This window comes from Pseudoalteromonas haloplanktis ATCC 14393, from assembly GCF_000238355.1.
Taxonomy (GTDB): Bacteria; Pseudomonadota; Gammaproteobacteria; order Enterobacterales; family Alteromonadaceae; genus Pseudoalteromonas; species Pseudoalteromonas haloplanktis.
In genome coordinates, this window is the sequence record NZ_AHCA01000016.1 from 1 (window position 1) to 57671 (window position 57671).

The 57671-nt window shown below is 40.8% G+C and carries 55 protein-coding genes, 1 pseudogene and 1 riboswitch (1 of these 57 running past the window's edge); of the genes and pseudogenes, 30 read left to right on the forward strand and 26 right to left on the reverse strand.

Going from position 1 to position 57671, the window contains the following annotated elements; translation table 11 throughout:
* Positions 1-36 precede the first annotated feature (36 nt).
* The 7 genes from PHAL_RS24285 to PHAL_RS0120355 all read left to right on the forward strand — a co-directional run bounded on the left by PHAL_RS24285 (position 37) and on the right by PHAL_RS0120355 (position 5317).
* The gene (locus PHAL_RS24285; RefSeq protein WP_016710273.1) at positions 37-177 is read left to right on the forward strand and encodes a hypothetical protein; all 141 of its coding nucleotides are present in this window, start codon (positions 37-39) and stop codon (positions 175-177) included.
* Positions 174-602: a MerC domain-containing protein gene (locus PHAL_RS0120330; protein WP_016710274.1), complete on the forward strand. Its 429-nt coding sequence runs from the start codon at positions 174-176 to the stop codon at positions 600-602. The genes PHAL_RS24285 and PHAL_RS0120330 overlap by 4 nt, the downstream gene beginning before the upstream one ends.
* Positions 599-1513, forward strand: coding sequence for a GTP cyclohydrolase FolE2 (gene folE2, locus PHAL_RS0120335; RefSeq protein WP_016710275.1), 915 nt, complete (start codon positions 599-601; stop codon positions 1511-1513). The genes PHAL_RS0120330 and folE2 overlap by 4 nt, the downstream gene beginning before the upstream one ends.
* A 159-nt stretch (positions 1514-1672) precedes the next feature.
* Complete coding sequence (locus PHAL_RS0120340; protein ID WP_138555076.1) at positions 1673-2449, forward strand: hypothetical protein; 777 nt, start codon at positions 1673-1675, stop codon at positions 2447-2449.
* A complete protein-coding gene (locus PHAL_RS23665; protein ID WP_016710277.1) occupies positions 2446-3543 on the forward strand; it encodes a hypothetical protein in 1098 nt (365 codons plus the stop codon). Before PHAL_RS0120340 ends, PHAL_RS23665 begins: the two co-directional genes overlap by 4 nt.
* 118 nt (positions 3544-3661) lie before the next feature.
* Positions 3662-4663: a 5'/3'-nucleotidase SurE gene (locus PHAL_RS0120350; RefSeq protein WP_016710278.1), complete on the forward strand. Its 1002-nt coding sequence runs from the start codon at positions 3662-3664 to the stop codon at positions 4661-4663.
* Positions 4664-4672: 9 nt separating this feature from the next.
* Positions 4673-5317 carry a hypothetical protein gene (locus PHAL_RS0120355; protein WP_016710279.1) on the forward strand — a complete coding sequence of 215 codons (645 nt, stop codon included), beginning with the start codon at positions 4673-4675 and terminating at the stop codon, positions 5315-5317.
* A 48-nt stretch (positions 5318-5365) separates the two neighbouring features.
* Here the strand turns inward: PHAL_RS0120355 and PHAL_RS0120360 are convergent, their stop codons facing one another.
* Positions 5366-5611: a DUF3297 family protein gene (locus tag PHAL_RS0120360; protein WP_029216270.1), complete on the reverse strand. Its 246-nt coding sequence runs from the start codon at positions 5609-5611 to the stop codon at positions 5366-5368.
* A 79-nt stretch (positions 5612-5690) separates the two neighbouring features.
* Positions 5691-6137, reverse strand: coding sequence for an energy transducer TonB (locus tag PHAL_RS0120365; protein ID WP_016710281.1), 447 nt, complete (start codon positions 6135-6137; stop codon positions 5691-5693).
* A gap of 170 nt (positions 6138-6307) precedes the next feature.
* Between PHAL_RS0120365 and PHAL_RS0120370 the strand changes: the two genes are divergently transcribed.
* The 3 genes from PHAL_RS0120370 to PHAL_RS24445 all read left to right on the forward strand — a co-directional run bounded on the left by PHAL_RS0120370 (position 6308) and on the right by PHAL_RS24445 (position 9973).
* A complete protein-coding gene (locus PHAL_RS0120370) occupies positions 6308-8386 on the forward strand; it encodes a TonB-dependent siderophore receptor (RefSeq protein WP_016710282.1) in 2079 nt (692 codons plus the stop codon).
* Entirely contained in the window at positions 8376-9521 is a 1146-nt protein-coding gene (locus PHAL_RS0120375; RefSeq protein WP_016710283.1) for a DUF1624 domain-containing protein, read from the forward strand. The genes PHAL_RS0120370 and PHAL_RS0120375 overlap by 11 nt, the downstream gene beginning before the upstream one ends.
* Before the next feature lie 83 nt (positions 9522-9604).
* Positions 9605-9973, forward strand: a complete 369-nt coding sequence (locus PHAL_RS24445; protein WP_016710284.1) for a hypothetical protein — start codon at positions 9605-9607, stop codon at positions 9971-9973.
* Between the two features lie 21 nt (positions 9974-9994).
* Here the strand turns inward: PHAL_RS24445 and PHAL_RS0120385 are convergent, their stop codons facing one another.
* The 7 genes from PHAL_RS0120385 to PHAL_RS0120415 form a co-directional block, all read right to left on the reverse strand.
* The gene (locus tag PHAL_RS0120385) at positions 9995-11305 is read right to left on the reverse strand and encodes a mechanosensitive ion channel family protein (protein ID WP_016710285.1); all 1311 of its coding nucleotides are present in this window, start codon (positions 11303-11305) and stop codon (positions 9995-9997) included.
* Between the two features lie 142 nt (positions 11306-11447).
* On the reverse strand, positions 11448-11891 hold the full coding sequence (gene nudB / locus PHAL_RS0120390; RefSeq protein ID WP_016710286.1) for a dihydroneopterin triphosphate diphosphatase: 444 nt from the start codon (positions 11889-11891) through the stop codon (positions 11448-11450).
* Positions 11892-11956: 65 nt separating this feature from the next.
* A complete protein-coding gene (locus PHAL_RS0120395; protein ID WP_016710287.1) occupies positions 11957-12685 on the reverse strand; it encodes a sulfite exporter TauE/SafE family protein in 729 nt (242 codons plus the stop codon).
* A 12-nt stretch (positions 12686-12697) separates the two neighbouring features.
* Entirely contained in the window at positions 12698-13387 is a 690-nt protein-coding gene (locus PHAL_RS0120400) for a pirin family protein (protein ID WP_016710288.1), read from the reverse strand.
* Positions 13388-13507: 120 nt separating this feature from the next.
* A complete protein-coding gene (locus PHAL_RS0120405; protein ID WP_016710289.1) occupies positions 13508-14404 on the reverse strand; it encodes a LysR family transcriptional regulator in 897 nt (298 codons plus the stop codon).
* Positions 14397-16250, reverse strand: a complete 1854-nt coding sequence (locus tag PHAL_RS0120410; protein WP_016710290.1) for a monovalent cation:proton antiporter-2 (CPA2) family protein — start codon at positions 16248-16250, stop codon at positions 14397-14399. The genes PHAL_RS0120405 and PHAL_RS0120410 overlap by 8 nt, the downstream gene beginning before the upstream one ends.
* Before the next feature lie 107 nt (positions 16251-16357).
* Positions 16358-16780, reverse strand: coding sequence for a DoxX family protein (locus PHAL_RS0120415; protein ID WP_016710291.1), 423 nt, complete (start codon positions 16778-16780; stop codon positions 16358-16360).
* Between the two features lie 134 nt (positions 16781-16914).
* On the opposite strand from PHAL_RS0120415, the gene PHAL_RS0120420 reads away from it, so the two are divergent.
* Positions 16915-17460: a hypothetical protein gene (locus PHAL_RS0120420; protein ID WP_016710292.1), complete on the forward strand. Its 546-nt coding sequence runs from the start codon at positions 16915-16917 to the stop codon at positions 17458-17460.
* Between the two features lies 1 nt (position 17461).
* On the opposite strand, the gene PHAL_RS0120425 is transcribed toward PHAL_RS0120420, so the two are convergent.
* The 10 genes and pseudogenes from PHAL_RS0120425 to PHAL_RS0120470 form a co-directional block, all read right to left on the reverse strand.
* Positions 17462-18352 carry a DUF4097 family beta strand repeat-containing protein gene (locus PHAL_RS0120425; protein WP_016710293.1) on the reverse strand — a complete coding sequence of 297 codons (891 nt, stop codon included), beginning with the start codon at positions 18350-18352 and terminating at the stop codon, positions 17462-17464.
* A gap of 195 nt (positions 18353-18547) precedes the next feature.
* A complete protein-coding gene (locus PHAL_RS0120430; RefSeq protein ID WP_016710294.1) occupies positions 18548-19390 on the reverse strand; it encodes a DUF4198 domain-containing protein in 843 nt (280 codons plus the stop codon).
* Between the two features lie 60 nt (positions 19391-19450).
* Positions 19451-19954 (reverse strand): DUF2271 domain-containing protein, encoded by a 504-nt coding sequence (locus tag PHAL_RS0120435; protein WP_016710295.1) that lies wholly within the window; start codon positions 19952-19954, stop codon positions 19451-19453.
* A complete protein-coding gene (locus tag PHAL_RS0120440; RefSeq protein WP_016710296.1) occupies positions 19954-20586 on the reverse strand; it encodes a PepSY-associated TM helix domain-containing protein in 633 nt (210 codons plus the stop codon). Before PHAL_RS0120440 ends, PHAL_RS0120435 begins: the two co-directional genes overlap by 1 nt.
* 236 nt (positions 20587-20822) lie before the next feature.
* Positions 20823-21203, reverse strand: a pseudogene (locus PHAL_RS23260) (YbaN family protein); the annotation flags it as partial.
* A 239-nt stretch (positions 21204-21442) separates the two neighbouring features.
* Complete coding sequence (locus tag PHAL_RS0120450; protein WP_016710298.1) at positions 21443-24073, reverse strand: TonB-dependent receptor domain-containing protein; 2631 nt, start codon at positions 24071-24073, stop codon at positions 21443-21445.
* Between the two features lie 90 nt (positions 24074-24163).
* Positions 24164-25117: a FecR family protein gene (locus PHAL_RS0120455; RefSeq protein WP_016710299.1), complete on the reverse strand. Its 954-nt coding sequence runs from the start codon at positions 25115-25117 to the stop codon at positions 24164-24166.
* 17 nt (positions 25118-25134) lie between these two features.
* A complete protein-coding gene (locus tag PHAL_RS0120460; protein WP_016710300.1) occupies positions 25135-25602 on the reverse strand; it encodes an RNA polymerase sigma factor in 468 nt (155 codons plus the stop codon).
* Positions 25603-25778: 176 nt separating this feature from the next.
* Complete coding sequence (locus PHAL_RS0120465) at positions 25779-27080, reverse strand: porin (protein WP_016710301.1); 1302 nt, start codon at positions 27078-27080, stop codon at positions 25779-25781.
* Between the two features lie 104 nt (positions 27081-27184).
* Positions 27185-27679 (reverse strand): MarR family winged helix-turn-helix transcriptional regulator, encoded by a 495-nt coding sequence (locus PHAL_RS0120470; RefSeq protein WP_016710302.1) that lies wholly within the window; start codon positions 27677-27679, stop codon positions 27185-27187.
* A 335-nt stretch (positions 27680-28014) separates the two neighbouring features.
* Between PHAL_RS0120470 and PHAL_RS0120475 the strand changes: the two genes are divergently transcribed.
* From PHAL_RS0120475 to PHAL_RS0120490, 4 genes are all read left to right on the forward strand, one after another.
* Positions 28015-28866, forward strand: coding sequence for a D-hexose-6-phosphate mutarotase (locus PHAL_RS0120475; protein ID WP_016710303.1), 852 nt, complete (start codon positions 28015-28017; stop codon positions 28864-28866).
* A 67-nt stretch (positions 28867-28933) separates the two neighbouring features.
* Positions 28934-29491, forward strand: coding sequence for a PH domain-containing protein (locus PHAL_RS0120480; protein ID WP_016710304.1), 558 nt, complete (start codon positions 28934-28936; stop codon positions 29489-29491).
* Complete coding sequence (locus tag PHAL_RS0120485; protein ID WP_016710305.1) at positions 29488-31005, forward strand: PH domain-containing protein; 1518 nt, start codon at positions 29488-29490, stop codon at positions 31003-31005. The genes PHAL_RS0120480 and PHAL_RS0120485 overlap by 4 nt, the downstream gene beginning before the upstream one ends.
* A gap of 433 nt (positions 31006-31438) precedes the next feature.
* Positions 31439-34276 carry a TolB family protein gene (locus PHAL_RS0120490; RefSeq protein ID WP_016710306.1) on the forward strand — a complete coding sequence of 946 codons (2838 nt, stop codon included), beginning with the start codon at positions 31439-31441 and terminating at the stop codon, positions 34274-34276.
* Here the strand turns inward: PHAL_RS0120490 and PHAL_RS0120495 are convergent.
* Both PHAL_RS0120495 and PHAL_RS0120500 read right to left on the reverse strand, forming a co-directional pair.
* Entirely contained in the window at positions 34264-35412 is a 1149-nt protein-coding gene (locus tag PHAL_RS0120495; protein WP_016710307.1) for a tetratricopeptide repeat protein, read from the reverse strand. The two genes, PHAL_RS0120490 and PHAL_RS0120495, sit on opposite strands and share 13 nt — an antisense overlap.
* 46 nt (positions 35413-35458) lie before the next feature.
* A complete protein-coding gene (locus tag PHAL_RS0120500) occupies positions 35459-36598 on the reverse strand; it encodes a PepSY-associated TM helix domain-containing protein (RefSeq protein ID WP_016710308.1) in 1140 nt (379 codons plus the stop codon).
* Positions 36599-36902: 304 nt separating this feature from the next.
* Here PHAL_RS0120500 and PHAL_RS0120505 point away from each other — a divergent pair, with 304 nt between their 5' ends.
* The 9 genes from PHAL_RS0120505 (at position 36903) to PHAL_RS0120545 (ending at position 47748) form a co-directional block, all read left to right on the forward strand.
* Positions 36903-37517, forward strand: a complete 615-nt coding sequence (locus PHAL_RS0120505) for a SemiSWEET family transporter (RefSeq protein ID WP_016710309.1) — start codon at positions 36903-36905, stop codon at positions 37515-37517.
* An 80-nt stretch (positions 37518-37597) separates the two neighbouring features.
* Positions 37598-38425, forward strand: a complete 828-nt coding sequence (locus PHAL_RS0120510) for a hypothetical protein (protein ID WP_016710310.1) — start codon at positions 37598-37600, stop codon at positions 38423-38425.
* Positions 38422-38907: a pilin gene (locus tag PHAL_RS0120515; RefSeq protein ID WP_016710311.1), complete on the forward strand. Its 486-nt coding sequence runs from the start codon at positions 38422-38424 to the stop codon at positions 38905-38907. Before PHAL_RS0120510 ends, PHAL_RS0120515 begins: the two co-directional genes overlap by 4 nt.
* Positions 38908-38922: 15 nt before the next feature.
* Positions 38923-39711 carry a PhzF family phenazine biosynthesis protein gene (locus tag PHAL_RS0120520; protein WP_016710312.1) on the forward strand — a complete coding sequence of 263 codons (789 nt, stop codon included), beginning with the start codon at positions 38923-38925 and terminating at the stop codon, positions 39709-39711.
* A 180-nt stretch (positions 39712-39891) separates the two neighbouring features.
* Positions 39892-41070, forward strand: a complete 1179-nt coding sequence (locus PHAL_RS0120525; RefSeq protein WP_016710313.1) for an efflux RND transporter periplasmic adaptor subunit — start codon at positions 39892-39894, stop codon at positions 41068-41070.
* Positions 41071-41085: 15 nt separating this feature from the next.
* Positions 41086-44232: an efflux RND transporter permease subunit gene (locus PHAL_RS0120530; protein ID WP_016710314.1), complete on the forward strand. Its 3147-nt coding sequence runs from the start codon at positions 41086-41088 to the stop codon at positions 44230-44232.
* A gap of 123 nt (positions 44233-44355) precedes the next feature.
* A riboswitch (cyclic di-GMP riboswitch) is annotated at positions 44356-44448 on the forward strand.
* Positions 44449-44567: 119 nt separating this feature from the next.
* Positions 44568-45134 (forward strand): hypothetical protein, encoded by a 567-nt coding sequence (locus PHAL_RS0120535; RefSeq protein ID WP_016710315.1) that lies wholly within the window; start codon positions 44568-44570, stop codon positions 45132-45134.
* Entirely contained in the window at positions 45134-47311 is a 2178-nt protein-coding gene (locus tag PHAL_RS0120540; protein WP_016710316.1) for a S9 family peptidase, read from the forward strand. Before PHAL_RS0120535 ends, PHAL_RS0120540 begins: the two co-directional genes overlap by 1 nt.
* Before the next feature lie 38 nt (positions 47312-47349).
* Positions 47350-47748, forward strand: a complete 399-nt coding sequence (locus tag PHAL_RS0120545; protein ID WP_016710317.1) for a hypothetical protein — start codon at positions 47350-47352, stop codon at positions 47746-47748.
* Positions 47749-47787: 39 nt separating this feature from the next.
* Here PHAL_RS0120545 and PHAL_RS0120550 read toward each other — a convergent pair whose 3' ends face one another.
* Entirely contained in the window at positions 47788-48261 is a 474-nt protein-coding gene (locus PHAL_RS0120550) for a Dps family protein (RefSeq protein ID WP_016710318.1), read from the reverse strand.
* Positions 48262-48628: 367 nt separating this feature from the next.
* Between PHAL_RS0120550 and PHAL_RS0120555 the strand changes: the two genes are divergently transcribed.
* Positions 48629-48838 (forward strand): hypothetical protein, encoded by a 210-nt coding sequence (locus tag PHAL_RS0120555; RefSeq protein WP_016710319.1) that lies wholly within the window; start codon positions 48629-48631, stop codon positions 48836-48838.
* On the opposite strand, the gene PHAL_RS0120560 is transcribed toward PHAL_RS0120555, so the two are convergent.
* The 4 genes from PHAL_RS0120560 to hslR all read right to left on the reverse strand — a co-directional run bounded on the left by PHAL_RS0120560 (position 48835) and on the right by hslR (position 51455).
* Positions 48835-49431, reverse strand: coding sequence for a lipase family alpha/beta hydrolase (locus PHAL_RS0120560; RefSeq protein ID WP_016710320.1), 597 nt, complete (start codon positions 49429-49431; stop codon positions 48835-48837). The two genes, PHAL_RS0120555 and PHAL_RS0120560, sit on opposite strands and share 4 nt — an antisense overlap.
* Before the next feature lie 24 nt (positions 49432-49455).
* Positions 49456-49992 (reverse strand): YaeQ family protein, encoded by a 537-nt coding sequence (locus PHAL_RS0120565; protein ID WP_016710321.1) that lies wholly within the window; start codon positions 49990-49992, stop codon positions 49456-49458.
* 182 nt (positions 49993-50174) lie between these two features.
* Positions 50175-51020, reverse strand: coding sequence for an Hsp33 family molecular chaperone HslO (gene hslO, locus PHAL_RS0120570; protein WP_016710322.1), 846 nt, complete (start codon positions 51018-51020; stop codon positions 50175-50177).
* Positions 51021-51032: 12 nt separating this feature from the next.
* Positions 51033-51455, reverse strand: a complete 423-nt coding sequence (gene hslR / locus PHAL_RS0120575; RefSeq protein ID WP_374954840.1) for a ribosome-associated heat shock protein Hsp15 — start codon at positions 51453-51455, stop codon at positions 51033-51035.
* 203 nt (positions 51456-51658) lie between these two features.
* Between hslR and gspC the strand changes: the two genes are divergently transcribed.
* The 5 genes from gspC to gspG form a co-directional block, all read left to right on the forward strand.
* Positions 51659-52606 carry a type II secretion system protein GspC gene (gene gspC / locus PHAL_RS0120580; RefSeq protein ID WP_016710324.1) on the forward strand — a complete coding sequence of 316 codons (948 nt, stop codon included), beginning with the start codon at positions 51659-51661 and terminating at the stop codon, positions 52604-52606.
* 23 nt (positions 52607-52629) lie between these two features.
* Entirely contained in the window at positions 52630-54690 is a 2061-nt protein-coding gene (gene gspD / locus PHAL_RS0120585; protein WP_016710325.1) for a type II secretion system secretin GspD, read from the forward strand.
* A complete protein-coding gene (gspE, locus tag PHAL_RS0120590; protein WP_029216273.1) occupies positions 54683-56242 on the forward strand; it encodes a type II secretion system ATPase GspE in 1560 nt (519 codons plus the stop codon). The genes gspD and gspE overlap by 8 nt, the downstream gene beginning before the upstream one ends.
* A 2-nt stretch (positions 56243-56244) precedes the next feature.
* Positions 56245-57480 carry a type II secretion system inner membrane protein GspF gene (gene gspF, locus PHAL_RS0120595; RefSeq protein ID WP_016710327.1) on the forward strand — a complete coding sequence of 412 codons (1236 nt, stop codon included), beginning with the start codon at positions 56245-56247 and terminating at the stop codon, positions 57478-57480.
* Between the two features lie 74 nt (positions 57481-57554).
* Positions 57555-57671, forward strand: partial view of a type II secretion system major pseudopilin GspG gene (gene gspG / locus PHAL_RS0120600; RefSeq protein WP_016710328.1) — the 5' end (the start) only. It continues 303 nt past the right edge of the window; only the first 117 of its 420 coding nucleotides appear in the window; its start codon is at positions 57555-57557; the stop codon falls past the right edge of the window.

The following is a 57671-nucleotide window of genomic DNA, read 5'->3' on the forward strand; positions in this document are numbered from 1 at the left end:
GGCTCTACAAAATGATAAATCAGGTGATCAAAGCTGATGAGAATCGGTGATCAAAGTCATGAGAATACGCAACAAGTAGAGTTATCAGGCTTTTCGCCACGTGAAACACAATTAGAAATTTCAGGGCTGTGTCGCCAATGTAAGCCAACTATTGAACAATTAGAGGAAAAACAATGAAACCAACGCAAAGTGTGATGGATAAACTCGCCATAGGGCTGTCAATAATGTGCACAATCCACTGTTTTGCAACACCTATTTTACTCACACTGTTACCTAGCTTTGCAGCACTACAGCTAGATAACGAACAGTTTCATATATGGATATTAGCGGCCGTTATACCGACCAGTGTACTTGCATTGAGTTTAGGTTGTAAAAAGCATAAACGCTTTCGTTATATGGTGTCAGGGTTTGTTGGTGTGATTTTAATGGTACTCGCAGTGACTGCTGGTGAGGCGTTATTCGGTGAGTTGGGTGAAAAGTGGCTTACGCTTGTTGGTGCGGCTTTTATTGCTGTTGCGCATTGGTTTAATTATCGCCAATGTTTAGCTAAAGATGATGAAGAGTGCCCATGCACTGGTAGTGTATCGGAGCAAGCAAATTGAAAGTGACTTTACCTGATGTTACATCGAAACAACTGACAACAGCTTCGTTACCTTTAAAATGGGTGGGTATGGAAGGTATTGCGCTGCCTATCACACTCGTTGAGCAACCTAGTTCATCACTATCTGCTAAAGCCAATGTATTTGTGAGTTTAGATAAGGCGGATGCAAAAGGCATTCATATGTCGCGGCTGTATTTGCGGTTAAAAGAGTCATTAACCAATGAACCTCTCACGATGGATGCTCTAGCAACGTTATTACAGACCTTGGTGAGCTCACAAGAGGGATTAAGTTTAGCTGCAAGGCTACAATTAGACTTTGAATTAACTATACGTAAACCTGCGTTATTGAGCGGCCAGTTTGGTTATCAAACTTATCCGGTGAGTATTCGCTGTGAATATATTAATGAGCAGATAATTACTGAGTTATCGTTGAGTATTCCCTACTCAAGCACTTGCCCTTGTTCCGCTGCATTATCAAGACAAGCGATGAGTGATGCAATTGCCGCGCAATTTAGTGAAGAAGTCGTATCAAAAGAGGCACTGTTAGCGTGGATCACTTCGCAACAGGGTTCAGTTGCAACACCCCATAGTCAACGTTCATTTGCTTATTTAAAAATGCAATGGCAGCGTAATACTCTACCCAACTTTTTAGCGATGATTGAACACTTTGAAAGCGTTATTGGTACGCCAGTGCAAACGGCGGTAAAGCGCGAAGACGAGCAAGCATTTGCTAAATTAAACGCCGAAAACCTAATGTTTTGTGAAGATGCCGCAAGGCGGATAAAACAAGCGCTGGAGAATAACGAGCAAATCTCAGATTACTGGTTTAAAGTAGAGCATCAAGAGAGTTTACATGCTCACAATGCAGTGGTGGTTGATCATAAATTTCCACATGGCTACGCAAAGCTATAATGCTTTAAAACACGGCTAAGCAATACTATGTCATACAAATGACATGATCTTGCTATAAATTTATCATTCTTTACGTTGTGTTTAAGTGATATGCAAGGCCGAAATTCATTGCTTGTAAGTAAGTATTTGCTGACTTTTATTGTCTTTAGTATAGCTATTTTGGGGCTTTCAAAGCATCAAGTAAAAGATATTACTATTGGCCAATTATATGTTCAGCAATGCGATGTAGTTAATGCAAAAGGCGACCAGGATTTTAATGTTTATTTACCCGTTAATTTGCGGGTGTCTGAGCTTGCTAAACAATTATGTGAAGACACTTTAAAAGGGAGTATTTATAGTAGAGTCAGTATTTCTTGGCAGCCAAGAGAGTCCCTTACGAGTGATCTGATCATCTCTCAACAGTTTAACCTGATGATGCATAGAGCGCATGCGATCACTGGGTTACTGCCAAACTGGAAAGATTTTTATTTGCAGAGCATAAGCTTACCAAGCTATGAAACTTTTTGGTTTTCGCATAATAAAAACATTAGTGTAACTCCTGACTATTTTACCAATAAGCGTATAGGTTTATTAGCAGATAAAAAAAGTGCCTCCGGGTATTTAATGCCAATGAGTCAGATTACTCAAGCCGGAGTCACCCTTACCAAAGAACAATTACATTTATACCCGAACAGAGAGGTATTAATAGATGATTTTCTTAGAGAAAAAATAGATCTAATGCCTAGCACAATGCATATACAGCAGTTAATGGAATGGCCTGTAGAAAAAAGGCTCTTAATTACTGAACCAAACGCGCAGTTAAGTTGGTTCATTAGCAATAACACACCACAAAACCTATCAACTGCACTCACCGTTGCCGTTAAAGAGTATCAAACGAAGCTATTTAGCGGGTTACCCAGAACAACTTACGCAAAGCCTAAGGTCACTACGCTATGAAATTAAAAGCAGTAGCGATTTATTTAGTAGTTAGTCTTTGTTTGAGTTTGCATGCATGGCACAGTGCATCAAGTTCCTTAAAACAGCTCTTAATGACAGAACTACCTACCTTAACAGATGCATCTTTAAGAAATTCACTAGATGAACAGCAGGAATTAAATCGTATTAGTAAACAGCTAGTTACTACTTTACAGTTTGTAGCTGTAGACAACATATTACCGATTAAATTAATTGAAAGACTTCAAGTAACTCAACTTCAATTGTTAAAAGTCACTGAAAGAAATAGCTATGACTCTGCCTTAAAGTGGACATTCAATGGGCAGAAAATTGCAATGCAAATTAGTACTAAAGCAGACTTCAAGTTGGTAAATATAGCGTTGGTAAGCTTGCTACTAACTTTTGTATTTTGGAAGAGTCAGTTAGTACTCAATAGACTTTGCACACTAATTAGTAAAGATAGGGATATGACTAAGCACAGTAACAGCATAGATGCTAAAAATAATCTGCAACATGACTGTGCTGCATTTAAATTACTATCGAGTAAAACAAAGTTGCCTGCAGATGAACTAAAAGCAATATGTGAAAAAGGTGACGTCAAAATGCTTTCAACCAATCAATTACATTGGTTTATTATCGCTATAAATAATGATTTAAGTATTGAAAGTGCGTTAACGGTGGCTAAGCAACCTGACTCCTTAGTATTTGATCTTGAAAATCAATGCGTCATTATTCATGGCTTACATATTCGCTTAGCTAAAACACCTTTATTTTATTATTACTGGTATGCGCAACGCGAAGTAAATCACCTACCTCCTTATTTAAACCCACCATTAAATAAATCTGATATGGAAAGCGCCCAACAACTATCAAAATTAATGTCTAAATATAAAGGTCACCAAAAAGCGATTAGAGATTTACAAGAAGGAGGCTTAAAAGGAAAAACGCTAGATCAAAACCGTAATAAAATAAAAGCGGAATTACAAAAAGTATTGGGTGAATTAGCTGATGAATACCTTTTTATCAGTGAGCGCGATATTAAAACTGCACGTTATAAGTATCGATTAAATGCACAGGGAAAAAGCATAACAATATAATAAATATATGCTTTTAATTTTAAAGACATCTCTAAAAAGTCAGAGATATCTAATTCACTAAAATGTCATAAGTGCTTTCTATGGTATTGGCAACTAAACCAAACTCAATGGAAGTATCATGAAAACTTACTCTTTATTAGCCGCAGCAATCACAGCTGCAACATTATCAATGCCAGCCAGCGCACTTAATATCGTGCTAACAAATGACGATAGTTGGAGTACTGGGAATATCCAAACACTATTCACTAAACTGACCGAAGCGGGGCACAGTGTGGTGATGTCTGCACCATGTACAGGACAAAGTGGTAAAGGTGGTGCAATTCACTTTATGAAGCCTGTGAATGTTGACCGTTCTAAAGTTGAACAAAATCAGGTTTGTATTGGTGATACAGATGAAACAGTCGCTTTTTCAGACTTTGTTGAAGGCACGCCAGTCATGGCTGCACTTTATGGCGTTGATGTACTTGCACAGGAAAAGTGGGGGCAGTTACCCGATTTAGTTATTTCGGGGCCAAATGAAGGGAATAACTTAGGTTATATGACGAATAACTCAGGTACGTTAGGTGCAGCTAATGTAGTTATTGCACGTGGTATTCCTGCAATTGCAGTAAGTGCATATGATGCAGATGAAGCCAAAGCGCCACTTGTAGCAAACGTGGTTGTTGAGTTAGTGGATGAATTGGTTAAAAACCAACAGCCAAATCAACCCTTACTACCTAAGTTCACGGGCTTAAATGTTAATACTCCAGAAGATATGAGTAATCACCAAGGCTATAAGTTTAGTCAAGTTGGTTGGAATGCGGGTGGCCTTGAAGTGAAGTTTGCAGGTGATATGTCACAAGATCAGCTGGCTATGGGCTATGTAGCACAAGGTATCTTAGCGCAAGGCTACGCGGCAACATTCGAAGAAGCTTATGCCATAGCTCAAGCGCAATATATTGGTAAATCAGGGGTTTCAATCGCTCAAGACCAAGGTTTAGTGAATGATGAAAATGAGCTTAGTGAAGGTGTTTTAATTGAGCAGGGTTACATTACGATCAGTACAATTGAAGCGAATGTTCAAGCTAGCCGTGCAAAAACAGCGCTTAGCCAAATCAAACTTAATAACTTGATTAAGTAGGGCGCTGAAATGAAAAAATTATTATTTTTAAGTGCTATTGCATTGTCACTATCTGGATGTAACTTAGACAATGATCCGACAGAGGAGGAGCTTACACATGAATACCTCTCTGATCACGTAGGTCTATATGAAACAGCCTATGAGCTTGAAGGACACGCAATGTTAGCGCGCCTTGCGGTGAGTGATTTAGGTGCTACTTTGGTGTTAACAAATGATACGGAAGTTTCAATTAGCCTATCCGCAGAAGTTGTAGATCAAAATTTAGAGTTTGCTTCACAGCAAAGTTGTACTGATGTTGGTTCCGGCTTTAGCTGTACTCTTACTTCGCAAACAATTAATTTAGCACGTATTGATACTCGCCATTATACTGCGGTTAACCAATTAGCTGGAGATTACAGAGTTATTGCTGACGAACAAGTAGTCGATATAAACCTTGATAGCCAAGGTACTTTCGTAGCTCAGTTTCAAGGTTGTAATATAACGGGAACAATTAGCACTGAAAATACATTTTTTAGTGTTACCCCAGCTGCCAACTCTTGTGGATCGGAGCATGCTGTTGGCGTTGCTTTCAGTAACAATTATGAGTTTGATCCAACAAGCTTGGAAGTGTATTTACCGGGTAGTGTTTTGTCTGGTGAATGGGTGAAAATGTAATAGCGATAAAAAAGCCGACGCAAGTCGGCTTTTCTATCTAAGTAGCTATTACTTATAAAAAACGTCTACAGTGCCTTTTACTTTCATAAGTAAAGGCTGGCCGCGACGGTCAAGTGCTTTAGGTGCTGCGATTTTGATCCAACCTTCGCTGATACAGTACTCTTCCACGTCAAAACGCTCTTTGCCATTAAGAGTTACACCAATTTCATGTTCGAAAACTTCTTCTACATAAAACTTGCTGCGCGGGTTGATAGATAATTGGTCTGGTAACTCTGGTTTATTTGTATCAGTCATAATTGTGATCTGCATTGAATAGATTGTGCGCTATTGTAGGCAATACAAGCCTTAGGCTCAATATACTGATTAAAATAAATTAACTGCAGACTTGTTCCGATTGCTTGATGCAGTGGTTAATTATTTCATCACGAGTGAGGTCACTTTCAAAGCAGTAATCAAAGCGCATAGTGAGATTAGTTGCTTGTTCTTGCTCAGGCCAATGCCATTTACGCACGAGTTGTCGAGTGGCTGTTTGCAGTTGGCGACCATAACGTTTTGGATCAGTATTATTTATTTTAATATTTTTCACTGTGCCATTTTTTGAAATAACAAAGCTGGTTTCTGCACATCCTTTCCCCTGAATATTTAATAGTTCAAGTGGGTATTCATGATTGGGGATCTTCTGTAGCCGGTGCCACACACCTTGTTGATCTAGGAATTGAGCTTGGATGTCTGCAATGGGCCTTTTATCAGAAATATCATTGCTTTGTGAAGAAGCAGCAAATGAAAAAATTAAGCAGGTGGAGTACACGATAGTTTTCATAATCATCCTTAAATATTGCTCAGAAGTACAACTTTAGCGCATTCTATTTATGATTAATAGCTTGGGTTTTAGGCTGATTTATTTCTTTAAATTGAATGTTATAGTATATCATTAACGTTGCAGTATGTTATATTATATCCAAATTAACCGAGCAATTATAAAAGTGGATCATGAAGTACTCAGCATTAACTCTCGCATTTTTAGCAATTTCTTTCGGCTCCGCTGCTTCTGAGTCAGATATAGAAACCATCACCATTGCACATAAGCAAGCCTTTCGGGGTGATATTCCGCTTAAAGAGCTACCGCAGTCAATTACCACATTAAGTAAAGAAATGATGGTTGATAATGGCATTACCAAGTTTAGAGATGCACTGGATTTTTCAGCGAGTATTTCTCGTAAAAATAACGGCGGTGCACTGTGGGATAGCTATTCTATTCGCGGTTTGTCAGGTAATGAAAATATGCCGTCGGGTTACTTAATCAATGGCTTTAGTGGTGGTAGAGGGTTTGCGGGTCCACGTGACGTGTCAAATATTGATTATATTGAAGTACTAAAAGGGCCCGGTTCGGCTTTATATGGTCGCTCTGAGCCTGGCGGCACAATCAACATTATTACTAAAAAGCCGCAGTTTTATCAGCAAGGCCAATTAAAAGCAGAGCTTGGTAGTGATAATCATAAACGTGTGCAAGGTGATTACACTAACGGCCTTACAGATGATATCGCTTTTCGAGTTAACGGGGCATGGCAAGACAGCGACAGTTTTCGTGATTACGTACATCACGATAAGTTTGTGATCACGCCTTCGCTTTATTATCAACTTAACGACAAGTCATCATTAACATACGAATTTGAATATGTTGATCAGCAACAAATGTATGACCGTGGCATTGTCGTTCTTAACGATAATTTTGATACTGTGCCTGAAAACCGCTTCTTAGGTAATCCAAACGATGGCCCTACTAAGGTTCATTCACGTGGTCATCAGCTAAGTTATGACTATGATATTAGTAGTGATTGGACATTATTACTGGGTGCAAACTACCGTACAGCAACGTTAAATGGCTATTCTTCTGATGCGGAACTTTCGCCATCACGTCAATCATTGTTTGATGATGGCCACACCTTAACCCGCCAACATCGCTATCGAGATTATGAGTCTGAGGATTTAAGCTTGCGTTTTGAGCTCAGTGGTAACTTTGAGTTAGCGGGTATCACTAATCACGTTTTGCTTGGTGCTGATGCTTATGATTACGAACTTCGTACAGGGCTGTATCGTTATCGTGGTGGCAATGGCACGTATACCATTGATATTTATGAGCCAAATTACAGTACTGGCCCTGGTCCTGATGTTGAAATGCAGTATGAAAACAACGAACAGCAAAACGCATACGGTATCTACATGCAAGATCAGCTAGATATTACCGAGCGCTTTAAAGTGATGGTGGGTTTGCGTTTTGATGAGATTGAACAAGACATCTTCGAAACTAAGTCAGGTGTTGCCTCAAATAGTAAAGAAAACAGAGTCAGTCCTCGCTTTGGTATGGTGTATGAGCTAAACGATGCGATTAATCTTTATACCAGTTATTCAGAAGGTTTTTTGCCATTAAGTGGCACTGACGCACAAGGCGAACCGTTTGGTTTTGAAGAAAGTGACTCGTTTGAAGTGGGCATGAAGTTTAGCTTTGAAAAAATTAGCGGCACTATTGCATTATTCGATGCCAGTAAGAGCAATATGTTGGTTGCCGATCCGGTGAACGTTGGCTATTCCGCACCAGTAGGTAAAGCGACAAGTAAAGGTTTTGAAGTTGATGTAACAGGTAATTTAGGAGCTAATACTGAGTACACAGTGTCTTATGCCTATGTAAAAGCTGAAACAGCGAACGATGTAGTTAATGTTGATTGGTTAGTACCAATTCCCAAAGGCAGCCCTTTAGTTAATGTACCTGAAAATAACTTTTCGCTTTCACTAAATCATGATGCCCGTGTATTTGAACAAGACATCAAAATTGGTGGGCATTATCAATATATTTCAGACCGACTCGGCGACCCTGCTGATTTAACGTTCCGCTTACCGAGTTATCAGTTAGTGGGTTTATTTGCTAAATGGCAAGCAACCGATCGTACGGCAGTGTCACTGAATGCTGATAATGTATTCGATGAAAGTTATATCGCCAGTAGTTACAACGCTTTATGGGCTTATCCTGGTGCGCCAACCCAGTTTAAGCTAGGTTTATCTTATGACTTCTGAGCAAATTAAAAACCGTATTCATAGTATCGACATCATGCGTGGTGTGGTTATTTTACTAATGCTTGTTGACCACGTTCGTGAACGGTTCTTTTTGCATATGCAGGTGTCTGATCCTATGGATGTAGACACCACCAGCCCAGGGCTTTTCTGGAGTCGCTTTGCGGCGCACTTTTGTGCGCCCACCTTCATATTTTTAACCGGACTTTCGGCGTGGCTTTACAGCCACCCAGCGAATGGTGTTGCGCGCTCAGCCCGTAGCTTTTTGATTAAACGGGGGCTGTTTTTAATCGCACTTGAAATCACGGTTATTTGTTTTTCATGGATGGGCTACTTTCACACTATTTGGTTGCAAGTCATGTGGGCAATTGGGTTGTGTATGCTCACGCTCGCGCTGCTTATTAACTTGCCGCAACGGGTGTTATTGGTGTTAGGTTTACTCATTGTATTTGGTCACAACTTACTTACACCAATTAGTTTTAGCCCTGATGAATGGGGTTATACCCTGTGGACTATATTGCACGATCGCGGTTATATTTCTCAGGGTGGCTTAATTGATGTAAAAATTAGTTATCCCGTATTGCCTTGGATTGGGGTTATTTTATTAGGTTACTGTGCAGGCCCTATATATGCTCCTAGTCGCGATAGCGATGATAGAAAGCAGTGGCTAGTCGGTTTAGGCTTAGCTTGTGTGGCACTGTTTGCTATTTTACGTGGTTTTAATATTTATGGTGAAACTTTGCCTTGGCAACAGTTTGCAAGCAGTTCTGAGACCTTAATGTCGCTGTTTAATGTGACTAAATACCCGCCATCGTTAAGCTTTTTACTTATAACGCTCGCAATGATGTTTTTTGGTTTATGGCTATTTGAGCGACCGTTAAATCGCTTTTTAAATGCACTGCGTACCTTTGGCTCGGTGCCAATGTTCTTCTATATTGTGCACCTTTATGCGTTACTTGTACTTTATGCAATTGGTCATGCCATTTATGGTGCTAATCAAGGGCGTTATTTTGGGGTGGATCACATTGGCTGGATTTGGCTTATCGCCGCCTTATTAGCTCTAGCACTTTATTGGCCCACTCAATGGTTTAGTGCCTATAAACGCAAAAGTAAAAAGCCGTGGTTAAAGTATTTATAAATTACCCGCAATCGTTATAACGCAGCATGTTTATCCATGTGCTATACCTTAGCTTCGGATTAGCCATAACAAGGATAATTAACATGAAGAAATTAAGCCTAAGCTTCGCATTACTGCTACCGTTTGCTGTTAATGCGGGTATTACTGACCCTGATTGCACCGCTGAAAAAGCGGTAAAAAGTGCTGCGACTAAAGCCGCTATTGGGGTGGGTGGGCGTTGTAATCCTGCCGAGACTGCAAAAGATAGCGCCGGCAAAGTGATAGAAAATGCCCTACCAGATGACGGTGTTGCAGGAAAAGCAGTTGATAAAGCAACTGGCCGTAACGACACGCTTAAAGACAAAGCGGCAGATGCGGTTGATGAAAAAGTAGACGAAATTGTGCCAGACAAGCTGCAAAAAGACAACGATGGCAAAAACATCAAAAAGACAGTAAAAAAGAAAATAGAGTAAGCGGTGTTAACACCGCTTAATTTAAACCTTACTGACAAAGCCTTCGTTAAGCACTCTAACTTCGCGTTGTGGGAATGGAATTGCAATATCATGCGCTTTGAGAGTTTCTAATATGATTAGCAATAAGTCGCCACCAACGCGATTTTTACCATCATCTATGCCTTGCATCCAAAATTCCACAAACATATTAATCCCGTTATCACCAAAGCTATCTATTTCGCAATCAGGGCGTTCTTCAAATGGCACATCAGGGCCACTAATAACTTGAGGGTGCTCAGCAACCGCGTCTTTAATAATCTCGACCATGGCGCGAACATCAGTGGCGTATGCCACACTAAAATCGACACGATAACGTTGTTTAGGATCTTTGTGCGTCCAGTTTGTGAGTAAAGACGAAATGAATGTTTCGTTAGGGACTAGTATGTCTTTACCGTCATAGGTTTCAAGAATAGCATGGCGCATCTTGAACTCTCTTACAAAGCCACTTTTACCGTTTTCTAGCTCAACAAAATCACCAATGGTGAGAGATTTATCGAGCAAAATAATAATACCAGAAATAAAATTAGAGGCGATTGATTGCAGCCCTAAGCCAAGGCCGACACCTAGCGCGCCGCCAAACACTGCCAATGCAGTAAGATTTACTCCCATTATATTCAGTAGCAACAATGCGATAATGCAAAATAAGCCAACTTCAAAGAGTTTCGTAAATACTTCGCGGGTACTGATATCCAGTGTTTGCTGATTACGAATGATAACTTTACCAACATTACTAGATGCTCGGCCTAGCCAAAATAAAATAGCGCCAAAAAATAACACCCGAGTCAGCCCATATAAACTGACTTGAATATTACCTAGGTTTATAGAAACTCCTTCAAGAGCTTTAATAAATACCGGTAAAAAGCCAAGTAAGTGCAATAGTAATATAGGCAAACCAACCAGCTTAAATAGCGCTGACATAAAGGGGCTATTAACAAACTCTTTAATAATAGAGTAAGCAAACAATAATATGGCAATGCTGAGTGCAGTATTCATTAACCATACTTGCAGATCCGCAGTGAGACCTATAGAAGTAAATATTTTCAGTAAAATGATTGCTGCCAGCGGGTAGACGATATTACTGAGTCGAAACAGCATAATGTTGATCGGATGTTCTGACGCTACTTTAGTATGCTTATCGACTCGCTTCTTTACTGTTTTTGAATAAATCCAGTAGGCTACAGCATAGCTGGCGATGATCACCAGTATCTGTAGATAGGTTGCTGGTTGGCTAAGCATTGATTGGATCAATAACCAAACAGACTCAAATTGTTTGGAAAAAAACTCACTATCCATAAAAAAGACTTTTTTAGGTAAATTCAGATGCTTTACTATGGCTGATAAGTTTGAAAATTTACAGAATAATTAACGACACTTTTAAAGCTTATTATGTTAACTAGATGGCGTGTTTAACAAAACACTGATAAATGACTTAGGATTATAACGCCAGTATTTCATCGCGGTTACTCGGTGACCACGCTTTCTCTGCTGCTTGTTGTTGTGTTAGCCAAACAAAGTCAGTGTGCTCATTAGGATCTAACACAATAGTGATATCATCCGGCACGCAAATACTAAACACATGTTCAGTATTGACTAACGCGTTGGCTTGATAGCGATGTCGCCATGATTCCCTAATCGTATATTGATTTGTTTTTTTGTGATCTTGCATAGTCAGACCCAGCGCGCGGGCATCTATCCCTGTTTCTTCTAAAAGCTCTCGATACGCTGTTGTTATAGGCGTTTCGCCTTCATCAATCCCCCCTGTTACAGATTGCCAAAAGTTGGCATCATCAGTGCGTTGGATCAGTAAGCAATCTTTATTTTTTTTATAAATAACAACCAGTACAGAGAAGGGTTTGCGAAGTGGTTGATTATCTAACAAAGTGGAACCTCAAAGACAGTATGTTACATGAGTGTACCTGAGCATGAATTATTTAACTAGCCAGATCACTTAGCTAATAACCAGATGCCTAGTAGCAGCAACAGGAAATTCATCATTCTTAAGAACTGTGCGGTATTGAGCTTGCTTTGTAACCAAATCCCTAAACGGTTGCCTATAAAAGCAATAGGCAAGCTAGCTAGGGCTATTAATACCCATTTTACTTCGATTAAACCAAGGCTAATAAAGCCAATTAGTTTGATGGCATTCATCATTGCAAAAATAATCGCAACAGTGGCTACAAAACGTTTTGGGGGGAGTTGAATGGTACTGAAATACATAATCAGTGGCGGTCCTCCCGCATGTATTAAAGTGCTGGTAATACCGGCTAAACCACCCATAGATAACGCACCTAAACGGCTATTTAGGGCGCTTAAGGTAAATTGGCTAAAGGCTAAGCTGCGAATAGCAAACACAATACATAAAATAGCAATCGTGGTTTTTATAAACGCCGCATCAAGCCAGCCAATTAGAATGTGAGCCGTTATAACACCAGCTAATAAACCTGGCAGTAAGCGTTTAAGTTGTTTTATATCCCATTGTTGCCAGTAACTTTTTAAGCTAAATACATCGGCAACTATAAGTACGGGCAGCATTAAACCAATTGCAGCCACAGGTGGCATAATAAGCATAAGGATAGGCACAGAGAACACACCAAGCGCACCGGCAAATCCAGATTTAGATACGCCGGTAAGTAATACCACAAATGCGATGATCGCGAGGGTTGTAGCTGTCATTAACTTCCTTATTTAAGCTGGTAAATCAAACCATAATGCCTCTAGCTGGTCTTTAGCTGTGAGTGTTACGCGCTGTTCACTATTTAAGGCAAATGCATCGCCTGAGCTAAAGGTATCAGCATCGGCCTCAACAGAGCCTGATATTACATGAAAATACCCTTTACGATGGTTGGTTTGCAAGTCATATGTTTGCCCAGTAGTTAACTGTAAACGGTATAAACTGGCATCTTGATTTATACTAACGCTGCCTTGTTCGCCGCTTGGTGTGACCAGTGGAGTGAGGGGCGCAGTTTGAATAATGCTTTTTTGTTCATAACTTGGCGTGATACCGCGCAATTTAGGTTGGATCCAAATTTGTAAGAAATGCGCTGTTTCTGAGTTCGAAGCATTATACTCGCTATGCATGATACCACTGCCTGCGCTCATGCGCTGAATGTCTCCTGCGGGCACGCTGTATTCATTGCCTGTGCTGTCTTTATGTTTTAATGCACCCGCAATGACATAAGAGATAATCTCCATATCACGATGCCCGTGAGTCGCAAAGCCTTGACCAGGGCTGAGCTTATCTTCATTAATTACTCTAAGAGTTGAAAACCCCATATGTTTTGGATCAAGGTAACGGCCAAATGAAAAGCTATGCTTACTTTGCAGCCAGCCAAAATTTGCTTGTCCACGTTCGTGTGCTTTGCGTATATAGTGCATAACTTAACTCCTGATCAGATGCTAACTTTAATAACAGCAGTATAAGTTTTATGTGAAAGATTAAAATCGCTTTTAAAAGGACTATTCATTCTATTTAATAGAATGAAAGCCCTTAGTTAATTAACAATCAAGTTCAGCTTGCATTACTTGATAGCGTAACTCACCAATGAATGTACGAGCGGCTGGGCCGAGACGGTCACTGTCTTTAAAGAGCAAGTGAAGCATGGCACTGCGTTTACTATTGTGGCTAAGGTTAAGGGGTTTGAGCTGATTTTGAGCTAATTGATTGACGATCGCTGTGCTAGGCAGCCAAGCAAAGCCCAAGCCGTTGCTGATCATGTCGATAGAAGTACGCATATGACTGACAGTCCAGCGTTGGTCAGCACCTAGCCAGCCACCGTCTTGCTTATTATGTAAGGCTGAATCGCGGACCACAATTTGCCGGTGCGATTTCAAGTCTTCAAGGGTGATAGGTCGGGTGATGCTATGTAGGGCATGATCTGGGTGTGCAACAGCCGTAAACTCGATATTGCATAACTCTTCACTAAATCCGGCTTTGCCAGTAAACCCCGATATTGCAATATCTACATTGGTGTTCTCTAGTAATTCATTCGCGCCAGTTAACACTGATTCGTGTAGTTCAATGCGTAATAATGGATACATGGCTGAGGTGTTATTGAGCACTTTATAAAGTAGTGCTTGGGGAAATATTTCATCGACTGCAATACGTAGCTTGCTTTCAATCCCTTCACTTAAAGTATGGCCAACGGCTTCGACTTTTGCGGCTTCCTCGAGTAGATAATTGGCGCGGCGAAGTATCATTTCGCCAGCTTCGGTGATCACCGTTTTTCGGCCTGCGATGGTAAATAGTTTGACCCCTAGCGCGGTTTCAATTTTACCAACCGAATTATGAATACTCGATTGGCTTTTATGAATCTTTTGCGCCGCTTGGTTAAAGCCACCATGCTCCACAACGGCTCTAAACATACGCCACTGTTCTAAAGTTATTCTAAGCATTTTTATTATGGTCCTCACAATCGCCTTGATCACAGGTATTTAATGATTGGCGTGCTTGTTTATCTTGGTTGAGTACTTGTTTTAAGTCTTCAGTACGTTGGCGTACCGCTACACCATAGCTGTGGTCGTCGCCCCATAGTTTGGCCAGTTGTATAACAGAAGCACGGTCATGCTCTCTAAATAAGTGCCCAGCACGTTGTGCATCTTGCGCTGAATTACCTAGCAGTTGCAACGTTTCAACGCCTAAGTTGATAGCTGAATCAACGGTTTCACGGTTAAAGGCGTCGACTTCTAATTGTAGTAACTGATAAGCATGGCGGCGGTCAATTGCACGAGCAACAATTTTTAATTGTGGGAAATGTTTACGCGCAAGTTTCACTATTTCGAGGGTTTTATCCGCATTATCGATAGCAATTACTAATAATTGAGCTGTATCAGCACCTGCTGCTTCGAGTAGCTCTTTACGCGCGGCATCACCATAATGTACGGTGTTACCAAAGCGGCGCAGCAAATCAATTTGGCTCGGACTGTGATCAAGCACGCTGATATCATAACCTTGGGTACTCAATAAGCGTCCTATAATTTGCCCGAAGCGACCGTAACCGGCGATGATCACATGCTTTGCTGGGCTGATTTGCTCAGGTTTATCAAAATCAGGTTTGGTTGTTGTGTTGTGGCGTTTTTGGAGTGTGTCGTAAAGCATTAAAAGTAATGGCGCGATCAGCATGGAAATTGCCACTACCAAAGTAGTTAAGCTGCTTTGCTCTGGCGTTAATATTTGCAATGTATTAGTCATAGTAAGGAGTACAAAGGCAAACTCACCGCCTTGTGCAAGTGCTAAGGTAAATAACAGCTGGTGGCTGTGATGAATTTTAAAAATACGTGCCAGTGTATATAACACCGCAGCTTTAACTAATATCAGAGCAACAACAAGCAATGCCACTATCGCAAACTGGTTAAATAACAAGCCAAAATCAATCGATGCGCCCACTGCTACAAAGAATAAGCCTAGTAACAAGCCTTTAAAAGGCTCTATGTCGGCCTCTAACTCGTGACGAAACTCACTTTCAGCTAACACCACACCGGCTAAAAAAGTACCAAGAGCAGGTGATAGACCAACGTTTTGCATAATAAGCGCAATAGCCACTACTAAAAATAACGCAAATACGGTGAATATTTCCCGCATACGGGTTTCAGCAATGTATCTAAATAATGGTGCTGAAATGTATTTGCCAGCGAGTATTATGGCTGCAATTACTGTCACTGAAGCGCTAACTTGCCCCCATACCGGCCAATCAGCAGTTAGTGAGTGGCTCATATTGGTGGTGTTTAATTGTGGCTCAAACGCCAATAGTGGCAATAAAGCTAAAATGGGAATAACCGCAATATCTTGAAATAACAATACCGAAAATGCGTTTTGCCCAGCTTCATTCTTTAGCCAGCCTTTTTCTTCAAGGCTTTGTAATACAATGGCGGTTGAAGAAAGCGCCAGCATTAAACCGATTGCCAAAGCACTTTGCCACTGCATTGCAAGTAGCCAATAACTTATTGCAAAAATCACGGCTGCAGTAAGAATAACTTGCAGGCCACCAAGTCCTAAAATTGAATGGCGCAGTTTCCATAAACGAGCAGGCTGTAATTCAAGGCCAACGAGAAACAGCATCATCACTACACCAAACTCAGCAAAGTGCATTACTGAAGTTTGATCGCCCACTAAACCTAATATAAATGGGCCGATTAAAATACCAGCTAGTAAATAGCCAAGCACGGAGCCAAGCCCAAGGCGTTTAGCGATTGGCACCGCAACAATGGCTGCAGCTAAATAAATTAATGCAATTTCTAACATGGATATCCTTTGATAATGCAGGCTAACTTATTCCTAGTATGCCTTAAATTTTGCAAAGAAATAGAGCCCAGTGTGGTTATTGCTCTGGACTCTTATGATGTGAAAGGTTAAGACGGACGGTTTAACAATAGATGATCAATACTAAATTTGCCCGCACCGTGACTTGCTAATGCTAAGAAGCCACCGGCTATAGTGATATTTTTATAAAACATTAAAAACTGTATTTGATCATCCAGTTGAAAGTGAAATAACAAGGCACTTACAACACTAAAAGCGGCAAAGGCAATGGCGGTTAGTTGCGTTAAAAACCCTAGTACTATCAATAGACCACCAATTAGTTCAAAGGCGATAACCAGCGGCAACAAAAACTCAGGTAAGCCCGCGGTTGTCATATACTGAGCTGTAGCATCAAAATATTGTATTTTGCTAAAGCTCGTTAAGATAAATAAAGTTGCCAGACCCACACGGGCAAATAAGCTGCTAATATTAGTGAGTGTTGGGTGTTTTGTAATAAGCGTTAAAATGTTCATATTGTTAATTCCTGTTGTTTATTATGCAGTACTACTGCGATGAATTAAGTTTATGTTCATTTTATGAGGGTGAAAATTAGTTATTTTATTGTATATCATTCTGTTTATGAGAATGTTGCTGGTAAGGGATTAAAATGCACACTACGTTATTTTATAAAATCATACTGATAGCTATGTTTATGCTGGTTGTCTTAACGCAACCGATAAGTGCAGGGCAGCATCAGGTTGTGTTTGATCCTGAGTCCAGTACTCAGCGAGTAGAATTTGAGCAGCAGATCACAGGGAATGAGTTTAACGATTATTTAGTAAGCGGTAATGCTGGTGATATTCTTAATGTAACTCTTACACCTTCAAATTTAAGCAATAATTTTAATATTTTACCCGCAGATAGCAGCCAAGCTGTGTTTATTGGCTCAATTGAGGGGCATTATGTAAAGCATCAACTTGCTAAAGATGGTGATTATATTGTGCGAGTTTATTTAATGCGTAATGCGGCTCGACGTAATGAAAGCAGCAATTACAAACTCACAATTATCAAACATGTGGATGGCAATATGCCCACAAAAACCATGCATCCAAGTTGGGACAGGGATGGTGATGGGATGAATGATTGTGAGAATGATGGCAGTTGTGACCACACGATTGATTACACCAAAGCGCGGCCACAAAAAGGGCTGTAAATTAGTCTAGCTTTACTGGGCCATTGATGTTGTCGATGCTCAAATCACCAGAGCCATCGTCAATAATGGTTAAGCCTTTGGCGTGATTAACACGAATACTGCCAGAGCCATCCTCAATAGTGACTAGGCCATTTACATGTTCAACATAAATATCGCCTGATTCATCTTCAATGTTGATGTAACTGCCTAACTGTTCAGCAGAAATACTGCCCGAGTTATCGTCAATATCTACGCTGCCAGTGATATTGGTAAGGGTTATATCACCTGAGTCATCTTCAATAGTCATATTGCCAGCAACGTTACGTGCAGTAATACTGCCAGAGTCATCACTGATCTCGACATTGCCAGTAATATTTTGCAGGTCTATATCGCCTGAATCGTCATCAATCGTGACGTGATGACCTTGATCAATACGAATGCTGCCTGAGTCATCATCGATATCAATATTACCCTGTACACCAGCAATATTGATATCACCGGAATCATCATCAATATCTAAATTAAATGAACTTGGCACAGTAATAACTAAATCAATACTAGGTGAATTGCCTTGGTACACCACCATACCTGATGGGTTGTGGTTTTTGGCGACTAATATTGCTTTGTCGCCTTTGTGTTCAAGAGTTAGCGTATAAGGGTCATCACTTTTTGCTGAATAAATCGTTGCATCTACTGTGATTTCAGTCGCAGTGCTTGAGCCAATGACTTTAAGCGAGCCTGCTTCAGCTTCAATGCCGAGTTGTTGTAATTGTACGGCCGATATTGAGCGTTGCTGCTGTTGCTGCATATTGGCTGATGAGGTTGAGACATGCACAATACAGCCACTGAGTAGTAGTAAGCTGGCGGCGATAGGTAGTGATTTAGTTAGTAAAGACAGAGATTTATTCGTCATTTTAGCGCACTCGTTTTTAGTTAGACATTCCATATACGCTAGTAATAGCAAAAACGAAGCCAAAATTTAAGTTTTTGTTTTATAATTGGTTTTGTTATGCAGATAAAACTTACTGACTATAAAGTAGTGTATAGCGCTAACGAGTAGTGAAAATGAAAGTGGTTAGCAAGCGCTAACCACTCGGTTATAAGTTAATTATTCTGGCGCTACATCTAAGGTAGTAAATAATGAATAGCGTACGCTATCGATACCTTTTTCAGATGAATCTTCGCTCACGCTTGCTTCAATCAGGTATAAACCTGGGTGTTGCCATGTATTAGTGAAAAAGCCGTCTTTATCTGTGGTTACTTTAACTTCGCCACGCTCATTACGGTAACGAGTGTCACCTTTTAAAATAGCAAGTTCTACGTTTGCTGCAGGTTTGCCATCTTTTAATAACTGAAAGCGCGCCTCTTCACCAACAAATAAATCATTAGGGTGAGTTGGGCCGCTGATCTCTAAGCCCTGACCAAGTAGCGCTGGCTTTGAAGTACCGTTACGACTTACAAATGTATCTACAGTTGCGATTGATTTTGTCGTTCTAATATCAGTGGCGCCAGCTGGTATATCTTTGCTGTCCTTAGGACCAAATACACGACCGCGCTCGCCTTTTGCATCTTTATAAAAAGTCATTATGCGTGGCTCTTGGCTCATCGCAATATGGTAAGTACCTTCGCTGCTTAGTTTAACTGCAGCAGAATTTTTACGTTGTAGGTAGTAAGCGCGAATTTTATCACTGACAGGCTGACCATCAGGACCAAGTGCCATGATCAGGTTATCATCATATTCTGCGCCTTTTTGCTCAGGGCGATATGCTTTGTCTGGCGCAAAAATTTCATTGGAGATACTGGCATCAATCATTACATAATGGGCTTTATCACCAGAAAGAGATGTATGCGACGGCACTAACCAGCGAGCATGAGCATTAGCATAACTAGATGCGAGGGCAGTAAACGTAAGTGCGCCAATAAAAGCGCTTTTTAGTAAATTGATTTTCATGATCTTTCCTTATTTAAATAATGTGTAGCATTTGTTTTACTTGCTAGTTATTTAATGCTGCTATTTAGCTTTGATAGTGACGAAGCTTTGTGAAAACTCTTTAGTGCCATCAATGGTAATTTTGCCATCTTTACTTAAATCAAGCTCAACACGGGTGTAATCTCGGCCTCCTTCTTCACGTACAACTTCTAAATTAAGTAGGTATGTTCCAGCAGTAACAGCTTTGCCTGCTAAGTCAGTGCCATCCCAGTTAATTGTGTATGTTCCTGGGCGTTTTGTAGCGCCAGTGACACCGTCAAAGTTAGCGTCGCTTTTTCCTGCTTTACGCCACCATTGACGTAGGTCTTTAAACCATTCTGCTTTCTCAACCCATAGTGCAACTGTGGTGACGTGTTTGCGCTCAGGTGTTTCTAACCATACAGCCACATAAGGGCGATGATAAGGCTGTACGTCTAGATCAGGTAGAGTAAGTTCAATTTCAAGCTCTGTAGCATGGGCTTGATGTTGAAATAAAGCGGCTGTAAATAATACAACAGCAGCAATTAGGGTATTAAGTTTTAGCATTAAGACACTCCTTTTAGTTGCGGAACCCAGCATAAATAAATGACTGCCGGTGTCGCGATCCCAAGCACTGTTAGCCATATTCCTACTAAGCGTTTTTTTCTATTTTGAAATAAGATAATCATGCCGGTGATAGCAAATAGAATCATTAATATTGCAGATATATCAATGACCCAACTCCATGCCTCGCCGGTATGGCGACCTTTATGTAGATCGCCAATAAGGCTTAAAAAACCACCTGTTTGATATTCGAGATTCAATTCACCGCTAATAAAATCAAGTTCAGCAAAGGCAAAACCTGCAGGCAGTGGGTAGTCGAGCATTACCAGCGCATCTTCTTTTTCCCAATCAATACTTTTTACTTTTGTTAGGCCATGTTCAGCAGCTAAATAAGCCTCTATTTGCGGGTATAAAGAGGGAAGCGTGTCTATATTTGTTTTTGCTTGTGCGATTAGTTCTGTTGGCAGTTGGATGGTGAGTTGACCATCATCTTTGTCGCCTTCAAGCCAATCTACATGGTTAAGAACAATGCCACTTACACAAAATAAGATCAGTAAAAACAGCAGTGCAGTTGATAGGTAAATATGTAACGCACGGCTGGTGCTATATAAAGTTCGTTTATTTATTAACGGCATAAATAATGTAGTTGCTAAGCTATAATTGCTATATGGTAATCATTTGCATTAGCTATAACAACTTTATTTACGAACTTTACATTTGTGTTGCTATATATACGTTGCTATGTAATAGCGCCAGAGACTGGTTTATAGATGATAATAGCGATAGTAATACCATGGATAAGCACAGCCATAAAAATACACAAAAGTTTAATTTGTTTTTGTTTCATCACGTTACATTGCGGCTGTGTGAGAGCCGAAGGGCGCGATATCAAGTAAATCATAACCACAGACTCGATTACTGCGATAAGGTAAATAACCCAACCCGCAGGATCTGACATGAGTAACAATATAAAGCCTAATGACATACCTAAGCCCGCATACCACTTTGCTTTGGTGGGGACAATTTTGTGATCCTGCCAATGTCGCAATGTTGTGCCATAACGAGGATGGTTCAGCAACCAAGCCGCAAGTTTTGGCGATGAGCGGGTAAAACAGGCTAGTGCCAAAATGAAAAAAATAGTGGTGGGCATAACAGGTAAAACAATGCCTACAATACCAAGCCCGACAAGGATTAAACCAAGTAGTTGGTAGCCAATATTTTTATACGTGACTAAAGTTGCCTTTAAATTCATAAATAGACTTAAGCCTGAAAAGTTAAAAATGGGACGATGCGGTTAATCAATAGTACAAGATGACGACATACACTGTCACGCCAAGCCCTCAACACCATAAAGCCACCCTAGAGCTGTGGTAAAACCACAGTCAATACTCAGTATTGGTGTAAATGCACACATTGGCAACGGTTGATTTTTGTGGATCGAGTTGGATTAATATATAACGGCAGCAATGCTTTGCTGCCGCATAATGAAAATTACAGTTTGATTTCTAAGCCTATGGTGACAGTACGTCCAGGCTCTGGGACAGCAACAATTGAGCCAGCAGAAACAGCGTAACGGTCGGTCACATTGGTGATTGAGGTATAAGCACTAAAGCGTGGGCTAAATGTATAGTCTAAATACATATCAAGCTGATAACTAGCAGGAATATACGCTAGTACATTGGCTGCACCTGTGCCTGACAAAAATCCGCCTGGATGAGACTTATCTGAATGTTTTTTATAAATAAAACCAGCATCAAGAGCATCATCAAAGAGGGTGAAGCCAAGTGTTGCTACATAGTTTTTTTCTGGTGGAATACGCAGTGGAGTTAAGCTGCCTGAAAAACCTAAGTTATTACAAGTTGCTACGCCAGCAAGTTCCGCCATTTGTGCAGAGCAAATTTCAATATTCTGATATTTAGTAATGGATGCCGAGGCATATACGTATTGACTCGTATAGTTAAGCAATACCTCTATACCCGGTAAAGTAAAGCTATCGTAATTGGTAAAGGTTGAGGACGTTTCAAGCCACTCAGGCGCCGCAGGATCTAAGTTGGGTAGATTGGCCGTGGCAATCATATCTTTAATTTGCGTATCAAAATAGTTAGCGGCAATGGTTAATGAATCTGTTGTTACTAGCGCTCCACTGAACTGGCTTTCCACACCGACTTCAAATGAATTAGTTTGCTCTGGGGCAACTGGGTAATAAGGAGAGTATGAGAATACCTCATTTGAAACTGTGGTCTCATACACACTCGGCATTCTATAAGCGTGGCTGTATTTTGCTTTTAAGGTCGTATTGCTAAGTAATTGATAATAAAGCTGCGCAGTAAAATCAGTTTTCTCATCAAATTCTTGGTTCAAGCCGGTTTGATAATCTTCAGTTTCAGCATTGTGGATATTGGCATTAAGTACTAATTCTAGCGCGTCGAAGTCTAGCTGCGCATTGGCAAATAAGCTTTGGCTGGTTTGTTTACCGTTACGTGACGTTGTCGTGCCTGACCAAAAGTTGTCTTCAGAGCCTTCTTTTGGTGTGAGCTTTTCATCTTGCCACGAAAACCCCGTTGTTAGTACGGTAGGAATGGAATCTGCAAGTTTAAAAGTCGCTGTATTATAAACACTGACACCGTGACGTCGGTTTGAGTATTCGTGTAAATACTGCAGTGCATTTGGGCCTAAATTCGATCCTAATGCATTGTATTGTTTAAGCTTTGCATTGGTACTCCACAGATTAACCTTTAAATCAACCTTGTTATTATTGGTGGGTAAATAATGGTAAGTTGCGCTGGCGCTATTTACATGGGCAGTACCTGGCTCCCATTGTGGCATGGCTTCAATGCCTTGTGGAATAATACCAAAAGTACCATCGGGTAAGCGCCAGTAATCACCCTCTGTATATTTTAACCAATACGATGCAAGCATTTCACCGGCTTCTTGTTGATGGTGGCGAGTATTTACTTCTACGCTGTGCTCGTCATTAAAAGCGTAATTAAACTTGGCAAGGTAAGACTCACTGGCAAAGCTGGTGTTAACCACTTCTGCACCTTGATTGACGGGAGGCAGTCGTTCAAAGCCGCTATCGGTTACATCAACAAACTGATCATAACCATGACTCCCAGCAAAATAATTGCCGGTTTCTTTTTTACTGTAGGCAAGTACCCCGCTAAAATCATCGCCTTTGTAAGCTGATGCCAGTACCAAGCCGCCATTTTCAAATTGGCTACTGTCTTGATCTTGAGTTACTTGATAATACTCTTGTTGCCAAGGATCATCGCTTATCTCGGGTGTTTTATTGTTGTTGTAAGTTTTTAATTTCATTAACACACCAAACTCTTGATTGGCGCTTAAAATATCGCTCGGGTTGAGGGTGCTAATTGTGACCGTACCGCCAATAGCACCTGCACCATAAGGTGAAACTCGACTAGAGGCGCCTTTTTCAACACTGACTGTGCTGATCAAATCAGAATCAATATAGGTTCTGTCAGATGTACCCATATAGCCTCGGTTGGTATGGGTTGACTGCAAACTCCCATCAATAAAAACCGGCACACGGCCTTCCCCCTGTACACCACGAATACCAATATCCAGTGCACCAGCTTCATTACGCAGGTTGTTAGCTTCAATACTGGTATGAGTTGAGAAAATATCAGCGTTGGAACTACCTTTAGTACGCTCTAACTGTTCGCGATTGAGGTTTATTTGATCGCCTTTGACAACAATGACTTCGATGTCGTCAGCGTGTTTTGGCTGCTCTGCTAAATTAGCCTGCAAATCAGCGGGAGCAGTTGTTGTGGCTGTTGTGTCAGTACCTTTGAGGATAATAGTGTTGCCCACTATTTCAGCTATTATTGCCGTGCCTTGCAAGGTTTGCGTTAATGCATCGCGTACTGTTTTTTGCCCATACAAAGCGGGTGCTTGCAAGTTATCAAGTAAATTTGCATCTGCGATTAAGCTCATATCAGCTTGTTCAGCGAGTTGGTTAAGTGCTTGGCTAAGTGGTTGTTGAGCAATATTAAAGGTGACTATATTGCTCTGTGCTTGAGCCGCTAAAGGCTGGCTTAACACTAGCCCTAAAGCAAGCGTGAGAGTGGTTAACTTTGAACAGTGTCGCGAAGTGCTGAGCATTGTAATTGTTCCATATAAAGCAAAATTGATTTATATGAAAACGAATGAAAATGAGAATCCCTCAATAAATTTTGAGTTTTTTTAAATTAATTAATTTTCACTCATAACCACATGATTATTATTGTTTTTAATTTCTATAGGCAATACGTGGGGAAGAAGATTTAAAAAATTGTCCAGCTCATTAGCATTAAATGTACCTGAAATCATCATGTTTCTAACGCTGAGTTTGGTAAATTCAAAGTTAACATCGTGATAGCGGGTAAACTCAGCACATACTTCGTATAGGGGCACATTGTTAAAGACTAAGCGGCCGTTACGCCACGCATCGACAAGGTGTGGATTTATATTTTGCACCTCGACTCCTTGTTTTGTCAGTACGGCTTGTTGCCCCTGAACTAGTTCAATGAGGTGCTGTGAGTTATCAGTGCTCTGTACTTTTACACGGCCATGATCAACGCTTATCCGCGTGCTATTGCTTTTACTATCAACACTAAAGCGAGTACCTAACACGGTAATATTTGCGCCGTTAGTATTTACAATAAAGGGACGCTGTGGATCTTTGGCAATATCAAATAAGGCACGACCTTGCTTTAACTGGCTGACTCTTTGCTTAGCATCAAACACTAATAACAGTTGGCTTTGCGCATCCAAACTGAGCTGACTACCATCGGGTAGTTCAAAGTCGATTTGTTCTCCCCGCGCTGATTGATATTGAGCATGAAAACTTGGCAAGTCACTGTTTGGCCAATACTGATAACTAATAAGGCTGATCACCATCAGTGCTGCACAGGCGGCGATAGCCCATATTTTACTCAAGCCTGAGTGCTTGGTTGCATCATTAACTTTGGCTGTTTGTGCATCGTCAAATTTTGCCAGTAGTAGGTTTACTTGCTGAGTTTCTTGATAAGCTGCTTGGTGTGCTGGGCTTTCATTTAGCCAATGCATAAATGCTTGTTGCTGGGTTTTATTTAAACCAGTTCGTTGTAGCTCGAGCCAGTGGTTAGCCTGCTGTTGAAGTTGCAAAGGTGTTTGATGACGGGTCATGATTGTTATTCTCGCACTTATTTCTTTATTGCATCACGGCATGCAAGCATGGCTGTCGCTAAATGTTTTTCCACCATACTTACTGAAATACCCATTTGTTCGGCTACTTGTTGGTAGCTTAGATTTTTAAATTTATACAGCGTAAAGGCTTGTTTAGTTTTCAGTGGCAGCTGATCAATGCAAGTATAAAGTAATTCGAGCTGTTGTTGGCTAGCTAATTTTGCTTCAGGCTCATAATCACAGGGGGCAACGAGTTCGCATTCTATGGGATCAACGAACTTCTGGTTGCGGCGATAATGATCGATCACAATATTTTTAGCTGCAGTAAAAAATAGTGCCCGTTGGTGATTTTCATCGTAGTTTGTTTGATTAATGCGCCCACGGAGTAATCGAGTATAAGCTTCTTGTACTATGTTTTCGGCTTTATCACGACAGCCCACAGAGCGAGAAATAAAGCTTAGAACTTCAGCGTAATGTCGTTCCAATGTGTACCATCCGTTTCCAAAAAAGAGCCAGATGTTAGCGGTTTATTTAGTAAATAGCAATTATTATCGTTTATAAATATTGTGAATTCTCGATTGTGTGCGGTTATTACTGTGCAGAATGAAAGTAAGCGTAGGTGAGAATGCACCCAGCAAACACGCTGGGTGACTGAATAAGCCTAAAAATAATAGCCTATATTGATATTAAAGCGACGTTCTGTTTCATCGCTATCGCCTGCGACAGAGCCGCCAACAAAAGCTTGGTTTCGAGCATGCACTAAATCAAAGTAGGTAAATAAGCCACCTGCAGCAACGGATACGCCGGTCACATTCATCCAAGTATCTGCGGTATCATCAGACTTGTTATAAACAGCGCTGTAATCATTGTAAAATTGCAGATTGCTCACAGGCCCCCATTCTACCGGTAAACTATACGCGACATTCAAACTGCTGGTGGTTGCATCGGCTGCAATTGAGTCATAAAACGCATAGGCGCCTACCGCGATGCGGTTGGTGTCATCAATGTTGTAATCATATTCTCCATGCTGTAGCTGAATATTCCAGTTATTAATATTGCTATTTACATGCAATGCCCATGCATTGTAACTTCCGGCACGCTCTTGGCCGTCATGTAAGCCCCCAGCTAAGCCAGATACACCCACTTCGGTGATCATGCCTTCACCGTGTTCAAAGTAATAAGCGTAGCGCCCTGTAAAGGTATTGTACTCACCAAGCTCTCTGGTTGGTGTAGCATAAATACCTTCGTCGGCGGTGCGGCTGCCGACAATATCGTACGAATAGCGGTGGCTACGATCTTCTACGTAACCATCAATCCCACCGAGTTCATCGTTTTTGAAAAACCCTAAGTCTAATTGCCAGTTATCAGCCACTTTGCGTTTAAACATTATCCCTAAATCATGGTCATCTTCGAGGCCAAGGTAGTAGTTTGCGCTAAAAAAGTAGTTATGCGAATTATATGGATCGTTACCAAATGGGACTTTTGTTATACCTACCTGCATTTGCCAATCATCAGTAAATTGATACCCTGCCCAAGCTGATTTTATCGCGGTCATGTAATCAAAAAAGCGAATTTCGCCGCCTATCAACACGCCGCCGATATCACCAGAAACATTTAAACGGAAGATATCAAAATCAAAATCGCCACCGCGATTTTTATTACCGTCATCGTAAGAAGTATGGCTGTAGTTGGTACGAATCGCGCCACCAAACTTTACCCCAGATAACGCTGTTTCAGTATTATCCTGCGCTTGCTTTGCAATGATCTCGTTTTGCTGCTCAAGCTGTTGGTTAATTTTTGTTTGTTTGGCTTTTTCAGCGGCTAACTGCTGTTGTAGTTGCTGCATTTGTTGTTGCAGTTGATTTAGTTGGGCTTGTATAGCTTCAATGTTCGAAGAAGCGTATGAGGCGCTAGTTGTAACGCCTAGCATAGTTGCGACAGCCAACTGAGATAGTTTGAGCATGATATATCGCTAATCTAGAAATGGATATAGATAGGATAGACTAATTGTACCTCAAACCCAAGTTGGTCATTTATAAACTATGCTTAAATGTATGTTTAATATATTTATTCTGTTATTTTTCCTTCAGCAGCTCGGGTAAGCAGACCCACTTCTAATAATGGTGCCGCGTCGATACTTTGTGCATCCATCATAGTTGCAATGCGCTGCATTGATGAAAGTAACTGGCTTTGTTCCCACTCTTCTAAAGCGCTAAATTGTTCGATAAAGTGCTCTTGCAAAGGTTGTGGCGCTGCTAGCAATATAGACTTACCACTTTGTGTTAAATACAGACTGACTCGACGCTTATCTAATTGGCTACGCACACGAGTCACTAAATCTCGGTTCTCTAAGCGGTCTAAAATATTGGTAACAGTTGCGGGGCTTAAATTAACATTTTGCGCGATGCGACTGGCGGTAATACCGTCTGTTTGAGCGACTTCTGTCATAATTAGTAGCTGTGGACCGGTCAGACCTGACGTTTTATTTAACTGCTTAGAGTGCAGATCGATCGCGCGGATCACTTTACGTAAAGAAACCAATAACTCGTCATATTTTTTCATTTTTATCTCATTAGCAGCAGGTTTGCAGTTTAGGTGTGATCGCAACTAATAAATATTACACATCTAATAAATAGAGTTCAAATTAATGAAGAGGATTAATACTGTAATACTGGCTTTACAGAGTGGTTTAAAGACTTTTTATATTATTTGAGTTGAAATCAATTTCCTCTAAAACATCGTTGTTAAATTACACGTTATTACCAGATATTTTACTAATAAGAAGCGACAGAGTGAAAAATTATAGAATTTGACACAAAAACTCACTAAATAATATTTACTAACAGGCCGAGTATTGGGTAAGGTGGGTTAGGCTTTTCATTTTTATGGGACGTATTATGAAGTTATCTCCATCTGTAAGCATAGAACAAACAGACACAGGCTTAGAGTATATTAATGTTGCAAGTGAGTTTTGTAGCGCGAAAATTTTCCTACAGGGCGCGCAGCTCACTGAATTTACACCAACTGACAAAAAACCTTTAATCTGGGTATCAAGCGAAGAAGATTACCAAGAAGGCAAAAGTGTACGTGGTGGTATTCCCATTTGCTGGCCATGGTTTGGGGTTAATGCAAATCCAGATTGGCCAATTCATGGTGTCGCGCGCACAAGCCTATGGCGTGCGAATGAAGTATCTGAGCAAGATGATGAAATACGTGTCAGTTTAACTCTGCCGATGGCTCAAGTGGATGAGACTTATTGGCCGCATAAATCAACGCTTAAAGTGGAATTTATACTAACAACTAAGCTTGAAGTGCGTTTAACAACAACAAATCTAAGCGATCAAACGATTACGTTTACGCAAGCACTGCACACCTACTTCCCAACACCAGCAATTACTGAAACTCAGGTTGATGGACTACAAGGCTCAAAATATATTGAATTTGCTGAGGGCCCATTTGAACAAAATGAACTGGTTGGTTTTGCTCGTGAAACAGACATGGTTTATACCCAAGCTGCTGCGACACAGCGTATCATTACCCCTGATGGTATTATTGAAGTAGGCCGCGAAAATTCAACATCGTGCGTACTATGGAACCCATGGATTGATAAATCAAAACGTTTATCTAATTTTGCTGATGACGAATACCACACGATGTTGTGTTTAGAAGCCGCAAATGTAATGGATGACAGTGCTGTTGTAGCCCCAGGTGCAAGCCATACTTTAGCGACGACCATTCGTTGGGTTTAATACATAGGTTATAGTGGTATTATAAATTGAGCCAACGCCTTACTACGTTGGCTTTTAAGGAATTAAAGTGTTCGAAAACCACCAATTAGACGCCTTGCCTCAACATCAAAAAATTATTTTTAAGCCGCTTGCAGAAAAGGCGTTATTACACGCTCAGCTAAGTTGGCTATTGTTTTATATTCCATTAATGGCTGCCTTAGCGGTGGTTTGCTTTTTTAACCACGCTTTTGCTGCTATTGCGCAAACACCGTTACTCATTGCTTTACCAAGCATTTTGGTTATCTCCTTACTGTATAATATCGTAAGTATACGATTGAAAGGAATTGCTATGCGCGAGCATGATATTGCGTATCGTAAAGGGGTTATCTGGCAACAAGTGACTGTTTTACCGCTGGCACGGATACAACATACTGAAATTCATCGTGGGCCCCTAGAGCGAAAATTGGGCTTGGCGAGCTTGCGATTATACAGCGCGGGTGGCATGAGTGCAGACCTTAATATCAGTGGCTTAAGCCATGACGATTGCAAAGACATTCGTCAATTTATTCAAAAGTACACCGAAGCGAGGCAAACATCTGTCCATAGTTCAGCGCCGCTTAGTGATAATAATGAGTTAGTCGGATGAATAACATAGTGTGGCAGCGTGTATCGCCCTGGGCGCTTGGTTATTTTGTATTACATTTTGCGTTTCGATTTGTAAAAGACGGTATTTTTAATTTACTGCCAATTTTGGTGGTGTTTGTTACCCAAGTGCAAAACAAGCTGTTTTGGGGGCAGGTAGCTGTCGCAATAGCGGTTGTTGCGTTATTGGTTTATTCGTTTGCCTATTACGTTAACTTCCGTTTTTGTATTTCTGATGAGCATGAGATCTTGCTCAATAAAGGGGTGTTTAAAAAAGAGCGCTTAACGCTTAACTTTTTAAGGGTGCAAAACGTTAATATTACGGAGCCGTTTTATTTTAAACCACTTGGCTTAGTTAATTGTATTTTTGATGCCGCAGGTAGTGTGGGTCAAGAGGCTGTACTACCAGGGGTGACAACTCAATATGCTGAACAAATACGCGAGCAGGTGCTGGCTTTTAAAGAAACGCAGCAAGCAGATGAGTTGCAACCACGTACTGAAGATACACGGCCAAATGCTATGGAACATCACTTAGCGCTAACGAATAAAGAAGTTGCGAAGTTTGGCTTGATGTCGAACATGGCGATTTTAGCGCTGGCTGCGCTTGCGCCATTTATGAATGTGATGCTGGATTTTCTAGAAGAAGTCGTGATCAACCGCCTTGAATCTTTTTATCAGCAAGAAGTTGGCATGTTGGTGGATGCAGCGGCGTTAGCTGTTTTTTCGCTACTTGTGGTGATCGTTGTGATTGCGGTTTTGTTATCGATATTGATGTCGTTAATTCGCTTTTACAATTATCAGTTGTACTTTCAGGGAGGAAAATTTAAACGCATTGCAGGGTTGTTAGAACGTCATCAACTGTCGGTCAGTTTTGAAAAAGTGCAATCGATTGTGATTAAGCAAAACTTAATTGCGCGATTATTAAAGCGTTATACCGTGCAATGTTTCCAAGCTTCTAGCGGTGGCTTTGCGGGCGCTAAGAGTAAACAAAGTTTAGTAATGCCCGTGCTTGATGTTGAGCAAGTTAACCAGGTGTGTCAGTGGTTGTATCCATGGCTTGATTTTAAGGCCCTTAATTTTAAAAGGGTTGAAAGAGCATTATTAATTAAAAATATGTTCGTATACGCCTTAATTCCTAGCTTACTCTTTGCTGGGCTGTGCATGATGAGTGACACGCTAACACCTGCTTATGGGGTATTAAGCTTTTTGCTGTTAAGCGTTTTAGTGTATTTATCATATAGTCGTTATGGCTATTACTTTTACCAACATGAAGGCCGCTTTTATGGAGTATTTCGCAGCGGTATGATTGGCGTACAATATAGAGTCTTTGAGTTATATAAAGCACAAAGCACACACAGTACGAGTACTTTCCTGATGCGTAAAGCGAAGTTGAAGAGCTTGTCTATACAACTTGCAGCAGGCATAGTTTCCTTGCCTTACCTCACGACAGAACGAGCTGATGAGATTATCAACTTTACTTTGTACCAAGCTGAATCAGATCTACGAAGTTGGATGTAAAAAACATGCAATTGCAAATAATTATCAATTGCATTGATCTATTTTAAATTCACTTTATACTTAATCTCATCTTATCTCATTCAATGCGGGGTTATGATGGCATTAGTACTTTGTTTAATCGCCTTTTGTTGTGTATTGCTATTAATGTGTAACATACGTAGCCAGAAAAAAAATTCACAGTCTTGTATACGTTGTGGGGTGTTTGTTATTGGTAGTTTGATTACCCTTGCTATGTATAGTGCGGGCCTTGGCGTGTTACGTACTATATTGGTATTTGTCGTTTCAATATTCATAGTGAGTTTGTTGATCACTTTAGTACAGCCGTTGGATCTTGACTAGCAAATCAGTTGCACACGCTTTCTTACATTTTTATGCTCTCTTTTTATGCTTATTTATGACCATAATAGTTATAAATAAAATATCAGGGAACATGATGAAAAAAACACTACTGACTTTATCGTTATTCTTAGCCTCCCATGTGCAAGCGGCACCACAATGGCAAACCATCCACACAGAGCATTTTAATATTCATTACAGCGAAGAGAATGCTGACTGGGCACGCTCAGCTGCAAATGAGTTAGAAATAGTGCGCGCTAAGGTGCTCGAGCAACAAAATCGTGCGTTGGATGAAACAGTTGATGTGGTCGTGTTTGATCCGCTCAATGCAGCGAATGGCTTTGCTTTACCTGTGTCTAATAAACCCTTGATGGCACTTTTTACTACACCACCGCAATCAGATACGGTAATTTCTAATAGTAGTGGTTGGCAGCAGTTACTTGTTTTACATGAGTACATTCATTTAGTGCACTTGGCACAACCAACACGCAGTCAATGGCGTCAAAAACTGCGTAATATTTGGGATCTTTATGATATTAGCTACAGCGATATGCCGCGCTGGGTAGCCGAAGGTTACGCAACGTTACTCGAATCAAAAATGACAGGTCGTGGGCGCTTATTCGATAACTACAGTGAAGCAATTTTAACTGAGTTTGCTCAGCAGGGGGCTCTGCCCAGCTATAGCCAGTTAAATAGCACTGATGGTGGTTATTTAGCTGGCTCTATGGCTTATCTAATGGGCTCACGCTTTTTAGATTGGTTAGAGAAAAACAGCTCAGAACAAACTCTTGATGCAGTTTGGACCCGCATGCAAGGTGTAAAGCAGCGTGATTTTGATAAGGCTTTTACAGGTGTATTTGGTGACTCTGCAAGTAAGCTATATAGACGTTTTATTGCCGAATATACCTATCAAGCAATGAATAAAGAGCAGAGTGAGCAGTCACTTACTAGTGAGTTGTGGCTCAAATTAGATTTATATGCCAGCAACCCAATATTATCACCTAATAATCAACAGCTTGCAGTTGTGGAACGTAATAAAGAGGGGAAAACACAGTTATCCTTGTATAGCACAGAAGATAACCTCGAGGCGGCTGAAGAGTTTCAAAAAGCACAGCAAGAGTTACTTGCAGACGATCCTAAAGATATTGCCGATAAGCCGCCAGTGATATTTAAACGTAAGCAAAAGCAGCTACTTAATCAGATCAATCGCGCAGGTTTGCAAAACCCTCAGTGGCTAAATGACGAGGTGCTATATTTTTCGGCTTATAGTCGAGTCGATCACCTTGAGCTGCAACGATTATCTGACATATTTAGCTGGCATACAAAAACTGGTGAAGTAAAACAGCTTACCGAGTTAGCAGGATTGAGACGTTTTACTATTGCTGATAACGGACAAGTACTTTACGCCGAACAAGTTAAGGGCGGTTACTCGGAGTTAGTGCGAGTTGACTTACAGACAGGACAAAGTCAGCCATTATTTGAAAAGAGTTTAGCAACGGTTTACGACTACCCTGTACTTAACCCAAATCAGCAGCAACTCGCGTTCCTCAAAACGGAGTTTAACCACAATTGGCAGTTGTATATACAAGATTTGCAAGGGCAAAAAGCCTTGGCTGTGCCTATGCCAAAGGGTTATCAGTATTTATCCCAACCGAGTTGGAGTGAAGATGGTAGGCAGCTCTATTTTGTCGCGGGACTTACTGGTTCTACAGATATTTATCGTTATGATTTAACTTCTCAGCGTTTATTTAAACTAACTCAAGGACAGCAAGCAGTCGCTAATCCGTTACCATTGACAGAGCAAGAGTTGCTGTATTTCTCAATCAGTAGTGATGGCCCCGATATTATGAAGCTACAGCTAAGTGATAGTGAAGAAGTAACAGAGTTTGCAACGACGAGCATTGCACCACTATTACTCGTTAATGAGCACACTTTGCCAAAAGCTAAAGTCTATCAACAGCCTATCGGGGAGCAAATGAGTTATGATTTATGGCAGCAAAAAGCCACGTTTGCGCTAGGTGAGCAATATCACTCTGCTGCTGCGGCTTTACTTTCAGCCAGTGTTAAAGGCAGTGATCTGCTCAAGCAGCTTGATTGGCAACTCGGCTATAGCATTGACTTACATGACACAGCCTTAAAAGGCATTTATGCTCAGGCGCGTTACAGTGCGCTCGCGGTGAAGCTCGATAGTCAGTTATTTTCTTATGACTTGGATGCTAGCAAGCAGTATCAACAAAGCCTATTCGCAGAACAATCAGTACAAGGTGGTTACTTTGCTGCAAGTTTACCGCTGCGTTTTGGTGAATTTAAAGTACAACCAGAGTTGGCTTATAATTACTCTGAAATAGATGATGTAATTTATGACCAAAAGCAAAGTTCACAATGGCTTAGAGTCGCTGTTAAGCAATCGTGGAGTTATGACATACAAGATTTTGCAATTGGCCAGGCGGTTAATGCACGCTGGTACAGTGGTGACAATGAGATACAAAACTGGCAGGGCTATGATCTTGCTGCACAGCTGTTCGGCAAAATATTCGATATTCCTTTATACGCCAATTTCAGCCAACAATATCGAGATGACAGTGAGCTGGCATTGGGTGGTTTTAGCTCGTCTTTATTATCAAAAAACACTCGCAGTGACTATGTTTTTGCACCAGAACTCCCTTTTTATAGCGCGCTCGGTAATCGCTACCAAGGCTATGGAGGGGGGATTAGTTGGGAAGAAGGCATGCCATGGCTTTATTACCAACAACATCAAGTTGATCAACACGTGTATGGCCAAAGTTACGGTATTAAGTGGCAAGGTCCGTTTAGTTTTGGCCTTGGTCCTGCAGGGTTAAATGATCTGCAGTTTGACTTTGGCTTGGTCAAAGTTGAAGGTGATAGTTTTGCCGATGAGCTCAGAGGCTGGCTCGGGTTTTATTATTCGCTGTAAATGTTAATAGAGGCCAGCTTTGCAGCGTAAACATTGCGTTGCTGCTGGTCTTTTTCAAGTTTTATTGCTTGTTTTAATAGTTTGTGAGCATCATTTAAATTACCTTGTTGATAACGAACTTTGGCAAGCGCGACATAAGGTTCAGCTAAATAAGGTGCTTTTTCCATTGCGTCAGTGATGTGCTTTTTAGCACTCATTAATCGACCTCTTAATGCTTCGTTTTCACCCAGCGCAATTAATTCGAAAGGATCTTTTTCTTGTGCGCTTAATAATGAGTCAAGTTGTGCAACTAATATTTCATTCCCAATATCCTCAGCAAGAACTTTATAATTACTCAATAAGTTTAAACTTTGCAGTTGTTGATCGAGTGCCTTTTGATAGATCTGTTGGCTGGTTGTTAAGTCGTTAACACGTCGGTGTAGTATGGCTGCAAGATTAAATAATTCAGGGTTGCTTGGAGTGTATTGATGCGCTTTTAATAGCAAGCTATAGACTAAGTCGTAATCTTGTTTTAGCAAGGCATCAGCTGCTAGATTGCTGTAATACTTAGCAACGAGATCCTCATAACTGGCAGTTCCGACATAAAAACTACCCTGTGAAGGAAAATAATCAATAAGCACGCCTGGTCTAATGAAGTTGATATGACCCTTTTTCTCAATTAAAGGGCGGTATAACTTAGTGCGAAAGTGATTAGCCACAAAGACTAGATTACTTTCTTTACCATAGACCGGTTCACTCGTCATTTCTTGAAAACTAGTCTCAAGGTTAATTAAGTTGGCGTAAGCTTGCGTTAATATCGCTAGGCTTATGCAGTTACCATGGGCTGATTCAATCGTTTGTTGTGCTGTAAGGGTATCACCGTGATAACTAAAATGATTTAAGCTACGCTCAATGTAGTTATAAACAATAATATCGTCGGTTAAATCATTTTGGCGCTGTTTTTCCACATAGGCTAGAAATGTTTGTACTTCATTATTAGCAAGTTGAAAAATAACTTGCTCAGTTGCAACAGGGCGTAACTTAAAAAGCGAGTGGTTGAGCAAGCTCGTAAGTGATGGAGCTGTGGGAGGGGGCGATTCCGTACTTTTACAAGCCGTTAATAAACATATTAAAAGTAATAAATAGTAGAATTTCATAGTTACCTCAGCGTTTCAATCAAAGTACGCTGAGGTGATTATTTAATCAAGCATTTAATTCGTTTGTTGCGCGCCTGTGCTTACGGTTTTTTTGAGACTGTTTTTTACGATTACGGCGACTCAGCCATAAGTAAAATCCCGTGCCAGCAAGCCATACTGGGCTTAGCCCAATGACGCACCATAAGATTTTACTGAGTAAACCTGCAAAGTAGCCAAAGTGGAGTTTTCTAAAACTATCAATTACTTGCCAACCAATGCCCACTTCGCGAATATCCCAGTTTGCCATATGTTCACCGGTTTGTTTGTTATAACTAACTGTGTTGGCGTATTCGCTTGCCAGCGGGTTACGGCTATCCACTTCGCCGAATAGCGTGATATTTTCATCAGGTTCAAGTGGCATTACTAAAAATGTGCCGTTAAAAGTGGGGATCTGCTTTTTGCTATCATCAAGAATAGCTTGAAAATTAATGTTCTCGCTGTATAAGTTATTAGTGAGTATAAAATGCTCTTCTTCAGCGTGCTCCACGACTTCGTGGTACCACACAGCCCAATTGAAGTAACCACCAGTGATCGCCAATATCAAAATAATCGGTGAACCCAGTACGCCGGTCATTTTATGTATATCACTGAGTACAATTTGCAGCGTTGCACGCCAGCGCACTGAAAATAAACGCTGCCAGAATTTACGATAAATAATTAAACCGGTTACACCGAGTACGAATAAAAATATTGCAAAGAAGAAACCCAAAACAGTACCCGTTTGCCCTGGTAAAGACTTTAAATCATTGAGTAAAAAGGTGTAATGCAGCTCTAAAAACCAATCGGTAAAGTAGTGGCTGGTACCAACGGGTTGCGACAAAACCTCTCCAGTATATTGATTTAAATGAAATTTATACCAAGAGTCAGTACCGCGTTTTACTAAATAAACGCGATCGGCGGTGTTATCATTAAAAATCTCCCAACTACCTACGACATAATCCGGAAATGTGTTTTCTGCCACTGCGATCAGGTTATCAATAGGCTGTCGCTCTAAGGAATTGTTAACAACAAAGTGGCTATCAGGCATCAGCAGGCCATCAATTTCACTTTTAAATACTAATACACTACCAGTAATACTGATCACGATGAGTGGCACTAAAGCGCAAAGGGCAATCCAGCTGTGTATTTTAAAAAGTGTTTTTCTCATGGGCCAACTAGCTATTAACGTAAATTTACTGGCATGATAACAATTCTCAGTGTTATTTCAATTTTAGACGGCAATTTAACCGTCGCTTTTTAGCCGACATAAAAGCATTTCAACTTGGCAACTGTAAGCTTATCTTGCCGCGTTGTACCTGAACTAATTTTGTACTGTTGGTTGCTTGTTTACGTTAGATCTTTACAATGCCGCCCCTTTTATAAAGCACGTAAAAACAGTGCTTTACAATAATTTTCTGTTTTATTCATACATTGCTAACTTATTAATCAATTACTAACGAACGAGGTTTACTTTGGCGCATTACCTGCCTATTTTATCGTCATTTATTTTGGTGTTTAGTTTTTTACCGCTACTCAATAAAATTAGAAAAAACCGCAGTGTATCAGGGTTGTCACTATTGATGATGAGCTTTGGTGTGGCGCAAAGTATTTACTTCATTACTTATAATTTGTATTTTTCGCGCTTTTACATGGTATTACCATTTGTGGTGACGGGGTGTTTGAGTGGATTAATTTTGTATTATTTTGCGCGTTATAACGCAAAGCGTGAAGAGCGAGTGCAACTAGCAGCTATGCTTGGCTTCTCCCTATTACCATTCTTACTGCTGCTCAACCCAGCTCTTGAGGTTGCAACAGTACTTACGTGGCTTACTTTTGTAGGGTTAATTATGAGTTCAGTAAGAGTGATGCCACAAACCTATAAAACATTGCGCAGTGGTGATATTAGTAACCTAAGTGCCCGTTATTTCAGCTTGCAGTTTATTGCTGGTGTTTGTGGCTTATTTGCAGAGCTTGCAATGGCAGCGCCTAGTACTTCGCATATTTTAACGTTTGTAATGATCTTACTCACCAATGCCGCTCAACTTGGTTGTATTCAATATTATAAATTACGCCCTGCTATGATTTAAATTACCTGAATAAAAAACATTCAATTTAAAAGTTACTGGTTTTATGGCAAATTACTCTATCAAAACAAAAGGGATAGAGTATGAACTGGAATCAGCTCGGCTATTTATGCCGGTTATTTTTGCCATCAAGTAACCTTACATCAGCGCAAAAAGCTCAATTAAGCAGTGCTAGGCATTTACGTATTTATAAGTGTGGGCAGCCAGACAGTTCACTTGCTACGCAATTATCGGCACATATTATAAATAGTAGTACGGAGCATGAGCAGCAAAAGCTGGCGCTATGCTACGAGCAATTACCCAGTACAATTGACTATCGCGGCTTTGAATACAAAAATAAGGTAAGTTACTTGGCGGTTGTTTTTGCCATTTTTATCGCGATTAATGTTATTTATCAGCTTTACGTAATACCAACCTTTGTAGCTGTATTTAATGACTATCAGGTGCAGCTGAATAGTTCATTTAGTTACGTAACGCAATTTTGGTACGTATTTGTATTATTACTAGGATGCCTTTTTATAACCACTTGGCTCAGTGCTATACGTTTAAGTCAAATAAGTAATTTACTTAAAGCTGATAACTCCCCCAGTATATTTGATTTTATAATTCCACAAAAAATTAAGCGCCAGCATATTGCCCTTATAGCAATACTTGAGTTTCCAATTAAAGGCTTGAAAGAAAATTCGGATATTCCCGAGCTTGATCACCTACACAGTTGCCAACTACACGGCTTAGATATAAGTAAAGAGTTTGCCTTTTTAGTAAAACAAAAAGCGTTAGAGTTAAAGCAAGATGCCAACGCGCACCTTAATAAATTTATCAGTGTTCTAACTATTGTGATGGTTATTGTTATCGCACTATTTTTAAAAGACGCTTACCAGCCTATTTTTGCACTTGGAGAAATATTATGAGATACAAGGGATTTACCCTCATAGAGCTGATGGTGGTTATAGCTATAATAGGTATTCTAGCCTCTGTAGCATTGCCGCAATATAGTAAATACATTCAACGTAGTGAGCTTGTAGAGCCACTAGCCATGGCGGCAACCATTCGCGAAGATGTCGCTGCATTTTATTTAGAGCAAGGGCGGTTTCCTGTTAATAATGAACAAGCGGGCGTACCGAACGCTGAGCTTTTGATTGGTAATAGAGTCACAAGCATTACTGTTGAAAGTGGTGCTATTCATATTAACCTTGGTAACAAGGCATCAACCCCATTACAAAAAACAATATTGTCATTTCGTCCAGCGGTTGTGACCGGCAGTCCAACGAGCCCGATCACTTGGTTGTGCGGGTATGATCAGCCAGTAACAGGTATGCAGGCGGTGGGTGAAAACAAAACTAATGTACCCAAAGAACTTTTGCCGTCATCATGTATTAACCGATCTTTTTAGAATTAAAGGACAGCAATGCAACTAACTATCCACCAAATAGATGCGTTTACTAACGAGTTATTTAAAGGTAACTATGCAGCGGTAATCGACTTAGACACTTGGCTTGATGATGAGCTGATGCTAAAAATTGGCGCGGAAAATAATGTCTCAGAAACAGCGTTTACTTGTCGCCAAGCTGATGGCAGTTATGCCATTCGTTGGTTTTCACCGTTAATGGAAATTGACTTTTGTGGGCACGCCACTTTAGCGGCTGCTTTTGTATTGTGTGAACAGCATGATTTATCGCAAATTCGTTTTCAGGCAGCTGCAGTAGGCGAGTTAATCATTAATAAAAATAATGATGGCAGCTTTGCTATGACCTTTCCAAAGCAAGCACCGATTGAGGCTGAAAATATACCCGTTGAACTATTAAACGGCTTGTCTATACAACCATGTAAGGTGTTGAAAAGTAAACAGGCTTACTTTGCAGTTTATAAAAGCGAGCAAGATATAATTAATCTTAAAACGGATTCTAAATTACTTAAAACCTTATTCCCACTGGATGTAGTGGCTACAGCGCCGGGCACAGAGTACGACTTTATCTCGCGTTACTTTTGGCCTGCCAGTGGCGGCGATGAAGATTTTGTAACAGGCTCTATCCATACTGGCCTTGCACCTTATTGGGCGCACGTGCTGGGTAAAACCTCGCTTAACGCTTACCAAGCTTCTAGCCGCGGTGGGAATATTTACTGTGAAGTCGCTGATAATACGGTAACGTTAACAGGTCATGCGGTACGCTATATGCAAGGTACACTTTATTTGTAATGTGTTTAAAGATACCGCGGCGGGTTTTAAATACTTGGCTTTGTAGTCAGTAACCAGTGTGTCATCGCAAAAAATTAAAGTAAGCGTGTTGTTTCTGTAACAGTTGCTTACAAATGTCACCTTAATGTTTCATCTAGCTCTGGTATTATGGCTCAAGTAGAAAATTAAGGGGTAGTAATTATGCGAACAACGATATTGAAGTGGGCGCTTCCATTTGTTGCGCTAAGCTTAGGGGTTGCTGGTTTTGTAGGGATCAACGCGATTGCCCAAGAGCCAGAAAAAAAAGAAGTAGTTGATACACGGCCGGTGGTGAGAGTTGAACCCGTTGCAGCAAATAACCATCAAGTCGTTATAAATAGCTACGGCGAAGTTAAGCCACTGGAGAGCACTCGGTTATCAGCACAGGTGTCAGGTGAAGTTGTCAGCTGGCACCCTAATTTTGTTGCTGGTGGTATTGTTGCTCGTGGTGAGATCTTATTCACAATAGAAAAAGATAACTACCAAGCGGCTTTATTACAAGCGCAAGCTGAACTAGCTCAAGCTCAAGCGCAATTAATTGAAGAACAAGCACAAGCTAAAGTAGCTGAGGATGAAGCAAAACGTTTCCCAGATAAAGAACGTACAGCTTTATTCTTACGCAAACCACAAGTATTGAGTGCTGAGGCGTCGGTTAAATCAGCCCAAGCTCGATTAAAACGCGCGCAACGTGACCTAGATAACTGCGAAGTAACAGCCCCTTATGATGCACTTGTTGTGAGTCGTGAAATTGGTGTGGGTCAATATATCAATATGGGCACACAAGTGGCTGAGTTAAACAATATTGAAACTGCAGAAATTATTATCCCTATCGCTGGTTTTGACAGTGTATTTTTACCAGAACGTGTAAAAGGTATAAAAGCAACTGTTATGAAAACAGGTCTGCATGGTTTTAGCCGCGAAGCTAAAATCGACCGTGATTTAGGTGTGGTAGATAACGCAACCCGCATGAGCAGTTTAGTGGTGCGTATCGATGACCCATATGGCCTAATAAACAAGCAACATGCGATTAAGTACGGTACCTATGTGCAAGTAAATTTTGCCGGTGCTATGTTGGAGAATATCTACCGTTTACCGCAAGAGTTAGTCAATAATCAAACTGTGTGGATTGTTAACGCAGAGCAACAGTTAGAGCCTCGTAAAGTAAAAGTGATCCGTGAGGAAGGGGAATATTTTTACATTAGCGATGGTTTAGAAGCGAATGATCAACTCGTACTTACCTTACCTGAGTATCCGCAAAAGGGCATGGCAGTAAAAGTCGCTGGTGTTCAGGATGTTAAAAAAGTGGATGCACTAGATAGTGCCGCCACTGAAAAACTATAAAAGGTAGATTACGTTATGAGCAACACTGAACTGCCTAATAATGAAAAACAAAGCGGCCTGATCGCTTATTTTGCTAATAACTCCGTCGCGGCAAATTTAATGATGGTTTTCATTATTGTGATGGGGATCATTAGCTTTTTAACCATTCAAAGGCAGATGTTCCCGAACATTGAAATTAATTACATTACTATAAATGCCAATTACCCAGGGGCATCGCCGCAAGAAATGGAAGAAAGTATCTTAATTAAGATTGAAGAATCTTTAAAAGATATTACTGAAATTAAAAAAGGCACCTATCGGGCATTTCGAAATGGTGGCAGCGCGCAGTTAGAAATTAATACTGATGCTGAGTTAACAGAGGTGCTGGATAAAATTAAGTTGCGAGTTGATGGTATTGCAACTTTCCCCGCGGGAATGGAACCGGTCACTATAAGTCAGATTGAGTTTCGCCAAGATGTAATTGGTATGACGCTTGTTGCCGATTTACCTCTTGATGAGCTAAAACCGATAGCTAACCGCATAGAAGATGAGCTATTGCAGCTATCAAATGTGTCATTGGTGGTTAATGATGTACCTTTAGATGAAATTGCCATTGAGATAGAGCCTGATACATTACGCCGTTATAATCTTACTTTGAGTGAAGTCGCAGCTGCAGTACGCCGCTATTCAGCAAACTTTTCTGCAGGACAACTGAAAACCGACTCAGGTGTCATATCCGTAAGGGTTGAAAACCAACTTTACTCTGGTGAAGAGTTTCGTCAAATACCAGTAAAAATTGGTGCTAATGGTGCAAAAGTATTACTGCAAGATATTGCAGTGATAAAAGATCAGTTCATTGAGGGCGAACGTTACTTTAAGTTTAATGGTGAAAACGCCGTTTACTTATCGGTCAAAGCGACAGAGGAACAAAGTATTATTCCTGTTGCGGATTCAGTAAAAGCATTTATAGATCAAAAAAATAAAGAGTTACCTCCGGGCGTACGTTTAGAGCCATTAATGGATATGACTTATTACTTGAATGCGCGTTTAGAGATGATGCTAAGTAACCTGATCCAAGGTGCTATTTTAGTGGCTATTATGCTGTCGTTGTTCTTGCGCTTTAAGCTTGCATTATGGGTAATGATTGGTCTGCCAGTGTGCTTTTTAGGTGCGATGATGATGATGCCATTGTTTGGCGTCACTATTAATATTTTGTCATTATTTGCCTTTATTATGGTGCTAGGGATTGTGGTGGATGACGCCATTGTCATTGGCGAAAGTGCTTATACGGAAATAGAGAAGAAGGGCGGTGGTGTTGTTAATGTGGTTAATGGCGCTAAAAAAGTCGCCACTCCAGCCACATTCGGTGTACTAACTACTGTGGCGGTATTTGCGCCATTTACCCTGTCTTCAGGCCCTGAGAGTGCATTCTTTTACGGTATTGCAGTGGTGGTTATGCTGTGTTTAATTTTCAGCTTAATCGAGTCAAAACTGATTTTACCAGCACACATTGCACATACTAACTTTTCGCCGATCAAACCAGATAGTTGGCGTGCGCGTTTTAATAAGCGTTTTTTTGGTTTCGTAAATGGACCTTATCGACGTTTTATCGTGCGTTGCGTTGAGTGGCGATGGGCTGTATTTTGCTCATTTATTGCTTTGCTAATTATTACCTTTGCTCTGATTGCATCAAACCAAGTGCGCACTGGTTTTATGCCTAAGATCCCGCACGATTTTCCGCAAATTAATTTAGAAATGAACGATAACGTCTCTGATATGCAAACTATCGAAGCAATACGTGAAATTGAAGCCATGGTGGTGGCGGTCGATAAAGAAACTGAGCGTGAGTACGGGCATAAGTTAGTTCGAGATGTATTAGTGTTTAACCAAGGCCGTACAGAAGCACAGTTATTAGCGCCTTTGGTTGAAGAGGATTTACGTCCTTATAATGCATTTGAGCTGTCTCGTCGCTGGCGTGAACGAATGCCAGTTATTGCCGGCGTTAAGTCGTTAACGATTTATGATGATGTGAACAGTCAAGGCGGTGGTGATGGTGAGTTTGGTTACTTACTGTATGGCTCAGACATTGACACGTTAAATGATGCAGGACGTCGTTTTATTCAACTATTACAGCAACAAGAAGGCTTGTTTGATATTAGTTCGACCATCGATCCTGCCAGTAAAGAAGTGCAAATGAGCTTAAAACCGGTTGCATATGATTTAGGCTTGGATTTAGCGTCGATTGCAAATCAAGTCGGCGCCAGTTTTTACGGTGGCGAGGCACAACGTGTTATTCGCCGTGGCGAAGAAGTACGCGTTATGGTGCGCTACCCTAAATTGACCCGTGAAGCATTTTCATCACTTAAACATGCTGTAGTTACAACACCGCAAGGCAAAGAAGTGCTGCTTGGTGATGTAGTAGAACTGACGGAAACACCTGGGATCAGCTATATTCGTCGCGAAGGTGGTTATCGTACTGTTTATGTTTATGGCAATATTGATGAAGAAGTGATTGAACCAAACGAAGTAATAAATCAAGTCAAAGACAAACTGTTACCGCAGCTTAAAGAAGAATTCCCTACTGTTAAATCGGAGCTAGGTGGCGCAATTGAAGAGCAGCAGGCGCAAGCCAATCAACAGGTAATGTTCTTTTGGGGGGGGATGATTTTAGTCTATATCTTATTAGCTGTACCGCTAAAAAGTTATGCGCAACCTTTGATTGTGATGTCGGTGATCCCATTTAGTTTAACTGGCGCAGTTTGGGGCCATTACTGGTTTGGCTTAGATCTGACCTTAATGTCTGGTTTTGGTATCATTGCAGCAGCGGGTGTGGTTATTAATGACTCGCTGGTAATGACTGACTTTGTTAATCAAGCGCGCCGAGAGGGGATCGCGATTAAAGATGCGGTAATAGAAGCAGGTTGTGCGCGTTTTAGGCCAATTTTACTGACCTCGATCACAACCTTTGCAGGTGTATTACCGATCATGTTTGAAACCAGCTTGCAAGCCCGATTTGTCATACCAATGGCCGTTGCACTTGGTTTTGCAGTGATGTTTGCAACGCTAATTACTTTAATTTTGGTGCCGTGTTTATACATTATCATGAGTGATATAGGTAAAATGTTTAAAGCTTTTTTTATGAGGGCTGCTCACCTATTAAACCCTAAGGCATATAGCAGTTAAATACTGAGAATTAAAAGCCAATACTTTATGTGTTGGCTTTTTTGTTTTTATAGACCTAAGTATTGGTTTTTATTCACGGTTACATTCTTTAGTTTGATCTTTGTACTGTGTCACATTATACTCACGCTGTTTTGGCAAACTAATCGAAAGGTTAGGACGCAAAGTTTCCGGTCTAAGGTTTTAGCATGCTAAAACTAGGATAGCGGGGCCGTCGCACAGGGTAATATTAACCTCGCTGTGTGTCATTAGCCCTACAACGTATTGAAAAAGTATTTCTTTTATCCAATAAATACTGGATAGTACCTATTAGATGTTCTTAAGGTGTTGCTGTGTTTATGCATACGTCATTGGCCTGTGGTAATTGGATGCCAATAGGTTGTCTAAATCATCATACCCAATTATTTGTTGGTGATATGGTGACGGTGACTTTTTATGATACGCAAGGAGAGCTAGTCGATTTATCATTTAAATATGAAATTATCACTGAGGAACAGGGCGAGCCACATAATTGGCCGCGCTATGTTGCACAGTATATTAATACCCATATACCGCTTGTTGAAGCGGGTAGAATGACAGAGCAAGGCTTGGTTGTTGCTTATCGTTCAAATCAGATTTATGCGCTTGAGGGCTGTGGTATTAACCGAGCTGAATTAACGTTTCAGTGCATTGCTAAATGCGATGACTTTCCTGCTGTGAAGCCCGCATATGATTATATCTACCCTGAAAAATGCAGTACGTATAATGCCGGCGTAAAAGTATTACAGCCGAAAACGGGCTTAATATATAAATGCAAACCTTGGCCTTTCAGTCAGTTTTGCAATGTAAAAGAAGAAAATAACCCGCTTTATGAACCAGGTGTAGGGCAAAGTTGGCACCTAGCTTGGCAGCAAGTTTCCCCTTAATGCTAGTTAGCATTTTCGGCCCACTCTTTGAGTGGGCTTTTTTATGTACTTTTGAAAATTATGGTAAACTCTCGTCATCAAAATTTTTTATTGGTTTTTCTGTGGCTTTATCAAACTTATCGTTGTCTTCTCTTTTAAATGCGCCTGTTGCACGTAAACAGCCGCACGTTTTAACAACGCACCAGCAAACACGCATAGATGATTATTATTGGATGCGTGATGACGAGCGCACAGAGCAAACTATATTGGCGCATTTAGCTGCGGAAAATGATTATTGCGAACAACAGTTAGCACCAATTAAGCCGTTGCAAACGGCTTTGTTTGACGAACTTAAAGACCGCATAGTGAAAGATGACAATACCTTTCCTGTTAAGGATGGTCAGTATTGGTATCACTCTGAGGTTCGCGGTGATGACGAGTACTCTCGTCACTACCGTAGTCGTGAAATAAACGCGACCGATAAGCAATTATTATTAGATGTAAATAGCTTGGCAGCAGGCTTTGAGTTTTATGACTTAGGCGAAGTTGCGATTAGTCCCAATGAGCAGTTGCTCGCTTACTCGCAAGATACTGATGGCCGCCGTATTTATACCGTAAAGTTTAAGACGATTGATAATGATAGGTTACTCGACGACGTATTAGAAAACACCGAAGGTCAGATTGTTTGGGCAAATGACAACAAAACAGTATTTTATGTAAAGAAAGATTTGCAAACTTTACTGGGCTATCAGGTTTATCGTCATGTGTTAGGAACTAAACAAGCACAAGATGTATTGGTTTATGAAGAGCAAGATCGTAGTTTTTTCATGGGACTTGGTAAAAGCCGTGATGAAAGCCTAATTATTATTGATTTAGCCACCACTGAAACTAATGATACTTGGGTATTAGATGCCAATCAGCCTAGCGGTGAGTTTACGCAATTAATGCCGCGTGAAGAAGGCCATGAGTTTGATATTGATAAACTCGGAGATACCTTTTATATCGTGACCAATTGGCAGGCTAAAAACTTTCGTTTAATGACTGCGAGCGCCGCAACAGTTGCTGATAAAACGCAGTGGCTTGAACACACCCCTCACAGAGCTGAAGTACTGCTTGAAGGTGTTGAATTATTTAATGATTTTTTATTGTTAACAGAGCGAGAGCAAGGACAAACTCGCTTTATTGTGATCAATAAGCAACAGCAGCGTATGACCTTAGAATTCGATGACCCCTGTTTTTATGCATCTGTGGCGATAAATCCTGAACCAAACTCTCAATCGGCACGTATCTATTATTCAAGTTTGACTACGCCAGGCTCGCTTTATGAGGTTAATCTAATAACTGCAGAGAAAACCCTGCTTAAACAACAGCAGGTGTTAGGTGAGTTTGATGTTGACAATTACGGCTCGGAGCGATTGATGATCACGGCGCGAGATGGTGTAAAAGTACCGGTGTCATTGGTTTATCGTAAAGAATTATTTAATAAAGACGGCACTAATCCGTTATTTCAATATGGTTATGGTGCGTACGGTATCACCATTGATCCGAGTTTCTCGAGTACTTCACTCAGCTTACTTGATCGTGGCTTTGTGTACGCTATAGCCCATGTTCGCGGTAGTGAAATGTTGGGGCGTCAGTGGTATGAACAAGGTAAAAAACAACATAAGCAAAATAGTTTTAATGACTTTATTGATGTGACTAAGTCACTTGTTGCGCAGGGATATGGTGCGCAAAATAAAGTGTTTGCTTCTGGCGGTAGCGCGGGAGGTTTGTTGATGGGCGCTGTTGTGAATCAAGCCCCTGAGCTTTACTTAGGTGTGGGGTGTCATGTGCCATTTTTAGATGTGCTAACCACCATGCTTGATGAGTCTATTCCGCTGACCACGAATGAATATGATGAGTGGGGAAACCCGAATGATCCAGATTATTATGACGTGATTGCAAAGTATTCACCGTATGACAATATTAGCGCTCAGGCTTACCCAAATATCTTAGTTACTACGGGGCTGCATGATTCGCAAGTGCAATATTGGGAACCCATGAAATGGGTGGCTAAAATGCGTGAATATAAAACCGATGATAATATTTTAGTGTTTAAAACCGATATGGATGCAGGGCATGGTGGCGCATCGGGTCGCTTTAAAAGCTTGGCAGAAAAAGCCCTAGAAATGGCATTTTTCATTAGCTTAGCTGAATAACATGGCAGCTATATGTGATTGAGTTGAGAGGTGTAGATATGTTTGAAGTGCATGGAAGTTGGGAATACTCAATAGAGCCGCCAATCATTTATATTAAAGTCATTGGTTGCTTTAACCGAGAAGGGGTCATTGCGTTTGCTAACAGTGTACAAGCCGACTTATCAACATTACCTGCAAACTCAATTGAATATGCTGTAATTAATTTAGCTGAATTTGAATTAACCACCGCAGATAGCTTAGCGGTGGCAACCGAGTATTTTCATGGCGTTAAAGCGCGAGGCTATAAACGCGTTACCTACATACAACCAAGTATTGTAGCTCAAAGTATGTTAGAAAGTGTTTGGCTTGGTAGTGGCATGGATGTGCAATTTTGTATGAATGCTCAGCGTTACTTAGCACAGTACCCTGAGCATCAATATGTAAAAAATTGGCTATGAGTAATCACGAACCAAGCCTTTTACAAAGCTTGGAGTTAATTAATTTAAGTATGCTTTTAACATCCAAACCAGTTTTTCTTGCTCAGTGATGTAATCACCCATTAATGATGCAGTACCTTCATCTTGTGCATCACCCGCCTGTTCTAGAATTTCGCGCTGCATGTTAATTAATGTGCTATACCCTGCTAGTAGATTTTCTACAGCAGCCTCACCATCACTAATATTCTTAGCTTCTTTAATTTTGCTGATCTCTAAATAATCAGAAAACGCATGCAGTGGCGCACCATCAAGGGTAAGAATACGCTCTGCTATTTCATCAACTTTTAATAGTAGTAGGTTATAAATTTCTTCAAACTTAACGTGTAACTCAAAAAAGTTACGTCCTTTAATATTCCAATGAAAACCACGAGCATTCATATACTGAATTTGATAACTACTTAGCAGGGTATTTAGTGACTTTACGATATCTTCACTTTTCGCACTGTTAAGACCGATTGCGTTTACCTGTGACATATTACTCTCCTTAAATAAACTGATAAGTTATTTTCGAATGACTGATAGTAAGTATCAGCCATTATTGATGAACTGTAAAATGGTTAGAATCGATGATAGCCATAGCTTTTACCTATCAACAATAAACCACTCAAATAAAACTCGTTACTTTCGTAAGCATTACTGTAATAGAAATGGGTGCCAAACTTTAAAAATCTACCCCTTAGGGGAAAATAACGGATATTTACTTAAAGATAGAACAAAACCATGATCCAGAACAAACTTTATAATTACACTTTTTGACTGTCTACGAGGGTTTGATTTAGGTCAAGAGTTCAATTTTTAGCCGGCGCATAATCAACATAGATTAATTACATGGAGAAAGATCATGCGCGCTAAAACTAACAAAGAGAATAAATTTGAGTTGATAGTTATAGGTATAGCGTTGTTAGCATTTGTAGTTGGCTTGGTTGGCCACTTAGCAGGGGCGAGCTTTGCGAACTTTGCTACGTTTGGTTATATCGCCGCACCAACACCGTTAATCTTGGCAATTATCGCTTTTATTGCTTATAAAATAGCAGCCAGTGCACAAGATTAAGTTATTAGGTCAAGAATATAGCTCATTACCTGGCGTGAGTAGATCATACTGGTGTGGCTTAGGTGAAACACCTTGTGCTCTGCCATGCCATTGAGTTTGGTTTCATCGAGTAACACAGTGCCATCTGATTGACTGCCTTTTGCTATTAGTGGCATCAAGCCTATGGGTAAATCACCAGCAATACTATAAAGCTTAGCATTAAATGGCCAATCGCCATTTTCGGTGAGTAAAAATTCCACACTATTTCTTAAAAACACATCAAAGCCTTTTTGCTGCATCCTGCGCGCAATATGACTGCCTTTGTGAGGAGTGCCTAAGGTAATGACTTTTTCAACGTTTTGACTTTGTGAAGAGTTAGCTGCTAAGTAGGCTCGTGCCACTAGCCCGCCCATTGAGTGGCACACAAGTGCGGTGCTTTTATCATCAATAAAATCATCAATCTGTTTAAAAATAGCGGCACGATCGGGAGACAATGTATTGTAGGAAAGGTTGAGTATGCTCAAGCCTGACTTTTCTAGTTGCGAACATAAAGGGCGCATAACAAAGCCAGACATATACAATCCATGTAATACCACAACTTGCTTAATAGCCATACACCCTCTTTTACTAAATACACTTTACATTAATTGTACTGGTTTTATCTCAATGTTCACTGAATCAGAGCTCACCCATACATCACCATCTTGAATGGTGATCGTCAGTGATATATTGCGATCAACTAATGCCGCCAGCGCTTGAGTTGCAGCAAAGTCTAAACTGAAAATGCTTAGATTTTTAAACTCATACAACTTAGGTTGATGTTTTTGCCACCAAATTGCTTGGTTGTTTTCACCATAAGTGTATAACACCACTTTTTTAGATTTATTACAGGCTTTTTTAACGCGCTTCTCGTCTGGTAAGCCAAGTTCAACCCACAGCTCTATTTCTTCACTGTAGTTTTTATGCCACAGTTCAGGCTCATCATCAGCCGATAAACCTTTTGTGAATTCTAAACCATCACAGGCATTGAGTGCATACGCAAGCAAGCGGATCATCAAGCGCTGCTCAGTTTCTGATGGGTGTTGCGCCAAAGTTAAATTAAAGTCTTGGTATACGTGGCGGTCCATATCGCTTAGCGATAACTGCGCCTTAATAATCGTCGATTTAAGAGCCATAATAGTTTATTTGAAAAAATTTGCGCCAGTATAGCGCAATTACGACTGGCACTTGTGAAAATAGTACATAGTTAACCCCACAACAATTTTTAGTGGTAGGAGCCATGTATAAAAATTTGTATACACGGCTCTTTATGAGGGTTTAGGTAGTACCTGAGCAATGAGTATTTTAAATGAGTGTGTTAGTTGAAAATACTTTTCACATCTTGTTCATTAAACACATAATCTTTTAAGCAGTAGTGACAGCTGATTTTCACTTCTCCATTTTCGGCAACGTCATCTAACAATGCTTGTTGGCCTACATTAACCAGTGCGGTGATGGTTTTCTCTCTACTACAACCACATTTAAATTGGATTGTTTGCGGCTCATATACGCGAGGGTTATCTTCATGGTACAGGCGTGTTAATACCGTGGCGGCATCAAGCTTTAAGAGTTCTTCATCTTTAATAGTATTACTAAGCGCTTCTAAATGGATAAAGTCTTCAACAGATTTTTCTTTATTAACAGGGAGTACCTGTAGTAATAAACCCGCAGCCTTTGCATTATCTGCGGTGGTGTCTGTGGCAAACCATAGGCGAGTTTGTAATTGCTCTGACTGAGTGAAATAAGCTTCTAGACATGCAGCTAAGGTATCGTGCTCAAGCGGCACTATACCTTGGTAACGTTCTCCCTTGGTTGGGGTTATAGTCAATACCATTACACCATTGCCAATTAAATCTTGAATTGTTGAGCCTGTTACTTCACTTTGTAAGCGAGCAATACCGCGCATGTTTTGTTTATGGTCACCATTGATAACGGCGTATTTCACTGGGCCATCGCCTTGCAGTTGCACGGCAATGTCACCTTCAAACTTTAAAGTCGCAGTAAGTAGACAGGTTGCGACCAATAACTCCCCTAATAGTGCTTGTACTGGAGCTGGGTAATTATGATTGGCAATCATTTCATTATAAGCTTGCTCTATTTGCACGAGTTCGCCGCGGACGTCTAGTTGATCAAATGTATAACGATGAAGTAAATCTTGTTGCATGAGTGGCTTTACCTAACTTGATTTCATTTTTAAAAGTTCGCGTCTTTGCTTTTTATCTGGTTTACGATCCGGATGCGGTGCAAAAAAGCTATTGTTCTTGCGCGCGATGCTATTGGCTTCGCGTTTTTCGATACTTGCATCTGATTCTTGATACAAGGTTTGAGCAATGGGGGCACTTAAGCGTTTATCAAGTAATTTAAGCACAGTGATAACTTTTTCATCAACTCCTTGAGCAAGTTTAATCACGGCATCTAATTCGACTATTTTGCTAGGTTTAGTGCGTTGACCATTATAATGCACTTTACCACCTTGCACCATGTCCCGTGCGATTGCGCGGGTTTTATAAAAGCGAGCAGCCCACAACCACTTGTCTAAGCGGACACTCATTGCTTCATCTTTTGACGTGGAATTACGGGTGTTACTTTTTGACACAATTGTACTCTTTAAAAGCGTGGCTCTGTAAGGCAAAATTTAGCATGAAACTTACTAACAAAGAAATAGTCGAAGCTTTTCAGGTTCATCGTAAGCGTTAATTTACCTTGTTTACAAAGTTTAATATTAGTGCGCTTGTTGAATGAAAAATGAAAAGGTACTATAGGCCAGCGATAAAGCAGTAAATTAAAATAAGAACATCATTTATGGAACAACGATTACAACAGCTAAAACACTTAGTAAGTAAATTACCCCATGCTAAATTGAGTTGGGTGGTAACGCTTTTAGCCGTTGTTTATATTGCCTTTTTAGCTGCAAAGTTATTTTGGCTAATATGGCCCTTGCCTGCTAACCAAAGCCTTTCTCCAAGCTATATTAATACTGCTACAGGTAAACCCGAACGCGTAAATACGCAATCAATTTTAGAGCAAAACTTGTTTGGTAAGGCTGATGCAGCCCCTAAAAAACCAGTAAGTAAGCAAACACAAGTTATTAACAATGCTCCAGAAACACGATTAAGTATTAATTTAACTGGTATCGTTGCGGTCAGTGGCAATGATCTGACCGGTTTGGCAATTATTGAATCTCAAGGGCAACAAACAACTTATTTAGTTGATGATGTTATACAGGGCACGCGCGCTAAACTAGCGCAAGTATTGCCTGACCGCGTAATTTTAGATGTCAGTGGTCGCTTTGAAACATTAATGCTAGATGGTATGGATTTTACCAAAACAGTATCAATGCCTGTACTTGCTGAGCGCGAAAGTGATGAGCCAGAACTTGACGCCGGCCCGCAAATGGAAAGTGATCGACAAATAGATGTAACAGCGGACCAAGATGTAAAAGAAGAAATTATAGAAACTCGGGAAGAACTGTTAAAGGATCCCGGTAAATTATTTGATTATATTCGAGTGTCTCAGGCTATGAAAGACGGTGAACTAGTTGGTTACCGTTTAAGCCCAGGTAAAGATCCTGCCTTATTTACTAAGATGGGACTACAAAATAATGATTTAGCTGTTTCGATTAACGGCTATCAACTAACTGATTTACAACAGGCCATGTCAGCTATTAACGAGCTGCGTAATAGCACCGATGCAAACATCACGATTGAACGTGATGGCGAGCAAATCGATGTACAATTTAGCCTGCAATAACCTAGCTTTGGAGTTCTAATATAATGGTTCACGCGCTACACCTCAAAAAAATCAGAAAAGGGTTAGCTAAGTACGCAACACTTTTTTTTGCGGCTAGTTTATCTCTATCGGTGTCTGCCGTGGAGTATGCTGCAAACTTTAAAGGGACCGATATTAACGAGTTCATAAATATCGTTGGTAAGAATCTGAATAAAACCGTCATTATTGATCCTAACGTGCGTGGAAAAGTAAATGTGCGTAGTTATGAATTGATGGACGAGGCGCTTTATTATCAATTCTTTTTAAATGTTTTAGAGGTTTACGGCTATTCAGTCGTTGAAATGGATAATGGCATTTTAAAGATCGAAAAAAGCTCTGATGCAAAAAAATCAAACGTGCCGTTAGTCACGCAAGATGATCAAGCTCGTGGAGATATGATGATCACCCGCGTTGTGCGCGTTAAAAATGTGAGTGTGCAAGAGCTTGGTCCATTAGTACGCCAGTTTAGCGATCAAAAGGATGGTGGTCATGTAGCAAACTTCAACGCCGCTAACGTAATGATGTTGACCGGCCATGCTGCGTCAGTAAATCGTCTTGTGGAAATTATTCGCTCAGTTGACCAAGCGGGTGATAAACGCGTTGATATTGTGAAGCTAAACTTTGCTACGGCAGATGATGTGGTTTCTGTTGTCGAAAATATTTATAAAGATAGCGGCAAAGGCAGTATTCCTGAATTTTTGATCCCTAAAGTAGTCGCCGATGGTCGTACCAATAGCGTAATTGTTAGTGGTGAAGGTCAAGCTAGAACTCGTGCAATTGAATTAATTAAACGCTTAGATGGTGAATTACAAAGCCAAGGTAATACGAAAGTAATTTATCTTAATTACGCAAACTCTGAAGACTTAGTAAAAGTGCTACAAGGGGTAAGTAAAACCCTAGCCGAAGAAGGCCAAGGTGCGGCAACTAAAACTCGTAGCCGCAGTCAAAATGAAACCAGTATTGAAGCGCATCCTGATTCCAATTCATTAGTCATTACTGCACAACCTGATACTATGCGTTCACTGGAGTCGGTTATTGAGCGTTTGGATATCCGCCGCGCGCAAGTACTTGTTGAAGCCATTATTGTTGAAGTAATGGAAGCCGATGGGATTAACTTTGGCTTACAGTGGATTACAGAGCAAGGTGGCATGATGCAGTTTAATAACGGCAGTACCGTGCCTGTTGGCTCACTTGCTGTTGCCGCAGAGCAAGCTCGCGATACGACAGTAACAAAAACCGTCACTGGCGATAATGCCGAATTAAACGAGTATGACGAAACAGTTGAAGGTGACTTAGGTCCTCTAGCTACATTACTCGGTGGTATCAATGGCTTAGCCATGGGTATTATCAAAAATGACTGGGGCGCGATTATTCAGGCGGTCTCTACTGATACTAACTCTAATATTCTTGCTACGCCTTCTGTTACCACTATGGATAACGAAGAAGCGTCAATCATTGTTGGTCAAGAAGTGCCTATTATCACCGGCTCACAAACTGGTTCTAACAATTCAAACCCATTCCAAACAGTTGAGCGCCAAGAAGTGGGTGTAAAACTAAAAGTAACACCGCAGATTAATGATGGTACTGCTGTACAGTTAACTATCGAGCAAGAAGTGTCAGGTGTAAGCGGTGCTACTTCAGTTGATATTTCAATTAATAAACGTGCAATTAAAACCACGGTGATGGCTGATGATGGTGGCATGGTGGTACTGGGTGGTCTAATCGATGAAGACGTGCAAGAAAGTGTCTCTAAAGTGCCATTGTTAGGTGATATTCCTATTCTTGGTCATTTATTCCGTTCAACTAGCACCAGTAAACGTAAACGTAACTTAATCGTGTTTATTCGCCCAACGATTGTTCGTGATGGCATTAAAATGAATAAACTCAGCCACAGTAAATATAACTTTATTCGTGGTGAGCAGTATAAACAGAAAGAAGATGGTATTGATCTAATGCCGCTCACTGAAGCGCCTATCTTACCTGAGTGGAATGATGCCCTGGTACTGCCGCCGACCTATGAAGAGTATTTAAAGCAACAAAACGCAGATGAGCGCAATAATGACTGATGCAATCACTGAGATCACCGATGAGCACGCTAAGCCGTTAGATAACAGCGAATTGATGACTAGCGATGACTTGGTCGAGCTGCCAAATAAGCGATTGCCGTTTTCTTATGCGCGACGTGCTGGCATGTTATTAAGTAAGAATAATGATGACCGAGTAGTTTTCTATCGTGGTGAGCTCGATATAGATGCACTGCTAGAAGTACGCCGCATCGCTGGGCACGGTTTTACGCTTGAGCAATTACCGGATGATAAATTTGAGTTGTTACTAGAAGCCTCTTATCAACGCGATAGCTCGGAAACCCAGCAGATGATGGAAGATATCGGTAATGAAGTTGATTTATTCTCGCTTGCTGAAGAAATGCCGCAAACTGAAGATTTATTAGCAGGCGATGATGATGCGCCAATTATTAAGCTGATCAATGCGATGCTCAGTGAGGCGATTAAAGAAGGTGCCTCGGATATTCATATTGAAACCTTTGAGCAAGAGTTAGTGATCCGTTTTCGGGTTGATGGTGTGCTTAAAGAAGTACTGAAACCAAACCGTAAGCTGGCCTCGTTACTTGTTTCGCGTATTAAGGTAATGGCGAAACTCGATATTGCTGAAAAGCGTATCCCACAAGATGGACGAATTAGTTTAAGGATTGCCGGACGTGCAGTTGATGTCCGGGTATCAACTATGCCATCAAGTTTTGGTGAGCGTGTAGTACTGCGTTTACTCGATAAAAATAACGCCCGCTTAAACCTTGAAGATTTAGGTATGACGTTGCGTAACCGTGAGTTATTTTCTGACCTGATCAGCAAACCGCACGGTATCATTTTGGTGACCGGGCCAACAGGCTCCGGTAAAAGTACCACGCTGTATGCGGGAATGAGCCAAATTAATTCTCGCGACCGTAATATTTTAACGGTTGAAGATCCAATCGAGTATGAAATCCCAGGCATTGGTCAAACACAGGTCAATACCAAAGTTGATATGACCTTTGCTCGTGGCCTGCGTGCCATATTGCGTCAAGATCCTGATGTGGTGATGGTTGGTGAAATACGTGACCTTGAAACCGCGCAAATAGGCGTTCAAGCTTCATTAACGGGTCACTTAGTGATGTCTACGTTGCATACAAATACTGCCGCGGGTGCAATATCGCGTATGGAAGACATGGGGGTTGAGCCTTTCTTATTATCATCCTCCTTACTCGGTGTGCTTTCACAACGACTAGTACGAACTTTATGTAACAGCTGTAAAGAAGCACATGTAGCCGATGAGCGAGAATGTGAATTACTTGGCGTACCATTTGCTGAGCCGCCGACAATTTATCGAGCAGTTGGCTGTGAAGAGTGTAACTTTAATGGTTATCGTGGTCGTACAGGTATTCACGAACTGTTGGTCGTTGATGAAACTGTGCGTGAACTAGTGCACAGTGGTAAAGGTGAGCAGAGTGTTGAAAAGTACATTCGTAAGCATACGCCAAGTATTCGCCAAGATGGTTGCAGCCGTGTATTAGCTGGTAAAACGACCCTTGAAGAAGTATTACGTGTAACACGTGAGGAAGGCTAACCATGGCAGCATTTGAATACCGCGCTTTAGACAGTCGTGGCAAAGAAAAAAAAGGTATTCAAGAAGCGGACACTGCAAAGCAAATTCGCCAGTCTTTACGTGAACAAGGGCTTACTCCCCTTGAAGTGGTTGCGGCCGCAGAAGGTGAAAAGCATGTCAAAGGTGAAAAAAGCTCACTTTTTGGTAGTTTTTTTAAACCGAAAATATCCACCTCTGATCTTGCGTTAATTACCCGTCAATTAGCGACTTTAATTCAATCGGCACTGCCAGTTGAAGGGGCGGTGATGGCCGTAGCTGAGCAATGTGAGAAACCGCGCATGAAACGTATGCTTATGTCAGTACGTTCAAAAGTGGTTGAGGGTTATACGCTTGCTGATGGGATGTCAGAGTTTCCTCATGTATTTGATAACTTATATCGCGCCATGGTGGCCGCAGGTGAAAAGTCAGGCCATTTAGATGCCGTATTGAACCGTTTGGCTGATTACACAGAGCAACGTCAACACATGCGCAGTCAAATCACTCAAGCGATGGTTTACCCTGTGATCTTAGTTATTTTTGCAATCGGTATCGTTTCAATATTACTTGGTACTGTTGTACCAAAAATATTAAAGACGTTTGAAAAGTCGAAGCAGGTGTTGCCTTGGACTACAGAATGGGTAATGGCGGCCAGTAACTTTGTACAAAACTATTGGTTGATCACTTTAGTACTATTCACCGCAACAGTAATTGGCGTTAAACACGCATTAAAACAACCTAAAATTCGTTTTTGGTATGACTCTAAAGTTTTAATGCTACCGGGAATTGGTAAAGTCGCACGTAGTATCAATACAGCCCGTTTTGCCCGTACCTTGAGCATTTTGTCATCAAGCTCAGTGCCGCTACTTGAAGGTATGCGTATTTCTGGTGGGGTATTAATCAATGAGAAAATTAAAAAGTCAGTAGCCGATGCCGCTACTCGTGTCAGTGAAGGGGCCAGCTTAAGAGCCTCTTTACAGCAAACCAAATTATTCCCGCCGATGATGCTGCATATGATCGCAAGTGGTGAAAAATCAGGCGAGCTTGAGCAGATGCTTGAGCGTGCTGCAAACAACCAAGATCGTGAATTTGAAAGCATGGTAAATGTCTCGCTAAAACTCTTAGAGCCTGCGATGATAGCGTCCATGGCGGTTATTGTATTGTTTATCGTTATGGCAATATTGCAGCCTATCATGGCTATGAATAAAGCGATTGGACTTTAACAGTTTTAGGGATTTCGTAATGCATTTTCAGCGTGTTACGATGGTTAATTATTAAGAACAACAGAGGTATGTACGTGAATAAACAAGCAGGTTTCTCATTACTCGAAGTTATGGTGGTACTGGTTATCATTGGCATGATTATGTCGATCGTGGCACCCAATATTATGGGTCAGCAAGAAGAAGCTGCGTTA

What these genes read in the sequence shown, in the direction of transcription:
- PHAL_RS24285 (WP_016710273.1), top strand. Translation starts at nt 37, where the DNA reads ATGAGAATCGGTGATCAAAGTCATGAGAATACGCAACAAGTAGAGTTA.
- PHAL_RS0120330 (WP_016710274.1), top strand. Translation starts at nt 174, where the DNA reads ATGAAACCAACGCAAAGTGTGATGGATAAACTCGCCATAGGGCTGTCA.
- PHAL_RS23665 (WP_016710277.1), top strand. Translation starts at nt 2,446, where the DNA reads ATGAAATTAAAAGCAGTAGCGATTTATTTAGTAGTTAGTCTTTGTTTG.
- PHAL_RS0120350 (WP_016710278.1), top strand. Translation starts at nt 3,662, where the DNA reads ATGAAAACTTACTCTTTATTAGCCGCAGCAATCACAGCTGCAACATTA.
- PHAL_RS0120355 (WP_016710279.1), top strand. Translation starts at nt 4,673, where the DNA reads ATGAAAAAATTATTATTTTTAAGTGCTATTGCATTGTCACTATCTGGA.
- PHAL_RS0120360 (WP_029216270.1), bottom strand. Translation starts at nt 5,611, where the DNA reads ATGACTGATACAAATAAACCAGAGTTACCAGACCAATTATCTATCAAC.
- PHAL_RS0120365 (WP_016710281.1), bottom strand. Translation starts at nt 6,137, where the DNA reads ATGAAAACTATCGTGTACTCCACCTGCTTAATTTTTTCATTTGCTGCT.
- PHAL_RS0120370 (WP_016710282.1), top strand. Translation starts at nt 6,308, where the DNA reads ATGAAGTACTCAGCATTAACTCTCGCATTTTTAGCAATTTCTTTCGGC.
- PHAL_RS0120375 (WP_016710283.1), top strand. Translation starts at nt 8,376, where the DNA reads ATGACTTCTGAGCAAATTAAAAACCGTATTCATAGTATCGACATCATG.
- PHAL_RS24445 (WP_016710284.1), top strand. Translation starts at nt 9,605, where the DNA reads ATGAAGAAATTAAGCCTAAGCTTCGCATTACTGCTACCGTTTGCTGTT.
- PHAL_RS0120385 (WP_016710285.1), bottom strand. Translation starts at nt 11,305, where the DNA reads ATGGATAGTGAGTTTTTTTCCAAACAATTTGAGTCTGTTTGGTTATTG.
- PHAL_RS0120395 (WP_016710287.1), bottom strand. Translation starts at nt 12,685, where the DNA reads ATGACAGCTACAACCCTCGCGATCATCGCATTTGTGGTATTACTTACC.
- PHAL_RS0120400 (WP_016710288.1), bottom strand. Translation starts at nt 13,387, where the DNA reads ATGCACTATATACGCAAAGCACACGAACGTGGACAAGCAAATTTTGGC.
- PHAL_RS0120405 (WP_016710289.1), bottom strand. Translation starts at nt 14,404, where the DNA reads ATGCTTAGAATAACTTTAGAACAGTGGCGTATGTTTAGAGCCGTTGTG.
- PHAL_RS0120410 (WP_016710290.1), bottom strand. Translation starts at nt 16,250, where the DNA reads ATGTTAGAAATTGCATTAATTTATTTAGCTGCAGCCATTGTTGCGGTG.
- PHAL_RS0120415 (WP_016710291.1), bottom strand. Translation starts at nt 16,780, where the DNA reads ATGAACATTTTAACGCTTATTACAAAACACCCAACACTCACTAATATT.
- PHAL_RS0120420 (WP_016710292.1), top strand. Translation starts at nt 16,915, where the DNA reads ATGCACACTACGTTATTTTATAAAATCATACTGATAGCTATGTTTATG.
- PHAL_RS0120425 (WP_016710293.1), bottom strand. Translation starts at nt 18,352, where the DNA reads ATGACGAATAAATCTCTGTCTTTACTAACTAAATCACTACCTATCGCC.
- PHAL_RS0120430 (WP_016710294.1), bottom strand. Translation starts at nt 19,390, where the DNA reads ATGAAAATCAATTTACTAAAAAGCGCTTTTATTGGCGCACTTACGTTT.
- PHAL_RS0120435 (WP_016710295.1), bottom strand. Translation starts at nt 19,954, where the DNA reads ATGCTAAAACTTAATACCCTAATTGCTGCTGTTGTATTATTTACAGCC.
- PHAL_RS0120440 (WP_016710296.1), bottom strand. Translation starts at nt 20,586, where the DNA reads ATGCCGTTAATAAATAAACGAACTTTATATAGCACCAGCCGTGCGTTA.
- PHAL_RS0120450 (WP_016710298.1), bottom strand. Translation starts at nt 24,073, where the DNA reads ATGCTCAGCACTTCGCGACACTGTTCAAAGTTAACCACTCTCACGCTT.
- PHAL_RS0120455 (WP_016710299.1), bottom strand. Translation starts at nt 25,117, where the DNA reads ATGACCCGTCATCAAACACCTTTGCAACTTCAACAGCAGGCTAACCAC.
- PHAL_RS0120465 (WP_016710301.1), bottom strand. Translation starts at nt 27,080, where the DNA reads ATGCTCAAACTATCTCAGTTGGCTGTCGCAACTATGCTAGGCGTTACA.
- PHAL_RS0120470 (WP_016710302.1), bottom strand. Translation starts at nt 27,679, where the DNA reads ATGAAAAAATATGACGAGTTATTGGTTTCTTTACGTAAAGTGATCCGC.
- PHAL_RS0120475 (WP_016710303.1), top strand. Translation starts at nt 28,015, where the DNA reads ATGAAGTTATCTCCATCTGTAAGCATAGAACAAACAGACACAGGCTTA.
- PHAL_RS0120485 (WP_016710305.1), top strand. Translation starts at nt 29,488, where the DNA reads ATGAATAACATAGTGTGGCAGCGTGTATCGCCCTGGGCGCTTGGTTAT.
- PHAL_RS0120490 (WP_016710306.1), top strand. Translation starts at nt 31,439, where the DNA reads ATGAAAAAAACACTACTGACTTTATCGTTATTCTTAGCCTCCCATGTG.
- PHAL_RS0120495 (WP_016710307.1), bottom strand. Translation starts at nt 35,412, where the DNA reads ATGAAATTCTACTATTTATTACTTTTAATATGTTTATTAACGGCTTGT.
- PHAL_RS0120500 (WP_016710308.1), bottom strand. Translation starts at nt 36,598, where the DNA reads ATGAGAAAAACACTTTTTAAAATACACAGCTGGATTGCCCTTTGCGCT.
- PHAL_RS0120510 (WP_016710310.1), top strand. Translation starts at nt 37,598, where the DNA reads ATGAACTGGAATCAGCTCGGCTATTTATGCCGGTTATTTTTGCCATCA.
- PHAL_RS0120515 (WP_016710311.1), top strand. Translation starts at nt 38,422, where the DNA reads ATGAGATACAAGGGATTTACCCTCATAGAGCTGATGGTGGTTATAGCT.
- PHAL_RS0120520 (WP_016710312.1), top strand. Translation starts at nt 38,923, where the DNA reads ATGCAACTAACTATCCACCAAATAGATGCGTTTACTAACGAGTTATTT.
- PHAL_RS0120525 (WP_016710313.1), top strand. Translation starts at nt 39,892, where the DNA reads ATGCGAACAACGATATTGAAGTGGGCGCTTCCATTTGTTGCGCTAAGC.
- PHAL_RS0120530 (WP_016710314.1), top strand. Translation starts at nt 41,086, where the DNA reads ATGAGCAACACTGAACTGCCTAATAATGAAAAACAAAGCGGCCTGATC.
- PHAL_RS0120535 (WP_016710315.1), top strand. Translation starts at nt 44,568, where the DNA reads ATGCATACGTCATTGGCCTGTGGTAATTGGATGCCAATAGGTTGTCTA.
- PHAL_RS0120540 (WP_016710316.1), top strand. Translation starts at nt 45,134, where the DNA reads ATGCTAGTTAGCATTTTCGGCCCACTCTTTGAGTGGGCTTTTTTATGT.
- PHAL_RS0120545 (WP_016710317.1), top strand. Translation starts at nt 47,350, where the DNA reads ATGTTTGAAGTGCATGGAAGTTGGGAATACTCAATAGAGCCGCCAATC.
- PHAL_RS0120550 (WP_016710318.1), bottom strand. Translation starts at nt 48,261, where the DNA reads ATGTCACAGGTAAACGCAATCGGTCTTAACAGTGCGAAAAGTGAAGAT.
- PHAL_RS0120555 (WP_016710319.1), top strand. Translation starts at nt 48,629, where the DNA reads ATGCGCGCTAAAACTAACAAAGAGAATAAATTTGAGTTGATAGTTATA.
- PHAL_RS0120560 (WP_016710320.1), bottom strand. Translation starts at nt 49,431, where the DNA reads ATGGCTATTAAGCAAGTTGTGGTATTACATGGATTGTATATGTCTGGC.
- PHAL_RS0120565 (WP_016710321.1), bottom strand. Translation starts at nt 49,992, where the DNA reads ATGGCTCTTAAATCGACGATTATTAAGGCGCAGTTATCGCTAAGCGAT.
- hslO (WP_016710322.1), bottom strand. Translation starts at nt 51,020, where the DNA reads ATGCAACAAGATTTACTTCATCGTTATACATTTGATCAACTAGACGTC.
- gspC (WP_016710324.1), top strand. Translation starts at nt 51,659, where the DNA reads ATGGAACAACGATTACAACAGCTAAAACACTTAGTAAGTAAATTACCC.
- gspD (WP_016710325.1), top strand. Translation starts at nt 52,630, where the DNA reads ATGGTTCACGCGCTACACCTCAAAAAAATCAGAAAAGGGTTAGCTAAG.
- gspE (WP_029216273.1), top strand. Translation starts at nt 54,683, where the DNA reads ATGACTGATGCAATCACTGAGATCACCGATGAGCACGCTAAGCCGTTA.
- gspF (WP_016710327.1), top strand. Translation starts at nt 56,245, where the DNA reads ATGGCAGCATTTGAATACCGCGCTTTAGACAGTCGTGGCAAAGAAAAA.